Here is a 55048-nt window from a genome sequence, read left to right on the forward strand (position 1 = left end):
ATCGCAAACCCATGAATCATAACCCGCTGAAATCACTCAACTCATTTTCGGTCAGACACTGAGGCGCTTTTTATTGGGTGTCGACCCTCATTGCCTAGGCGATTTCTAGGGGATCTCTGTTGCATTAGGAACGTCGTAAATATTCTCTGAAAATGCAGATGCGAGACGATGGTCTAAAAGCGCGGTTATGATATCACGGCATGTTTCAGGTGTAGGGACGATCTGTCCAGCAGCATTAAACGTTAAAGTCAAACCATACGTCAGATGCTGCTGCTTTAATCTGCTCATAAAAGCAGGATCTTTGTAATGACCTTTTTGACGTATTGAACACATACGGCGGAGCTGAATTTTATTGTTACCTACAAAATCTGTTAACGCATCCAAGGATGAAAAGATTTGCGAGAAATCTGTTTCTGCTTGGAGCACGTTAAATTCCTCTGCATGAGCTTGCCGATAATGTAGAACAGATTCAAAATTTGCTTTGTGTGGAATAATGATTTTATCGGCAGCGATAAAAAAATCTACGTGCTTCGATAGGGAGAAGGAAGGTGATTGATCCAAAGCTAATGCATTTTCTCTGAATACTATATCAATTACCTCCTTTCGGCGTTTCGTCCGCCATGAAGAATCTGTTCTTCTTACGGCGTGAAGTACATTTTCCCCATCGGTCAGTCGTACAACAAAAAAATAAGTATTTGTAATATGAGACTCTTTTTTGACTTTCTTTTGAGGTAGTGCGTTTGCAGATTGATTGACGATCAAGCTGGCGTGGGTTTCGTCAGTGTCGATAAGAAGAGCGCTAGATTCGTTGTTCTGAGCAAGAAGGCCATAATCATGCACTTCTTTGATACTGCTTCTAGCTTCGATGATCGCTTCCTTCAAAGCGGTATTGAGATCGTCATTTGTAGCTATCCAATGCCCGTTATAAGTGGGAGCTGCTCCACCTGCGCCTCCGGACTTCTTGAAAAGCCAGACCGTTAAGCCTGCATTGCTAACGTCAAAATTACTCAAATATTCTGGAATATTCATGATAAATCCTAAGGTTTAATAATTTGGATGTCTTGGACGGGCCATTGCTTGTAGATACCAGGCTCTAGATATCCTTTCACCAATGCACGTCCTTTATGTTGGGTATGGCTTCCAGCAAATGAATACGTAACGTCGTAAAGTCTCCAGCCGAGAGCGATGAGAAGAGGGTTAAGAAAAATCTGTCCAGATTTATGTGTAAGCCAGAACATCCAACCCAAAAATACACAGAACCCTACAAATTTATTTGTTTCATTGTAATCGACTCCCATGAATGACACCACATAAGGAAGTGTGTAGTTCATGAGATCTGTCGGAACATATTCTGCTTCACAAACAGTGATGTCCTGGGTTGGCCGAATTATTAAAAGAGAAATAATGGTTATCCCAAAGCATATCATTGTAATTATAAGAAAACCAATCGAATATTTCGCGTCATTCACAGGGATTGAACAAGTTCCCGTTTTGAGGGGCCAGCAGAATCCATGAACCAACGCTTTATAGTCGATATTTTGGGAGAAAAGAATCACTGCCAACGGCAGGTAAGATCCTAGAAATACCATAATTGCCGTTAAGAGCCGGAATTGCATATCGCCCTCCCTTTATATGGAATTATCCTATAAGGACGCACCCATCGCTCCAGAATATTTATTTTCCCAAAACAAGGATACCCAAATTAACGAAATCTTCTCATTTATCGACCCGTTGTGGCAGTTCGATTTGGTAAGGTCTTCGGTTTTTCGTTTCAGCCATTGAAGCAAAAACTCCCTATGCATTGTTTACTCCGAATGGGGTTTTCATTTTCGTCATTTCCCGGCTTTTTCTCCACGAGATAAATTCAGAACCTTGGCTTGATAATCTCCGTCAGGGTTAAGCTTACGTTCTTTTGATGGAACCTTTTCTTGACGAAGTCTGGCAAGCGTAACTACTTTTTCTTTTGTTTTAAAATACCCTACGGGAAGCGCCGTAATCATTTCCAAATCATTGTCAGAAAGCCCAAAATGACGGGAAACATGCTCTAGTGGCATTACCCCTTCGCGTACCAAAAGATCGACCGTCCTGCCTAAAAGCCTCGGTCTTTCCGGAGCACGCTCTTCATCACCAGGTTCAGCTTTACTACCCCAACGAGCTGAGCGACGCTTGAAAAGATTCGTGGCCTCATCATCATCCACAAGGCCCAGTGCCTTAAGACGCATTAAAATTGCCGCAGCAGAGACCCCCCATTTCCGTTTTAATATTAGTAGATCATCAAGCGTAGGATGCAAGGGAGCGTCTTGGCCGATACCATCAGCCGGCAGAAGGAATGCACCAGCAAAAGCATGTGCTTGCTTTTCCATCATGTTATATCGATCGCGGTTAGTTGCGCGTTCAATATGTTTATGCAGGATGCAGTGTCCAAGTTCGTGTGCGAGATCGAAACGCCCTCGAAAGCCATTGTCTTTATCGGAGGAGAGGAGAATACATGGACGTCCAAGCCTAGAGCTCCATCCTGAAAGCCCCTCGATTTGAGGTATTCCTGTTTCTTCTCTAACGAGGAGAATACCGGCGCTTTCTACAGCGAGGGCCAGATCCTGTACCGGCCCACGTCCTAAGCGCCAGAGTTTACGACATTCATCTGCTGAATCCTCAATATCTTCTTGGGTAATTTCTTCTGGATTTTGAAATTCCCGTTTTGGAAGAGAAACGTCTGGGAAGTCTACGAACTCAGTGAAACCACAGGCAACTTCTTCAGCCCATTCCAGACGTCCTTCGAGCATTGTCCGAGCAGCCACGTGGGCGGCTGCGTTACTCCGAAAGAGGGGCGTCGAAAGCGATGGCCGGTAAGGCTGCATGAACCAGTCAGGTGTGACATTCACTACCGAAGCCAGTCTGTTTAGCGCCTCAAATTCTGGGGCCTGCGTTCCCGCTTTCCATTTGCTAACTGTGCCGGGTGAAACCCCAACAAGAGATGCTAATTGTGCTTGGGTAAGCCGGCGCACAGCCAGAATCTGGCTGAGACGATCTGCTTGAAACCCATGCACGCCTCCACGACTCATGTCACTTTTCGCTTTCGTTCTGCTTTCTAAGCGCAGCCTTGAGGCGAGGCTGAGCCAAATCTTCTTGGGTCATCGGTGGGTCATCGTACCTGCGCAGAAATTTTTCTACATCTTCACGGAAAAGCCATTTGGACATATCGGCGTCAGGTACCGAGATTTGAATGGAAGTTGGTAATTCTGACTGATCTTTTGAAAAAACGGCCACAAAAAACGCGGCTATGGCAGTATGAGGCGGAGGCTCACTGAAGAGATCTGCTTCAACCCAATGACCAAGGGCTTCGTTGTAAGCACAAAGTCTGCGGCGGGTGATACTCCGCCGGCAGTTTTTCCATACTGGCCCGACGTTCACACGACCCAACATGATCTCGCCTTGATGTCCGACGATTAGATCATTTCCGTGAATAGGAGTTGGCGAGGCATTGTGAACTGCCAATGCAGTATGAAACGCTTCATTCATCAGAAAATGACGCTCTTGACCGAGGCCATTGGCGCGATGACCTTTGTTGAGATCCTTCGTTTTCGCATAGGCGCGACGAGCACCAGCGAGCAAACCCTCATTGATCGCATGGGTAACGTCTCGAGGGATCTCGGCCAAAAGAAGTTCGGCTATTCCCTGCTCATACTGAACCTGCTCCATTCCGGACCCTTCAACGCCAAGATTTCGCTTATGGGGATTTTAACCCAAAAAAATTTCGTTTAAAAGTCTTTATATGGTCAGGTGCGGCGTCTTAATGGGTGAAGGGATAACATTGGTTACTGACTGTCGATCTTATGAAAGAATAAGGCTAATGGCTCCGCCCTCGCGCCGGCAAGGGTTCGCGTCAGCGCGCTGACGCCGCCCGATGGGGTGTCCCCGATCTTCCTGCGCTGCGCTCCGTGCAGACCGGGTGATACCCCTCCCCATCGGTCGCCCTTGCCGTTGCTACCCCGCTGCTCGCCGCGAGGCAGAGGAACAGCGGGGGCTGTTCCTCGCGGAACAAAGGGCAGAGACAATGACCGGCAACACCAACACGGCGACCGATTTCCGCAATACCATCCTTAACGGTGACAGTGTGCAACTGATGCGTGCACTTCCCCGCAACGCGGTGGATTTCATCCTGACAGATCCGCCTTACCTGGTGAATTATCAGGGCAGGGACGGGCGGAAGGTGCGCAACGACGACAATGCACGCTGGCTCCGCCCCGCGTTCAACCAGATGCACCGTGTTCTGAAATGGGGTGGCTTTGCCGTTTCGTTCTATGGCTGGAACCGGATTGATTTATTTACCGATGCCTGGAAGGCGGCGGGGTTCCGCATGGTCGGGCATATTGTCTTTCGCAAGTCCTATTCGTCATCTTCCCGATTTCTCCGGTATGAACACGAAAGTGCCTACCTTCTGGCCAAGGGGAATGTAACGCCCCCGGCAAAACCTATCCCGGACGTGCTCGACATGCCCTATTCGGGCAATAAATTGCACCCGACGCAAAAGCCGGTGGCGGCTCTCCTTCCCCTAGTGGAAGCCTTCTGCCCGGTGGGCGGTCTGGTGCTGGACCCGTTTGCGGGTTCGGGTTCGTCGCTGGTGGCGGCTCAGCATCTTGGGCGCGACTGGCTGGGTATGGAACTGGACCCGGAGCACGCGGCCACTGCGACCCGTCGGCTGGCCTGGCACGGGGCAGGGAGGGCGGCGGCGTAAGCCGCCCCTTTCTTTCTTCACGCTTACCGGACGACCAGAAAATCGCGCCGGTCCTTCGGGACCGGCGGTGGAAACGCGCTGCCCGCGCGTGCGGCGCTCGCCGGCACGCCGGCTCGCAAGGTTCAGTGAAACAGGGTGCTGGACCGGTGCTTTTTGATCCAATCCCAACGCTGCCAAGTCAACGCGCCGCGTTCCCGGCGCGAGCGGAAGGCACCGACAGGCGGCGCCTCGGTCAGGATTGTCTGGCGCGCTCCGCGCGCTGTCCCGATCGTGAAAACGATGTCGGGAAACAGACTTCTATTCCCTAGATATATCCGAAGCGTCCCGGCATGTGTGGGGTGTTCCACTTCATGGGAAGGATGCGCTCCATGCTGCTCGGTCTCGGAATTGTCCTTGGCGTCGCCGGTATCGGTTTCCTGTGCTGGCTGCTGTTTTTCTGTGCGGTCTATGCCGCTCCCCTGTTTGTGGCGGCAATGGTCTGCACCACATTTTATGACCACGCCATGATGTCCGGCTCTCATGCCATCCTTGCTGGTATCGCCGCCGGAATCATCGTTCTGGTGCTCGGTCAGGCGATCCTCGTCTCCTCGCACGATCTTGCAATCCGGGGTGCGGTCTCGCTTTTGCTCGCCCTGCCGGCCGCGCTAGCGGGATTTGGTATGACACTGGGGTTCAGCGGGTTGGGCGATATGGGTGTCATTCCGGCATATATCTTCGCGACATTCGAGGTGCTGTGCGTCGGCGGGGCCGCGTGGACGCGGCTATGCGCCATCCAGCCCGCCTGAAGCCTGATCTTCCGGCAGGCAAGTGTAGGGGAGCGGTCAGTCCCCGTTGCGCGAGCAAGGGCAGCTCCATGGGATGAGTGCGTGTGCCGTCTTCATCGAAAGGACATGGACGGATGGATCGGGGGCCGGACCGTCCAGCTTCACGCTGAGATACACCTGTTCATACGGTGCAACGCAGGATCGGTGCGGCCCCTTGCTGTTTTCCTGTCCGGATGTGGGGATGATCAATAGCCACAGGCCCGTTGTTCGATACGACTGGTAACGGCCACGGATTGTCCCGAGACGCAGGGAGACGTCCCCATCAGACCCACGCCCCAGTCATGAAACACGACGGACTGCCCTGTCCCCACATAAGGCTGACGGTGCCGCACACCATGGCCTCTCGATATGGCCGATCTGCCCGAAGACCGGCTTCGCCTCGCCCGGCTATGGCGCAACGGCGTCCCGCAACTTTCTTCCCCTGCCGGCTGCGCCGTCATTCCGCGCGAAGCAACAAAGTTCCGTGCCGCCGTCCTCCGCGTTGCTCCGGCTTGCACGCAGGTGCGCCGCCGGTCGTCTCCGGGCTGTCGATGGCCATCGAGGCCACGGTGGTCGCGGCCCGATACAAGCCAGGAGACAGGACAATGATCATCGGTTCATTCAAGAAGGTCGGCGAGAGTTACGAAGGCGAAATCGTCACCCTGACACAGAAAATCCGGGGTATCCGCTTCGTGCCCGAAGCCAACCGGGCCAGCGACAATGTTCCCAACTTCCGGGTCCAGATCGGCAAACTTGAAGCCGGGGCCGCCTGGATCAAGCACACCACAGACTGGCGCGAATATCTCAGTGTGAAGCTGGACGATCCGACCCTTCCCGGTCCGATCTTCGCCAGCCTCTTCGAAGACGAAGGGGGCGCCTACAACCTGGTCTGGACCCGCCAGCGCCCGCGTAATGGGGACTGACCACCCCCGGCCCCTCCGGTTCGCCGGAGGGGCTTTCTTCTTCAGGCCAGTTATGGCTTCCCGTCGGTCGGTGCCTCTTCTGTCGCGACAACGTGGCTTTCATCCAGTAACGCCGCCGGCCGCACGCCCAGCGCCTGCGACGCATGCCATAGCGAGAGCAGCGTCGCGTTCTGGCGCCCGGTCTCGATCCAGCTGATATAGGCGCGGTCCACGCCCATCCGTTCCGCCAGGGCTTCCTGGCTGAGGCCGGCGCCGCGTCGCAGGCGCCTCACGTTCGCGCCGAAAAGTCCTCGGATGTCCATCCGCAGGATAGGAACGATTTGTGTATTATCGCGCTACGTATTATAATACACGGAACGTCAAACGCCTTCTCCCGTGATGCGCTATGGGCATCACGTGATGTCGCGGAAACTGAAGTTTCCTGCCCGTCTGGCGTGAATTGCCCCTCAATATCGAAACTACCCGGTCCTTGCCGGATATGTTCGGGATCGCCTCCCTGAGTCTTCGGGACTACCCGTTTCGGTCCTGCACCGGATACTGGGTCGAATCCATGACATATCGGGGGAGGGGGACGTGCCGACAATCCGGCCGTGGGATGCCGCGCCCCTTCGTCGCGCCTTCGCCGGGCTCGACCCTGCCGGCCTCGCCCAGGAATGGCTACGACACAACCCGGCCTACCGGCGCGATCATGCAGCAACCATGACGACGGGCAAGGTTGACGCCGAGGCATGGCGCGCTTTCGCCCGTCGCTGGGGGTTGCGTTTTCCCTGTCGATCCTGACCTTCCCGCATGGCTTGCCCCCGCTTTCTGGGATCCGGACATCGCGCCGGAGGTCGCCGTGCGTGGCGACGGGGGTGACATTCTGCTTCGGCTGGCACCCTATGTCCGTGTACGACATGACGGTCCCGATGGCATCCATCTCGTGCTGGACAGCGATTCTGGCGTGCTACGCATCGTCATTGTGGTCGATCGGCAGCCCGACGCGCCAGGAACCTGGTTCGTCATCGATGACGGGCACCTCGCGACCCGTCTGACCTGCGTTGCGCGCTTCGGCCGCCTGCTTGCCGGTCAATTACCCGGCCCAATTCCACCCGTCCTGCGCCTGAGTTCTCAGCAGAAACTCCGCCAGATACGCATGCTTTGCATCGCCGAAGGTCGGCGCACGGGAGTGGCGACACGCCGGATCGCGGCGGGCATCTACGGCGAGCGCATCCTGCACCTGTCCCGCAATGAATGGCGCGCCAGTTCATGGCACCGGGCTTTCTACCGCGATCTCGACACTGCCGGGTTCTACCTGAACGGCGGCCACATCGCCCTCCTTCACGGGCTGAAGCAGGGGGGTGACAGCCTGACGGCCTGAACTTTGTCATCCCTCCCCAAGCCCCATTCTCCGGCAGCGTCCTCCCATGAGCCGCGCCATTCCGCACGCGGCCCGATCCACCGGGAGGAAGACCCCATGCGTGTCCAGCCGACATTGCCACCGCGCTATCTGCGCACCCCGGATGCGGCCAATTTCGTTGGCCTGTCCATCCGCACCCTCGAAAAGCACCGGAGTTGCGGTACCGGTCCGCTCTACCGCCAGCTTGGCGGCCGGATCGTCTATGCCGTCGAAGACCTGTGCGCCTGGGCCGATCTGAACGTCCGGCTGTCCACCGGGGATGGTGGCGGCATTCCCTTGCCATCCGACCCGCGCGCCTACATCATCCGATTGCAGGCCAGGGCTCGCAAAGCCCAGCAGCGGAGTACCGGACGATGATGCCGGCCGCCGATAGCTGGCGCCAGCCCGACCGCCGCTTTGTGATCACGGGGTCGGCACGGCCCCGCGACATTCGCGATCTGATGGGGCGTCCGTTCTTCGCGCTGGGGCACATGGCGCGCCTTGAACCCCTTCGCTACCGCTCGCGTCAAATGGAGATCGTTGTCGAAGCCTCGGCTCCTCTGGGTATGGCGACGATCCGGGACGCCGATATCCTGCTCTGGCTGACTGGTCAGATCGTCGATGCCCTCAACCACGATTTGTGGGTGTCGCGCCATGTGCGCTTCACCCCGTGGCGGCTGTTCCAGGATCTGGGATGGGCTGACGGCACCCACCAGTATCGCCGGCTTTATGGCGCCCTCGCGCGTCTGGCGGAAACGCGTGTCACCACCAGCCTGCGGCAGGGGCCGGAGTGGCGCGAGAAGCCGTTCGCCTGGATCAGTGACGTCCGGATTTCCCGTGAGGATGGGGTGGCCCTGACCCTGCCGGACTGGCTCATGGAGATGGCCTGTGATTGCTCCCATGTCCTGAGCGTCGATCCCGCCTATTTCCGGCTTTATGGCGGCCTGGAGCGGTGGCTTTACCGTCTGGCGCGTCGACATGCTGGTCGGCAGAAAGATGGGTGGAGTTTCGATCTTCGTGATCTCCATGCGCGGTCCGGCACCCTCTCTCCCTGGCGGAATTTCGTGATCGACGTCGCCGGCATTACCCGCCGCAGGGTCGTGCCAGGTTATGACTGCAAGGTCATTTCTAGCGGAAAACAGCCAGTCCTGCGTATCTCCCCAACGGTATCATCCACCGGTTCTGTGTATAACCATGTGAATCCTGCCATTGGTCAGGATGCGGAACATACCATTGGTCACGGTGCGGAAATACCGTTGCTGACGGTGCAGAAAACGTCGCAATGCGTTGTTTTCAAAAGCGGAATCAGCCCCGTAACTTATATAACTAATATAATAACTTATTATGTAGGGGATTTCGGTCTTTTCGCTCCCCTTCCGGCCGCCCGGTCGGGGCGTGGAGAAAAGGCTCGGGAAGCGGTCGCGGATCGCATGGTCGGTGTTCCATGACCGGCCGTTCTTTCCGGCCGGACGACGCTGTCCTCACCACAGTTGAATTGACGTGGATCGAGAAGCGCATCGAGCACTGGATCCGGTTCGGGCATCCCGTCGAGGATCGCATTCTCGACCGTCGGCGCCGACTGATGAGCTTCACGCCGGACAGCGTGTTCGCCTTCATCCGCTGGGCCGCGAACGATTTCGGGACCGTCGTGTCCTGCATCGACATCGTGCGCGCCGTCAGGGCGTGTGAAGCCTGCCAGACCGTGCCGTTCGTGCGCCCTGGTGGCGAGAGCCTGCTGCGCCAGAGCGGCTGGCCAAAGGTGCGGCGCGTGCTGGAAGCGATCGACGGCGTGGAGGTGCTGGGGATCGATCCCGCCGCCGCCTGTCCCGATCACTGGCGGCACCTGCATCACCGTCTCACAGCAGCGCAGGAGCCGCGTCCCTATACGCGCGAACGTCATGAAGGATGGCTGCGCAGGAGGGCCATGTCATGACCCGGCGCGCCTGGTTCTTCGCCACGTATTTCGCCGTGCTCGGCGTGGGCGCCTCGCTGGCGTTTCATCCCGCGCCGCGTTGGGTCTGGAATGAAACGGCCAGCGTTCCGGTCGGGCTGTATCGCATCCAGCGCACCGTCCCGATCCGTGTCGGTGACATCGTCGCCATCCGCCTTCCCGAGCACGAGGCGACGCTGCTGGCGACACGCGGCTACCTGCCGTTCGGCGTGCCGCTGCTCAAGCCTGTGGCAGCACTCTCCGGGCAGAGTGTGTGCCGCAACGGCGTGCATGTCACCATCGACGGGAAACCGGCCGGCGATGCGAAACCCGTCGACCATAGGGGCCGCAAGCTGCCGGTCTGGCAGGGCTGTCAACGTCTCGGGCCAGGGCAGATCTTCGTAATGAACGCCGCCGTGCCGACCAGTCTGGACGGGCGGTATTTCGGCGTCCTGCCGATGGACACCGTCATCGGTCGCGCCGTGCCGGTTCATGTTCGTACGGGCGAGGCGGAGCCACCGCCGCCGCATTTCGATCCCCTCCCGGAACCAGATGATCCCATGCGGAAGGGACTGCTCCTGGCTCCACCAATGATGCCCGCGAAAGAGAGTGAGCCGCCCATTCAATGATGATCATTCAGCCCTTGAATTCTCTGTCACTCCCACTCTGTCTGAAAGGATTTTTCTCATGAGCCAGATCGGACTTTTCACCCGCACCGCCGATGGATTTGCCGGGCGTGTGCGCACCCTGTCGCTGGACGCCGAACTGACCTTCGTACCAGCGGAAAACAATGGCGCGGAAAATGCCCCGGATTATCGCATTCATCTGGGCAACGGGGATACCGGACCAGAACTGGGCGCGGGATGGAAACGCACCGGGGAGCGCGCCGGCGAGTATGTGTCCGTCGTCCTGGACGATCCCTCGTTCACGCAACCGATCCGCGCCACGCTGTTCCAGGCTGGGCGCGGCGGGCGTGAGTGGCAACTGGTCTGGAACCGGCCCGCAAAACACCTAGGAGGCCGGGAATGAGCCGCCGGCTTTTCATGTCCGCCGGTGTGCTGTCCATGCTCGCGCTGCCGCTCTCGTCCGTTCCGGTCCACGCGCAGGATTTCGACGATCTGGTGCGTCAGGCGGCGGAACAGAACGCGATCCCGGCGACGTGGGTGCGGGCGGTCCTGCAAGCCGAAAGTGCCGGCGATCCGCATGCGATTTCCGGTGCTGGCGCGATGGGGCTGATGCAGCTTATGCCGGGCACATGGAAGGACGTCCGGCGCACGCTCAATCTGGGGGATGATCCCTTCGATCCGCATGACAATATCGCGGCCGGGGCAGCCTATCTGCGATGGCTGCATGACCGCTATGGCGATGCGGGGTTTCTTGCCGCCTACAATGCCGGACCTGGTCGCTATGACGATCATCTGGCGACTGGTCGGCCATTGCCTGCCGAGACGATTTCCTACGTGGAATTCGTCACATGGCTGATGAAAAACCGATCGTCTGCCATTCATTTGCCCGCTGCCTTTTTGTCCTTTCCGGCTCGTTCCTGGATGACGGCTGCGCTCTTCGTTTCTGGCTATCCCGATGCGTTTCGAGCACCCGAGGCACATCATGTCGCTGCTCCCGACAACCTCTTCCCAGGGCATACCGGGGAGAGGTCCGGCATGGTCCCGCTGACGGGATCGGATCAGGTCCAGTGAGGCGTGAAAACCGCGGAAAAGGGCAGAAAAAGTGAGGGCTGGATAAAAGGCCGCACATCGCGGCTCGGTCGGGGTGGCTGTTTTTCGGGGTTTTTGAGGTCTTGTTGCGAGGTGCGTGGAAATTCCACACCTCGCGTCGAGGTGTCATCTCATTGATCCGAAGTGATCTTTCGCGCGGTGCAGGACATTTTTCATGAACAGGGACGAGGAATTCCGGGTCCGGCCAGGGCGCATCCGCTCTACCCGCGCCCGGCAGGCGCGACCCTTCGTGACGCAGGTGCTGGCGTCGGTGCAGCGGGCCGGTGGCAGGGTCTCCCGCGCTGGGAAAATCAGTGCCAGGCGTTGCTCCAGTTTCGGGCGCGGCAGGGCAGCCGCCCATGCTGCCAATCGCCTGCTGACCAGCCGTTCGCGGGGCGTCGTGATTAAGGCTCGTGTGGTGCGACATGCGCCGCGTGCCACGCCACTGGCGGCACACCTCCGTTACCTGCGTCGAGAGGGCGTGACGCGGGACGGGGAGGACGCGCGCCTGTTCGGCAAGGACAGCGACGACATACGGGCGTCGGACTTCGCGGAACGATGCGATGGGGACCGCCATCATTTCCGCTTTATTGTCTCCCCGGAGGACGCACCGGAGATGTCGGACCTGCGGGCCTTCGCGCGGGATCTGATGGGGCAGATGGAGGCCGACGTCGGCACGAAACTCGACTGGGTCGCCGTCGATCACTGGAACACCGCGCATCCCCATCTACACGTCATCGTCCGGGGCGTCGCGGAGGACGGTTCCGACCTCGTGATCGCGCGCGATTATATCCGCGAGGGCATGCGTGCCCGTGCTCAGGATCTGGTGACACTGGAACTCGGACCGCGCACCGATCACGACATCCACCAGGCGGTCGAGCGGCAGGTGAATGCCGACCGCTGGACCCAGCTTGACCGCCAGCTTCAGAAGGACGCCGAAGAGGATGGTGTCATTGATCTCGGACGCGCGCCGGGCGCAACGTCGGACGCCTTCGCCACCGTGAAGCTGGGTCGCCTGCGCCGTCTGGAAACCATGGGGCTGGCGCGCCAGGTCGGACTGGATCGCTGGCGGATGGACGAGAGCGCCGAGGCAACCTTGCGGGAGATCAGCGAGCGCAACGACATCATCAAACGGATCCACCGGGGGCTGGCGGAGCAGAAGATCGATCGTGCCGCATCATCCTGGGTCATGGCCGCCGAGGACACCACCGATCCCGTCATCGGCCGGTTGGTCGATCGCCGCCTCGACGATGAGCTACGCGGCACGGCCTATGCGGTGATCGACGGAATTGATGGTCGCACGCACCATGTCCGTCTGCCGCACCTCGAAGCCGCAGGTGATGGGGCGGTCGGTTCGATTGTCGAACTGCGGCGTTTCACCGACAAACAGGGACGTGATTGTATCGCGCTGGCTGTGCGTTCGGACGTCACGCTGGAGCGGCAGGTGACGGCGGAGGGCGCGACTTGGCTTGACCGGCAGGCCATCGCTCCGGAGCCTCTTGCCCTGGCGTCTACCGGGTTCGGCGCCGAGGTCAAAGAAGCGATGGAAAAACGCACAGATCATCTGGTAGAGCAGGGTCTGGCCAGCCGCGAGGGCGGGGGCATCCGTTATGCGCGGGACCTAATCGCCACGCTGCGCCAGCGGGAGCTGGACGCGCTGGGCCGGAGCCTCGCCGGTAAGTCGGGGATACCGATCCGGCGGAGCGGCGAGGGCGATCCCGTTACCGGTACCTATCACCAGCGTTTCAACCTGGCGTCGGGCCGGTTCGCGATGATCGATGACGGGCTGGGCTTCGAGTTGGTGCCATGGTCGCCGTCGCTGGAAAAACAGCGCGGGCGGGAGGTGTCGGGCATCATGCGCGGCGATGGGGGGATCGACTGGTCGTTCGCGCGCAAACGGGGAATGGGTCTATGACCGGGGAGGGTGGATGTCGGACGGCGGCGAATGGTTCTCGGAGAAGCCCAGCGACGTCATCGAGCCTTCAATCAGGTCCGCCTCGTTGAGGCACGGCATGACGATGTAGGTTAGCATCCTTGCAGACGCAGAGCCATCCTCAGCGACGGCAAGCAGCGGGGCGAGCAGGGGACGTGCGATATTCGCGAGCCGCCCTCAGAGTAGCCGCTCGGGTCGATCGCGCGGAAGCGGCCGTGGAACCCGCGTGTCGAGAGAACCTCATGCTGACGGTCTATGCCTTCGTCGCCGACGCGGGCGGCCGCACGGCAGCAGCAGGACGGATAGCCGAGCATCAAACCGAGCGCGAGCGTGTGGCGACCAGGACGGCGGTCGAGGTTGATGACCCTGCGCGCGGTTGCAGGATTGCGGGACATCGCGGCGAAACCGTCCGTGTCGATGCTGGTGAACAGTCCGAGCCGCCTGGCCCAGCGGCGCAGTTCGCCACCGTGTAGCCCCACTCTCACGCGCGCAGCCGGCTTCTTGCAGCGCAGGACGAGCGTGATATCAATGATCGCCGAAAGGGGCAGCCAGTCCGGGATCGGGACCATTAGTCTGATCCTTTCGTCCGCTTGAGGATGAGCTGCGCGACCCCAGGGAGGGCGGCGTCTTTGAATCCTGCCGCCTCCGCCGCCAGACGCGATGCGTGGTTGGACTTGCGCATGTGCAGGTAGAGCGGGTCATTGGCGCTCGCTTCGGCCGCCTTGCGGTAGGCGGCTCTTCCGATGCCCTTGCCCTGCTCAGGAGTGTTCAGGAAGATCTGCATGGACGCATGCTGGCCGAGCGGCAGCTGGTCGATCACGTTGACGAACACTTCGCCGGCGCGCGCGCCGTCCACCATCACATCCCAGTATTCGCCGCCGGCCCCGTCGCCCTTGCCTTTCGGTCCCGGCCTCTGGACGAGCTCGACCTTCGATGGGTCGATCTTCGGGCCACCCTTTGGCGGCTTGACGACCTTCGGCTTGGGGGTTGGCCGGGTCGGCTTGTGACGCTTCGCGGTCCGGCTCTTGGCGGATGGCTTACTCATAGAGGCTCGCGAGGTTTCGGCGCAGGCGCGCCTCGGCCGCCTGCCACATTTCGGAAGGGAAGAAGCCCGGCGAGAAAGCGACCGCGGCGTCTTTGATGCGCTCAATCAGTCCCTTTTCTCGCATTGCCGCGCACACCTCGTCGATCCGCCGGAGTACCGCCTCTAGCGGCGGGTCAAGGCTGCGCGTTCGGTCTGTCCAGTCGCCATCGCCGTCATACCGGTTGTTGAAGTAGTCCATGTCGACGTGGAGCAAGATAGGATTGTTCCCGATGTCGTCGAGCCAGTCCTCCTCGTCGTTTGTCGCGCGGTATCGGCCCGGACCGGTCCCCTTTGCCTCCTCTAGCGCGACTGCCGGGCGGTCGACTCCGGGCCGGAGCAAGTCGTCTCGTTCCACCGCCGCGCGGAACCGCCAATCGTAGGTTCCGCTGATCTTCGGCGGCTGGCAGAGCTGCCGCACGTCGCAATTCGGGAATGCGAGCAGGAAGGGCGTCAGGAAGCTGCCCATGCCGACAGCTCCGCTGTCGCATGCGGAGAGGACGGACACGGAATTCATGACGTCGAATGGCTCGTCGGTGATCATGTCCACGAGTTGGTCGCCTTCGATCGCCAGTCGCGGGGACATGAGGTCGCGATGGTCGTCGAGGTGAAGGATGGTGATTTGATCTGTGGGAGCGAGCTTCACGCGAGCCGCCCACTCGCACCATGACAGGAGCGACCACGTGTCGTAGAGGGAGGTCAGAACCCGGCCGGAGCGGTGTCGTGCCGTCGCCATGCCGTCAAGTCCGATCCCGCCCCATGCAGACAGGGCGTCGCGAATTTTTATGTCGACGTGGCGCTCGTGATCGAATGGCCATGCGAGGTCGAGCCGCCATCCTCCATCGATTTTGACAGCTTCCGCGTCTATATCGCAGAAGTAGGTCCTCAGGCGGCTATGGCGCGCATGCGCGTCGTCCGGCAGGAGATCGGAGCGGACACGAAGCGTCATGCGACCAGCGGCAGGGGCTGCGCCCGGCTCTCCAGCAGATCGGCGAGTGCGCGGCCGGCCCGCGTCAGGTCGCAGCCGCGCAGCGTGGCGAACGCCTGTGTCAGGTTTCGCTCGGTGTCGTTGAGTTGCGCCATCGCGCGGTCGCGTAGGCGCGAAGGTCCGTGATCCCTTACATACTCCCAGAAGCGCCGGAGCTCGATGAACACGAATATCGCGTGGAGGAGGCCGGATGCTGGACGCAGATCCTCTCGCCACGGGGAGACCACGAGGGAACCCGGGTGGGTCGTCGGGTGGCGGCGTTCGAACAGGTAGAGCTTTTGGTGCCGATATTCGTGGATGAGGGAGTCCGCGAGGTCGTATGCGTCGATGAGGCCGCCGCTCTGGCTTATTGAGACGTAGAGCGCACCTGGCACCGAATTGTCGCTGAACGAGACGATCTTGTCCGGGTGAGCCGAGAGATCTCGGACGAACTGGACCGCCGAGCAGATTGCTCGCAGTTCGCGCGCTAGAGCCGGGCGCCAAGCTTCCACGATGTTGAGCGCCTCGTCGACGATCACGCGACCCATTGTCGCGACCGTCTCGTCCTCGAAGTCGATGGTCTCTCCGAACGGCTTCCGCAACCACTCGTCGTGCTCTCCCACCTTCAGGCCAGGATCTCCCAGCCGGTCAAGTGCGGTGCGCGCGTAGTCGGTATCGATCGGAATGGGCCGTCCGTCGACGTCGAGTACGGCGCGTCCCGCCCGAGACGCTAGCAGCGCGCGGTGCCAGGCCACTGTGCCAGCGTAGCGTACGAGCGCACGAAGGTCCGACTGTTCCAGCGGCGGCACTGTTCCAGCCTCCTGCAGTTCGAGAAATGCCTCCGCGAGCGTCGCTGCGTCCTCATCAAGAGCGTCAGCGTGCAGTTCGGCCATGATCCCGGCGCTCGCCTCGGCGAGTTCGAAGGCGCCGACGTCGAAGTCTGGTAGCTCCTCCGTAGCTGGCGCTTCGGCTACGAAGGTCTCTGCTAGTCTGCGCCGGACGTGATCGACGAGCACCTTCATCTCCCCGCAGTAGACGGTCGGGTTATCGAAGCTGCCATCGCGATATCGGTGAGGCACCGAGCCCCCGCCGCAGACGTCCACCACCTCGCATGCTCTGCACAGATCGCTGAGGCCCGACTTCGTCAACAACCGGCGGTGCGCCGTGATCGCCGTCGAGGAAGCCAGGCATTCGATCGGCGTGTTCATTACCGAACCAACTAGGCGCGTCGCGCCTTCGCCGGCCACCTTGAGCACATCGAGGTCGTGCCAAGTTCCGTCTGTCTCGACGGAGAGCAGGCTGACGTCGCCGAAGCCGAACGCATCCGTTCCAGAAGGTAGTCCGGCGTTCACGTCAAGCAGCGCCTCGAATGTGCGCACGGGCAGTTGCGGATAGCGGTCTAGCCAGATGTCGAAAGCCTCGATCAGCCAGCGCTCGTAGAGCGCTGGATCCGCCTTGCGTCCGGGAGGGGGGCGGTCATGATGCGAATCCGGCAGCAGGAAGTCGAGCTTGGGGACTTCATGCTCCGCGAAGTAGGCGAGGAGGCTCCCGGGCGACACGGAGGTGTCGATGACGGCGATCACGCCAGCGAAGACTGTGGGCCGTCCCTTCAATCGCTTGAGCGCGGCCTCAACCTTGCTGAAGCTGGACCTGCCTCTTCTCGTGGTCCGGTGAAGGTCGTGGGCCTCCCGAGGTCCGTCCATGCTCAGTGATACAGAGATGCCCTCGGCCTCGAGACGGTCGAGGACGCTATCGGTCAGCAGCAAGCCGTTAGTCTGCAGTCCGAAGTCGACGTCAACGTTCGGAACGGCCGACCTAATCCTGTGCGCGAAGGCAGCGAGTTGGTCGACGCCGGCGAGCAGAGGCTCGCCGCCGTGAAATATGACGGCAGTACGCCGCAGGCCGACCGATGCCGTGTATTCAGCCAGCCGTTCGGCGAACGCGTCCTGATTCGCTTCGCTGAGTAGCCGCGGCATGCTCCGCCAGCTCTGATCAGCATGGTGGTAGACATAGCAATAATCGCAGTCGAGGTTGCATCTCGAGGCTACCTTAACGAGGAAGGAAGTGATCCTCGCCGCAGACATTGGGGAAGCCCCTTACGAACGACTATGACGGTGGTGCATGCGGTCGTAGCTGGTAATGACCTCGCTCGCCTGCGCATCGGCAAGCACACGACGTTGCAAGCGCTGCAGTGCCGGATTCATCGTCGACGACTTGAGGACGCGTTCGCGGACGGTGGACGACGTAAGGGCACTCTCACTGATGGTATTAATATCTTCAACAGTCTGCATGAATTTTCTCCTTATAAATCAATGATAGTAGAAGGTACCTAAATGCGCAACGACAACGTTATATTGTTCGAACCATGTGGACGGCCAAGGCCAAGCCTCTTTACGACATGATCCGGATGTAATCCTAATGTCTTATCTAGCTCCATTTGCCATTAATGATTTCATGACAATTTGGAATAACTCTTGTGCATTATTTGTACACCCCTGCCCGCCGTGCTCCATGGTCTTTTTTTTGTGTTCAGGAGAGTTCGAACTCGCATAGAAGAAAAGAGGGGTCTGGTTTCCTTGTTGTCTCAATTTGTCCAACAAGACATATCCTTCCTTGGTTCCTTCTCGGCGTTCCATGTCTGAAATGACAGCAGCAAATCGTTGTTTTGATAATTCTCCAAGCGCCTCGTCAGTTGAGATCGCCAAGGTAAACCGGAGGCCGAAAGCTTCGAATGCCTGCCGCTCATGAATATTGTTATTAGGTCGGTCATCGACCCAAAGAACGTGATTTCGCCACTCATCACCTTCCGCATGTCTGGAAGATGCAACCTTTTGAACCACATCTACAATTTTCTCTACGTCGTCGTATAGACTAATTTCCTGTGTCTTTGTTGAAGCCATCGCAAGCGACGCCGCAGCCGAGAGTTGCATACGAACCATGTCAACATAATGTTGTTCGTTCTTGAAATCTGCCGGGGCAAAAAGCTTTCCTGTGTGATTGCTTACAAGCCATGCGAAGACCAGCAAAACAAGAACTGGAAATATTACTAAGAAATATACTAGAGGAATCCGTTCTTCAGAAGTAAACGAGCACGAAAATCCTGTGATGAGTGCAGCAAACCCGTACACAAGAACAATAAACAGAGCAATAATGCCAAGAGGGTTTCGGGCGAGAGTTGTTGCGGTTTGTCCGAATCCCTTAATATTCCCGTCCATCATACCTCTCTTAGCCGAATATCGCACGCCAACTTTCACTTGCTCCGCCCAACAAATCCGGTGATTGTTCGCTGATTAGCCGATTTGAGTGGGATTACGGTATTTTTTACGTTACTGATTCGAAACACGCCAGCCCTCTTTTCGAATCATCCTTCAGTGATAAGCCGAGCTGCTCATGTCCGCTATGGAAGAGACACTCGGAGATCCGTATGTCCGACTTGGGGGCGAAAAGCAGAGCGTCTGGTATCGATAATAAAATTTTTAATAATTCTTATTTATATATATTCATTTGAAAATGTTTATGTAACGAATTCAGGAAAAGACAACTTGTCCGGTATGCCATCCTATGATTAACGTTATGGATATGTTCGGCAGCACGGGCCTGTATAATGATTTACCCGTCGGTAAAAATCCTCAGCTTTGCAAATATTCTTGAAAACCCTTCATTTCCATTGGCCCTCGATACGTACCAGCGCGGTTTTGTCTGGTCCGACAAGCAGGTGTCCATCCTGCACGATGACCTGGTAGCGTACGCGCATGCTCCGACACCTGATGTCCCCTATTATATGGGCACGCTCCTGCTACATGAATGCGCGGAAAAAAGGAAACGGTTCATCATAGATGGCCAACAGCGCATGACGGCCCTGTGCCTGCTCTATCAGCAGGCTTTCGGATATTTTCCCGCAGGCCAGGACCTACGATATTCTCGCGCATCCGCAGGCGCCATTTCCGCCGCCCTTTGTCTGCTGAAAACCACACCGGGCAGTATAGAACCATCCATTTTCGGAAAAATTTATTTTACGGTCATTATTGTTGCCGACGTTGACATGGCTTTTTCGTTTTTCGACACGCAGAACAGTCGGGGCGTACGGCTTGAGACGACCGATCTTCTCAAGGCCTTCCATCTGCGCGCTATCGCACAGTGTTCGGACAGCAGACCCCAGGAAAGCCAGAAGAGTCTGATTCACGGTTTGCAGGACCATTGTGCAAAACGGTGGGAGATCATGCAGAAGGAAACGGAAAAGCGGCCGGATGGACAGAAGGATGGCGTGGATTTCGCTCCCCGCCTGTTTGAACTGTTTTTATGGCGGGCACGACGGTGGCAGGCAAACAAACGACCGCTCCCTGACCAGACCGGTCTCCTTGATGAATTCCAGAAGCAGACATGGCCCGCGGAACAGGGGCCCGATACGGTCGCGCTCTACCAGTCTCGCACAAACATCCGAGTGAGGAGCCTGGCCCTGTCCGAACAGGGAGAGATGATCCTGCACGGCAACCGGATCACGCTGGGAATGAATGTAGGGCAGCTTCCTTTTAGTCTCAGGCAACCCATCCAGCAAGGAGTCGGATTTTTTCTCTATGCTGACAAATATGCCAAATTGTACCAGAATATTTTCGTGGATCAGTCTGACAGATACACATATTTCAGGCGGGTCCTTGATGAGCTGATTCTAAAAAACCAGAAATATATTATTGAAATTTTTCATTTATCGTCCCTGACGTATGTCGACCAATTTGGCGAGGAATCCCTAGATGAATTTGCGCTGAGGCTGGAGTTTCTTTTTGGAGAAATCCGTCTTTCCCATGACAGGATTGCGAAAGAGACGGCCCAGAAATTTTTCTCGGACCTTCAGGGTGACGAACTCAATCTGCTGGATGTGATAACGCAGGCCAGCCACCCCCGCCAGGTGAACATATACCTGAAAAGCCAGGCCAAGTCCTGCCGGGAAACCTATCGTCAGGATCAGGCACCGATCGGCAGCACGGTCAAGGGACGATACAAAAAAGCGGTCCTGAAGTTCTTTGGAAAAGAGACGACCTCCCTGGCAGAAAAAGAGGCGTGGGTCGAATCTGAGATAGAGAGATTGCATGCAGAACGTTAAGTCCGAGTGGTGTACACTGAAGAGTATTGTAGATCATGACCCCACCGAGGCCTGGTTTTTTAATGTGCCGCTGTACCAGCGTCTGTATGTATGGGGTCACGAACAGATTTCGACCCTCCTGAACGATATCGCCAATGCCTGCGAACGGCAGGACACGCAGTTTTTCCTCGGAGGAATTCTAGTGGTCGAAACAACGACCGAGGAGGAACACAGGGCAAAGCGGCGTACCTTTGACCTGATTGATGGGCAGCAGCGTTTTACGACGTTGTTTCTGCTCAGCCAGTCACTGGGCTGGAGAAGGGAACTTTCCTCCTTCGGTAGGGTCGAGCGGAATGGGGGATTCACATCCCGCCTGAATTTCTCGGTGCGGCCCGATGTTAATCGCTATTTCGAGGCAATGCTTCAGGAGGCGGAGGATGCGTTGACCACTGTTCCAGACACACTGTTCATGCAGAATGCCCGGCAGGTCATGACGGCCTTCCGTGAAAAACGGGCTCTGGATGAAGCCGGAATAGGAAAAATAGCCCGTTATATTTACGAAAATGTCCGCTTTGTGCGTACGGAAGTCCCAAGGCAGATGGACCTGAACAAGCTGTTTGAAGTAATCAATGCTCGCGGCGTTCAACTTCAGCATCATGAAATCCTCAAGGCGCGGCTCCTGCATGCCATTCCCGCCGAAGAACGCCAGCGTTATGCTGCGTTATGGGATGCATGCGCTGACACGAAAGGCTTTGTGGACCAGACTTTACGTCAGGGGCGCGACAAACTCTCCGGGTCTGCCCTAGCGACGCTGTACAAGCAGCAAAAACTGGCCTGCGCCCCATGCGTGCGTGACCTTCTCGCCCGACAAGAAGCATTGCAGAAAACCGATGACTCCCTGTCGGGTTATCGCAGCCTGGCGCAGATTGCCAACGTGGATCACGAGAAGACCATGCAGAAGGAACAGGTAGAGGGTGACGATCACTGGGCAGACAGCATCATCGGTTTTCCCCTTTTCCTGCTGCATGTCCTGAGGATATGGCTTTATGAAAATAGCCGTAAGGATCTAGACAGGATACTGGATCGTGACCTAACGAAGATATTTGAAGAATTCTTTTTCTCTTCGGAAACGCCGCAGCAACAGGAACAGGATGCCAAAGGGTTTGTCGATCTTGTCTGGACGATCCGAGTGCTATGGGATGCCACAATCATAAAATGGGCCGAGGCTGAAATCAGGTCCGAGAGTAGGCCAGACCGTATTCATATGCTCTGCAAGACGTCCGTTTCCGGTGAAAAAACAACACTGAATCTGACAAGAAGCATTAATTATCAAGAAAATGCAGAGCTGTCTCTATTGCAAAGCATGTTGTATCATACACAGGAAAATACAACGCAGTATTGGATGACGCCTTATTTATATTATGTATATAAAAACCAAAACTCCTCCTCTGATTGCTACTTAAAATATCTGCGTCATCTGGATAATTATTTGCTAAGTGAGGAAACGGACGAACCGCTTGTAAAGCGCACTCGCTCCTTTATAGAGCACCCTTGGCGCACCGGACCGTTAACAGATTTCGCAGATTATCTGCGTGGCAGGCATGGGGTACATTTTCGTCATTACTGGTTTTACAAGCTGGATTTTGTATTGTGGCACAGTGCCCAACAAAGTGGCGCACAAGAAGAGTGGAAGAATTTCCGCTTCACAGCCAAAAACTCCGTAGAACATATCTCGCCGCAGCAACCCCAGCCTACAGACTATAATATTGTCAGTCCTGATAACAGGGATGATTTCGGCAACCTTGTTCTGTTGTCAGGGGGAATTAATTCGGAATATAGTAACAGACCATTCAATGAAAAGAAGATAAAATTCGAGAATATCAAAAAACATGGACGTATTGAATCTCTGAAAATGGACCTTATTTACCAAAATGTACAGTGGAATGATGAAGTGATGGAACGGCACCGAGAGAGCATGATTAAATCTCTGGAGAATTATTACCGAGAAGATATTTAACCATCTTGGAGCTCTGTCTGTTGTCTGTAAACGCGCCGCTGGGCCGCCGCTTCCTGTGCGTGTTTCATGCGCTGCGGTGCTCACTACCCATCAAGGCCGCTCTGCTCCGATGTTCAAAAACATACGATGGGCACAGCCCGTTCCGGGCCACGCTCGTTCACTACAGACAGTCCGTTTTCTGAAAGCCTGAATAACTCCTCTAATGACTGACATGAGGACGGATTCTGCCTGTCTGCTTATGCATCGAGCGGACAGGCTGTCCGGAGAAGCGAACCGTCGTTTATTGGGCAGCGAGAGAGGCAATCGGCCATCCGTAATGTCGATGTCCGTGACACAGCTACGCTGCCTAGACCTTGGTCAATTGGCAGTCGAGACGTATTGCCGAACCCCTCATTAGCCTTTAAAAATTGCCTCTCTGTGCTGAGCTAGATAGGTTGTCTGTGCATTCGTAAATGCGCCGACGTTAATAATGTTATCCAAGCCCCAAGCCGACCAAACCTCAGGCGGTAGCATGGCTGATTTCAGTAACGTTCCATCATTGGCAAAGCTAATCAGACCACGGTCAAACAATCGATCAACATGTGGCGACAACAGCAGGCCATTGCAGCCATCCAGTTTTTCCTGATCCGTGCAGTCCCGCCAGGGTTTAATATGACTGGCAATCAGAAAACGTGGATCTGATACACCAGTTATACGACACCGTCTTTCGTTCAGTCGCACATTGGCCTTAAACACGCCTTGCCCGCGGCGGGCTAGAACCAATTGCTGTTTTTGAGTCTCGCCAATATCTGTGCGTCCCATCACGGCCGTTTGTGCCTGTTCGTCTGCAACTTCACCTGCTTCGTCAACTGGTTCTGTCGCCACGATCTTCGAGACAGAAAGACCCATTTTGCCTAGCAACACTTGGGCAAATTCTTCCGAGACTTCGGTAAGGTACACGCCCTGGTTGCCATTGCCGTTAGGCTGCAGCGGCGCGTACTTAGTGGCTAAGAGAGGTGTTAACTCATCGATAAAGTCCTTGGGCCGTATGGGTCTCTCAGTGACCTCAAACTCAACTGGCACTAACCAACCCTCGTCGCTCCATTGGTCGCCTACACGACCCAACTCGGGCTTGCTCGCGGACTCAACAGGCCCCTGTGCAATGCCTACGGCTTTAATTTGTGTGTCGCAAAACGATAATACCAAGTCGCCCGGCTGCACTTCGGTCATCGTGTCATAAAAATGGTTGCGACCGCCATCTTTCCGGCGTTTGGGCGACCACAGGAACCCGCCTTCGATTTCCTGTTTGTAGGTTTGGTTTTGATTAACCCACCAATATCGCATGTTCACTTTGTACTTTCGTGTTGTGTGCCGAGTGGGCAGCGACAGTTCCAACAATCGAGTATTCGCTACCGCCCAGTTCAAGATCAGCAATTTGTCGCTGTATGTTCATTAGCTTCATCATTTACCCTTAACCGCCGAATCTTACTGATCATGTGTGCCTTGCCCACCGTAGATGGGGGCCAAGCGGAAGCCGCACCTCCATCATGCCCTGCTGACCAGTTCGTCCAGCGCTCTGATGATCGCGTCCTGATCGCGTTCGGCCAGGACGCCGACGGCGGTTCCGAGCCGCGCGGCGGGGACAGTCGCCAGGTCGAACGGGTTGGCAAAGACCTCCTCTCCCTCGACTTCGAGATACGGCGTCAGTGGATGGTCTGGCGGGGCGCTGCCGGACCGTCTGACGAGCGGCATGATGACGCGGCCCACGCTGCGCTCCAGACGGCTGCTCTGGATTTGGACGACGAACAGGATGTCCCGGTTTCGGCCGGGGTTCCGGTAGATCGCGAATTGCGGCATCTGATCAGAGCGTCGAGAATTCGTCGCTCAGGAAGCCGTGCCGCGCATGCAGATCGTTCACCGCGTCGATCACACCGTCAAGCCTACGCTGTTCGTCCTCGCGCTGTTGACGCGCGGATTGCAGGTAGTGGCCCAGCAACGTCTCGACCGTCGCCGAGAGGTTAGGCGTCACTTCCCGGACCTGCGCCAGCAGATCGGTGTTGAGCGACAGATTGACCGGGCGGCGGGGGGCGCTCCGGTCATAGGAAACGCCGAGGTTGGTACGGCTGGGCATGATCCGACTCCTTATGCGCATGTCGTGCGCATAAGATGAGGATGCCGACACCAGACCGCAACGGGCAAGTATTTTTTCGCTCCTGCCCGCTACGGTACGACGACCAACGGATCATGCTTGCGCCTTGGAAAAAGCCGGTTCTTCGCTGTCTCCCATAACGAGGGGAGGGATCGATGGACCAGCCGGGAACACGTATCCAGTGGGGGCAGGCGCTCGTGGCCCTGTCCATGATCGTGCTGTCCTGGTGGACGGCGACACAATGGACGGCCTGGGAACTGGCGTTCCAGCCAGAACTCGGCCGACCGTGGTTTACGGTACTGCACCGATGGCCGGTCTACGCCCCGCCGCTGTTCTTCTGGTGGTGGTACAAGTTCGACGCCTACGCCCCGGCGGTTTTCGCGCGCGGCGCCTGGATCGCGGGTTCCGGCGGGGTGCTGGCCTTCGCGGCGGCAGTAGCACTCTCCGTCCACCGTGCCCGCGAGGCGAAGCGCGCGGCGACCTATGGCTCCGCCCGCTGGGCTGAGGACGCGGAAATCTGTGCGGCGGGGCTGCTGGGCGAGGATGGCGTGGTGCTGGGCAAATACCGCCGGGCCTATCTTCGGCATGATGGCCCCGAGCACGTCCTGACCTTCGCGCCCACCCGCACCGGCAAGGGCGTGGGCATGGTGATCCCCACACTCCTGACCTGGCCGGGGTCGGCCATCGTCCATGATATCAAGGGCGAGAACTGGCAGATCACCGCCGGTTTCCGCAATCGCTTCGGGCGGGTGCTGCTGTTCGACCCCACCAATCCGGCGTCCTCGGCTTACAACCCGCTGCTGGAGGTGCGGCGCGGGGCGTCGGAAGTTCGTGACGTACAGAATATCGCCGACATCCTGGTCGATCCCGAGGGTTCGCTGGAACGGCGCAATCATTGGGAGAAGACCTCCCATGCCCTGCTGGTCGGCGCGATCCTGCATGTGCTCTACGCCGAGGACGACAAGACGCTCGCCGGTGTAGCGAAACTCCTCTCCGATCCGAAGCGGTCGATCGAGGTGACCCTGTCGGCCATGATGCGGACATCGCATCTCGGGAAGGCCGGGCCGCATCCCGTCGTGGCGTCCGCTGCGCGGGAACTGCTGAACAAGTCGGATAACGAGCGCTCCGGCGTGCTGTCCACCGCCATGTCGTTTCTCGGCCTCTACCGCGATCCGGTGGTGGCCACCGTCACCAGTCGCTGTGAATGGCGGATCGGCGACCTGCTGGAGGGCGAGCAGCCCGTTTCCCTGTATTTCGTCATCCCGCCCTCGGATATCAGCCGCACCAAGCCGCTGATTCGCCTGATCCTCAACCAGATCGGGCGGCGGCTGACGGAGGATCTGTCAGGCCGGGAGGGGCGGCGTCGCCTGCTGCTGATGCTCGATGAGTTTCCCGCTCTTGGCCGTCTGGATTTCTTCGAGAGCGCGCTCGCCTTCATGGCGGGCTATGGGATCAAGGCGTTCCTGATCGCCCAGAGCCTGAACCAGATCGATAAAGCCTACGGCCAGAACAACAGTATTCTCGATAATTGCCATGTCCGGGTCAGTTTCGCCACGAACGACGAACGTACAGCAAAGCGCGTATCTGACGGTCTGGGTGTGGCCACCGAGATCCGGTCGCAGAAGAACTATGCCGGGCACCGGCTGTCGCCCTGGCTCGGGCATCTCATGGTTTCGCGTCAGGAGAGTGCGCGGCCCCTGATGACGGTGGGCGAGGTCCAGCAACTCCCGGCACGGGAGGAAGTGGTCATGGTGGCGGGGTGTCCGCCCATCCGGGCGCGCAAGGCGCGGTATTTCCAGGACCGCCGTTTTGTCGAACGTGTCCTGCCGCCGCCCGATCCGGCGCAGCTGCCACGGCCTGTCCGGCCTGATGACTGGAGTGGCCGTCCATCTCATGCCACTCCTTCACCAGAGGAGACAGCACCGTCAGCAGCGCCCGACAAGCCCGACGATGCGGACAGTGATGAATCCCTCGGCACAGGGCGGAAGTGGTCACGCGAGCATGATCCGGCAGAAACCGGCAAACGCAAGCCGCGTGCGGCACCGGACCTTTTTGGTGAGGAACCACCACCGAATCCGGAAGCGCGGGACCGTGCCGATCTGACGCGGATTGCCCGTCAGGCCGGGCTCGACCGTGGCAACGATCTCGGGTTGTGAGAGCGTGATGAGAACATCCCCGAAGAAGGCGCGGCTGTCGGTCTATCTGGAACCAAAGCTGCTGGATGCCCTGACCGCCCATACGGCGCGGCGCGATCTGTCCCTTTCCCTCGTGGCGGAAGCCGCCATCGCATCCTTCCTGTCGCCCGATGCCGATGAGCGGCGGGAAGCGGCAATGAGCCGCAGGCTGGACCGTCTCGACCGGCAGGTCGCCCGCATGGAGCGCGATCTCGGGATCAGCCTTGAGACGCTGGCGCTGTTCATCCGCTACTGGATGACGGTCAGTCCGCCCTTGCCGGAACCGGCCGCAGCGGCGGCGCGGGCGCAGGGGGCGGAACGCTACGAGGCGTTCGTGGCTGCCCTTGGCCGACGACTCAGTCGGGGGCCATTTTTCCGGCATGAGATCCCGGAGGATGTGCCTCCCACATCGGAATCCTGATCCCGCGATCCGCAAGTAAAAACCGCATCCGTTACGATCCTGTACGATCGCAGGAAAATGCTGTTGAAAACGGCAGAAAACAGCACTCTCTAATGATCCCCGTCGTCATCCGGAGAGGCCGGATGACCCAAACGGACGGGGATTCCCATGGCGGTTACACCGATTGAAAGTGGTGCCCGACAGCGTGGGATTTCCATGCTGCGCACGGCGATGGGATCGGCGATCGCGGGGCATCTTGCCGATCCTTCCGTGGTCGAGGTGATGCTCAATCCCGACGGGCGGCTGTGGATTGACCGTCTGTCGGAGGGCCTGTCCGACACGGGCGACAGGATTACGCCCGCCGATGCCGAGCGCATCGTGCGCCTGGTCGCGCACCATGTCGGGGCGGAGGTGCATGAGGGTGCGCCGCGCGTATCGGCGGAACTGCCAACCGGCGAACGGTTTGAGGGATTGCTGCCGCCCGTTGTGACTGCCCCGAGCTTCGCCATCCGCAAGCCCGCCGTGGCCGTGTTCACTCTCGATGACTATGTCGCTGCCGGAATCATGACGGAGGGGCAGGCGGTGTTTCTGCGCCGCGCTGTTGCGGAGCGGAAAAACATCCTGGTTGCCGGCGGGACATCCACGGGCAAGACCACGCTGGTCAATGCCCTGCTGGCCGAGGTGGCCAAAACCGGTGATCGCATCGTGCTGATTGAGGACACGCGCGAACTGCAATGCGCGGCACCCAACCTCGTGTCCCTGCGCACAAGGGACGGCATCGTCATCCTGTCCGAACTGGTCCGTTCGGCCCTGCGCCTGCGGCCCGACCGTATCCCGATCGGCGAGGTGCGCGGTCCCGAGGCACTGGATCTGCTCAAGGCGTGGGGCACGGGTCACCCCGGCGGCATCGGCACGCTTCATGCCGGCACCGCCATCGGCGCCCTGCACCGCATGGAGCAACTGATTCAGGAGATCGTGGTCACGGTGCCGTGCGCGCTGATCGCCGAGACCATCGACGTGATCGCCGTCTTGTCCGGGCGCGGCACGCAGCGCCAGTTGTCCGAACTTGCCACCGTGGACGGGCTCGACCCCGCCACAGGCGCCTATCGCATTCATTCAATTGAGACCGATGGAGATTCCTAATGAACCTCATGCTGTTCCGCGTGCGTCGGCACGCGCCTGCCATTTCCATCATGCTGCTTTCGGTCGCATGGTGCTCCTCGGCCCTGGCCTCGGGCTCCGACATGCCATGGGAAGAACCGCTCAACCAGATCCTGGAATCCGTGCAGGGACCGGTGGCGCGTATCGTGTCGGTGATCATCATCACCGTGACCGGCCTGACCCTGGCCTTCGGGGAAACCTCGGGCGGTTTCCGTCGCCTGATTCAGATCGTCTTCGGACTAAGCATCGCTTTTGCGGCGTCCAGCTTCTTTCTGTCCTTCTTCTCCTTCTCGGGTGGGGCACTAATCTGATGGCCGCCGGATATGACGATGATGCGGTGCCGGGCTTCCATGTCCCGGTGCATCGGTCCCTGACTGACCCGATCCTGCTGGGTGGGGCACCCCGGACGCTGGCGATTGCCAACGGCACGCTCGGGGCGGCGATTTCGCTGGGCCTGCGGCTGTGGCTGGTCGGCGCGTTGTTCTGGATCGTGGGGCACAGCCTTGCGGTCTGGGGGGCGAAGCGCGATCCGCTGTTCGTGGAAGTCGGGCGGCGGCATCTCCGCTACCCCGCCTGGCTGCGGGCATAGGGAGATCGGCCATGATGTTTCTCAGTGAGTATCGCAACCGGAATTCCCTCCTGTCCGACTTCCTGCCTTGGGCGGCGCTGGTCGAAAAAGGTGTTGTCCTGAACAAGGACGGTTCTTTTCAGCGTACTGCCAAAATACGCGGTCCCGATCTCGATAGCGCAACGCCCGCCGAACTGGTCGGCGTGACGGGACGGCTGAACAATGCCCTGCGTAGACTGGGTTCCGGCTGGGCCGTGTTCGTCGAGGCGCAGCGCGTCCCGGCAACAGTGTATCCCGAGAGCGATTTCCCCGATGCCGCCTCGCACATGGTCGATCTCGAACGGCGCGAACAGTTCGAGGATGAGGGGGTACATTTCGAGAGCCGCTATTTCCTGACCCTGGTCTGGCTGCCGCCGGCGGAATCGTCCGACCGGGCAGCCCGGCTCATGTTTGAGGGCCGGGAGCGCGAGGGGCCGGACCCGCATGGCGTTCTGAATGCCTTCATGGATCGCAGTGACCGGCTTCTGGCGTTGCTGGACGGTTTCATGCCCGAGGCGGTCTGGCTGAATGACGGCGAAACCCTGACCTACCTGCACAGCACCATTTCGACGCGGAACCAGCGTGTTCGGGTGCCAGAAATTCCGGTGCATCTGGACGCCCTGCTGGTGGACCAGCCCCTCTCGGGTGGTCTGGAGCCAAAACTCGGTGACGCCTTTATCAAAACCCTGACGATTACGGGCTTCCCAAGCAGCACCTTCCCCGGAATTCTGGACGATTTGAACCGGCTGGCCATGCCCTATCGCTGGTCCACCCGTGCGATCCTGCTCGACAAGAACGACGCCACCAAGGTTCTGACGAAGATCCGGCGTCAATGGTTTGCAAAGCGCAAGAGTATTGCGGCCATTGTCCGGGAAGTGATGACCAACGAGGCGTCGGTCCTCGTGGACAACGATGCCGCCAACAAGGCGACCGACGCCGATCTGGCTTTGCAGTCCCTTGGTGCTGACGATGTCGGACAGGCGTATCTTACCGCGACCATCACGGTCTGGGACGGTTCCGCCTCCATCGCGGCCGAAAAGCTTCGTCTTGTCGAAAAGATCATTCAGGGTCGGGACTTCACCTGCATGGTGGAAAGCCTTAACGCCGTGGAAGCGTGGCTGGGGTCGTTGCCCGGCCATTTCTACGCCAATGTGCGCCAGCCGCCGGTTTCGACGCTGAATCTCGCGCATATGATTCCCCTTTCCGCCGTGTGGGCGGGATCGGAGCAGGACGGGCCTTTCAGGGCTTCGCCGCTGTTCTACGGCAAGACCGCCGGGGCCACGCCGTTCCGGTTTTCCCTGCATGTCGGGGATGTCGGTCACACGCTGATCGCCGGACCTACGGGGGCGGGCAAATCCGTGTTGCTGGCGCTGATGGCGCTCCAGTTTCGCCGCTACGTGGGATCGCAGATTTTTGCCTTTGATTTTGGTGGTTCCATGCGGGCGGCGACGCTGGCGATGGGTGGGGACTGGCACGATCTCGGCGGCGGGCTGACGGATGACAATTCCGAATTCCCTGCCGTCTCACTTCAGCCGCTGGCGTGGATGGATGATCCGGATGAACGGAAATGGGCCGGTGAATGGCTGGGGCAGATCCTTGTCGGTGAAGGGGTCACGCTGACCCCGGAGGTGAAGTCTCATATCTGGTCGGCCCTGAATTCCCTGGCGTCATCGCCCAGCCATGAACGCACGATCTCAGGTCTGGTCGCACTCCTCCAGTCCAATGCCCTGAAGCAGGCGCTGGCCCCATACTGCCTCGGTGGTCCTTATGGCCGGTTGCTGGATGCGGATGCCGAACGGCTGGGTGACGCCGATGTCGTGGTGTTTGAAACCGAGGGGCTGATCGGGTCCGGCGCGGCATCCTCGGTTCTCTCGTATCTGTTCCATCGGATTGAGGGCCGTCTGGACGGTCGCCCGACGCTGCTGGTCATCGACGAGGGCTGGCTGGTGCTGGATGACGGCGATTTTGCCGGCCAGCTCCGGGAATGGCTGAAAACGCTGCGCAAGAAGAACGCCAGCGTTATTTTCGCCACACAGTCCCTGTCCGACATTGCCAATTCGCCAATCGCCCCGGCGGTAGTGGAAAGCTGTCCCACGCGCATCTTCCTGCCCAATGAGCGGGCGATCGAGCCGCAGATCATGGCGCTCTATCGGGACTTCGGCCTCAACGACCGGCAGATCGCCATCATCGCCCATGCCGCGTCGAAGCGGGAATATTACTGCCAGACCCAGCGCGGCAACCGGCTGTTCGAACTGGGGCTCGGGCCGGTCGCACTCGCCCTCTGCGCCGCCTCCGGGAAGGGCGATCACAAGCTGATCGACCAGGTGCTGGCGGAACATGGGCGGGACGGCTTTCTCCCGGCCTGGTTCGAGGCGCGGGGTGTCACGTGGGCGGCCGACCTTCTGCGGAAAGGGGGTGTGTCATGACGGAAAAACTTTTCCACATCCGTGCAAGATTTTTCCGCCGAGCAAGCCTGTTGGCGTCCGTCATGGCCCTGACCGTTGGTGCCGGCGTCAGCTCGGTGCAACCCGCCCACGCGCAATGGGCAGTCTATGATGGGGCCGCGCATGTCCAGACCGTGCTGATCGCGGCGCGGGAGTTGCAGCAGATCGACAACCAGATCACCTCTCTGGCCAATCAGGCGCAGATGCTGGTCAACCAGGCGAAGAATCTCGCTACCCTGCCGCTGTCGACATTGTCGACGCTGCAATCGACGATTTCCCAGACCACCACGCTGGTCGGGCAGGCGCAGAACATCGCCTATTCGGTGACGTCGGTCGAACAGCAGTACCAGAAGGCATACAGATCGATTTCCTCGGGCATGTCCGACAGCGCGCTGTTCAGCCAGGCGCAGACCCGCTGGCGAAATTCCGTCGGCGGCTTCGAGGACGCGCTCAGAATGCAGGCTCGCGCAGTCGGCAATATCCCGTCTGACAACAGCGCCATGACTCAACTCGTTTCCGCCAGCCAGAGTTCGAGCGGCGCACTCCAGGCCGCCCAGGCCGGGAACCAGCTTCTGGCCCTGCAATCCCGCCAGCTTTCGGACGTGGTCGCCGTCCTGTCCGCCAATGGTCGGGCCGCCGATCTGGAACGGGCGCGGCAGGCGGTAGCCGAGGCGGAAGGCCAGGCGCAATACGAGCATTTCGCGCAGCACGACGCCTACGTGCCGAGCGCCGTCTCCATCTTCAATGACGGGAACTGACGGTCATGGCAGGCACGGGCATGACGAACGCAGGCGTCATCGACAATTTCCTGAACACCTTTACCACGACGATCGATACCGGATTCGGTCTGGTGAAAAGCGATGTCGTATCCCTGGCCGGCAGGCTGTCCGTGCTGGACATCGCCCTGGCCGGCCTGTTCTGGGCCTGGGCGGCGGACGAGGACATCATTCAGCGTCTGGTGAAGAAGACGCTCTATATCGGCTTCTTCGCGTTTGTCATCGACAATTTCGACGCACTCTCGAAGAAGATCTTCGACAGCTTCGCAGCCCTCGGCCTGAAGGTCGGTGGCGGCACGCTGGCGCTGGGTGATTTCGTGCATCCCGGCAGGCTGGCGGCGACCGGGTTTGATGCGGCCCAGCCGCTGCTGGATGCGATGCACCAGTTCCTCGATCCGATCCATTTCTTTACCGGCTTCGCCCAGATCGCGGTGTTCCTGATCTCCTGGTTCATCGTCATGGCAGCGTTCTTCGTGCTCGCCGTCCAGCTTTTCGTGGCGATCGTCGAGTTCAAGCTGACCACGCTGGCGGGATTCATCCTGATCCCCTTCGCGCTGTTCAACCGCACGGCCTTCCTCGCCGAGAAGGTGCTGGGCAACGTGGTGTCCTCCGGCGTGAAGATCATGGTCTTCGCCGTAATCAGTGCCATCGCCTCCTCGCTGTTTTCCCGGTTCACCACCTCCTACGGCGATAGCCTGCCCACCATCGGCCAGGCGCTCTCGGTGGTGCTCGCTGCCTTCGCGATGATCGGGCTTGCCATCTATGGCGGCAGCGTCGCCAACGGGCTGATTTCCGGCGCGCCACAGCTTGGCGCGGGCGCCGCTGTCGGCACCGGCATGGCGGTTGGCGCGATGGGCGCCGCTGCCGTGGCGGGCGTTGGAGCGGTTGCCTCTGGTGGGGCTGCGGCCGTGGGTGCCACCGCTGCCGCCGCGCGTGGCGGAGCTGCGATCGCGGGTGCGGCCAATACGGCTTATTCCATGGGTGCCATGAGTGCTGCTGGCGAAAGTGCCGGTGCCCGCATGGCAGCCGGGCTGGACGGTGTCGCCCGGGCGCCGGGTAGCGCTGCCGCGAATGCCGTGAAGAGTAAAATGTCCTCTGCGGCCACCGCCATGCAGCAGAGTTACGGCGAGGGTGCGCGAGGGGCTTCCACCGCGACAGGCGGACGCTTCACGGGAGGGTCCGATGCGGGTGCCGGGTCGTCCTGCGGCCCGTCAGGTAATGGCGGAGGGGGTGTTGCCGGTGGCGGTTCTGGCCCCGAGGGCACGCCACCCCGCTGGGCGCGGAGCATGAAGCGCCGCAACGCAGCCACCCATGCCGCCGAGGCTGCCCATATCATCCGCTCGGCCGATGGCGGCGGCGGAGCGGCGTCCATCGATCTGTCGGAAAAGGAATAAGAACAATGTTCCGTCGCTCCACCTCACGCTACGGGATCACGCCCGAGCCTGTAACCCCATACCAGAAAGCAGCGCAGATCTGGGACGAGCGCATCGGCTCCGCCCGTGTGCAGGCCCGCAACTGGCGTCTGATGGCGTTCGGGTCATTGTTTCTGTCCGCCGGCCTTGGTGCCGGGCTGGTCTGGCAGTCGGTGCGCGGCACAGTTGTGCCCTGGGTGGTGCAGGTGGAGCGGCTGGGGCAGGCGCAGGTCGTGATGCCCGCAACGGCGGGCTACACACCGACCGATCCGCAGATCGCCTGGTATCTGGCGCAGTTCATGCAGGATGTACGCTCGCTGTCGTCGGACGCCGTGGTGGTCCGGCATAACTGGCTTCGTGCCTATGATTTCACCAGCGTTTCCGGTGCCGTGGCGCTGAACGATTATGCCCGTCTGAACGACCCGTTTTCGCGCATCGGGCGTGAGCAGGTCGAGGTCGATGTGTCGTCGGTCATCCGGTCTTCTCCCGGAAGTTTCCGTGTTGCCTGGACCGAGCGCCATTACCGCGACGGCGCCTTTACCGGCACTGAACGCTGGACTGCCATCGTGTCCATCGTGCTGCGCACGCCCCGCGATGCTGACCATCTGCGGAAAAACCCGCTCGGAATCTACGTCTCCGCCATCAACTGGTCGAAGGAACTCGGACAATGATCCGCATGGTCATGCGCGCCGTTCCACTGGCGCTGCTCACCCTGGCCGCCTGCGCGGGGCAGTATCATCCGCCCGTCATCCGTTACGATGACGCTGTTCAGGCCGTGCGCCTGCCGGACCCGCCGAAGCCCGTCCAGGTGGTCGAAGTCCCGAAGCCACTTCCCCTGCCGGGCCAGCTCAAGCCGCTGCCCTCACGACGCGCGGTCCATCCGGCATCCGAAGTCGCCGACCCCACAACGCGTGTGACGCAGGCCAATCTGGCGGCCCGCATCCAGCCCACGCGGGCCGGGTTCATCAATGCCGTGCAGGTCTATCCCTATTCTCCGGGTGCCCTCTATCAGGTTTACACCTCGCCGGGCGAGATCACCGACATCATGCTCCAGAAGGGTGAAAAGCTGGTCGGCACCGGGCCAGTTGCCGCTGGCGATACCGTGCGCTGGATCATCGGCGATACCGAAAGCGGGACGGGAACAACGAAGCGGATTCATATTCTGGTCAAGCCGACACGTCCCGATCTCACCACCAATCTGATCGTCAATACCGATCGCCGGACCTATCTGGCCGAACTGCGCTCCACCCCAGCCACCTACATGGCGTCGGTGTCCTGGGACTATCCCGAGGATGACCTTATTGCGTTGCATCATCAGGACGATGCAGCGGAGAATGAGGCGCCGGTGGACGCGGGGCTGAATCTCGACGCCCTGAATTTCCGCTACGCCATCCAGCCGGTGAAAGGCGGGACACCGCCCTGGCTGCCCGGCCGGGCGTTCGATGATGGCCATAAGGTCTATATCGCCTTTCCATCCGGGATCGGGCAGGGCGAACTGCCGCCGCTCTTCGTACTCGGGGCCGATGGGGGACGGGAACTGGTCAATTACAGGGTGCGACAGAACTGGATGATCGTCGACCGCCTGTTTGCCGCCGCTGAATTGCGCCTGGGTGACAAACATTCCGAGCAGCGCGTGCGCATCGTGCGCACGGACGGACGGCGGACATGAGCGGGCAGGCCCCGACAGCGGGAAGCCCCGCAGGTGCTGCGCCAGCGTCACCGCCACTCGACCTGCGTCTGAGGGCCGACCGGCCGCGCGTGGTCCGTCTGTCGCGCACCGTGGTCTGGTCGCTGGGTGGGGTCGGCATGATCGCGGTGGCCTTCGCGCTGGGCTATGCCCTTCAGGCCAGCCATCGTCCGCCATTCCCGCCCGCTACGCAGGACACCGATGTCCGTCCTTCGGCCGACGGGCTGGTGGGACTGCCGTCCGACTATGTCGGCAATGGCGTGCCGAAGCTCGGTCCCGCGCTGCCCGGTGATCTCGGACGCGCCATCCTGCATGCGCAGGGGAGGGCGGTGTCCGGCACCGAAGACCATCGTGCCACACAGGAGGTCGAGGCCGCGATCGCCAGCCGACTGTTCGTGCAGACCGGCACGGGCACACGGGATCAGCCCGGCGAGATGTCCAATCCCGCCATGGGGACCGCTCCTGCCTCTCAGGGGCCAGCAGCCCCTTCGGAGGACGAACAGGCCGGCAATCGCGCCTTTCTGGAGGGGCAGCCGGATCGCGCGCCAACCAGCCCCGACCGCATCCTGCCGCTGGTCTCGCCCTACGTCCTCCAGGCGGGCACGGTGATCGCTGGCGCGCTGAACACGAAGATCAGCTCAGACCTGCCGGGCCAGATCGTCGGGCATGTGACCCAGAACGTCTATGACAGCCCGACCGGGCGCTATCTGCTGATCCCGCAGGGCAGCACCCTGTTCGGAGCCTATAATAGCAGCGTCTCCTTCGGGCAGCAGCGCACCCAGATCATCTGGACCCGGCTGATCTACCCAAACGGCGAAAGCCTCGTGCTGGAAAAGCTGCCCGGTGGCGACGCCATCGGCCAGTCCGGCCTGTCCGACGAGGTGGACAATCACTGGGGCCAGCTTTTCAGGGCAGCCCTCGTCACCACCATGCTCAGCGTCGGATCGGAAGCCGGGACGTCATGGAACGAGAACAATCTGATGCAGGCCATCCGCTCCGGTGCCAGCAACGGCTTCTCCATGGTCGGCAACCGGCTGATCGATCGGAGGCTCAACGTCCCGCCAACCCTGACTGACCGGCCGGGACTGCCGTTCACCGTCCTTGTCGGGCACGATCTGCTGCTCAAGCCCTATCGGGATTAGGGAGATATACGATACGATGACGGACCTGAAAATCAGGGAACTGCCTGATGAGAAACCGGTCAGAATGACCGTGGCGCTACCCGTCGATATTCATCGTGACCTGCTTGCCTATGCAGCACTTCTTTCCGGTAGCGGCGAGGCAATGGATCCAGCCCGGCTGGTCGCACCCATGCTCCGGCAGTTCATGATGTCGGACAAAGGATTTGCCAGGGCACGACGGCAGGCAAAAACAGCATCATCGGAAAAATAGGCTCACTGTCGATGAGATTCGAGATGCCGCGCAAAGGTTTGGGCACAGGGATTTTCGTTGTCCGCTCGCCAGACGATCCCGAATTCCAGATGGGAGGAACCGTCGACGTCCCGGATTTCCATGGTCGCGACACCATGCCCATGCTGATCGCGGATCAGTGGCAGCCACGAAGCGGGCAGCAGGGCGATGCCTTCGTTGTTCTGGACGAGTGCGACAACCCGATTGCTGCCGATATCATGACGCCGGATCTTCGGGCCGATATCTGTCTCTCCTAGCTTGCGCTGGATGAGCGTCTCGAAGTCCTGACCAGCGTTGTTTCGTCCGATCAGGAATATTTCATGACGCAGGTCCGCCCAGGACACTTCCGGTTGTGTCGCGAGAGGATGACCGGTGGGGAGTGCGGCTACGATGCGGTCGCTCCACAGAGGCGTAACCCGTAACGCAGGGACCAGATCGCGGCGGGTGACGACCGCGAAATCGATCTGCCCGTGCTGGAGGCGACGCAAAAGCCTTTTGCCTGTGCCCTCAGAATAACGAAAGACGATATCGGGATATGTGGTGCGGAACTCCGCTGTGAAGGCGGAAAGTCTTCCAGGCAGGACGCAGGTCTGGATGCCGACGGAGATCTGGCCGTTCTCGCCCTTGCCCGTTCGCCGTGCGCGGGCGTTCATGCCGGCCACATTGTCCAGGATCGTCTGGCTCCAGCGGATGAATTCCTGGCCGAACGCAGTTGGTGCGGCACCGACCGGGGAGCGGGTGAACAGCCTGACCTCAAGCCGTTCCTCCAGGTTGTGCAGGGATCGGCTTACAGCCGACTGCCGGGTGTTCAGGAAACGCGCCGCCCCGTGGATACTGCCGTGCTGGGCGATTGCCCGCACGCACAGCAATTGCCACAGATCGAACGGCGGGCGACGCATTATTGCGGTCGCTGTCTTGTCAGACTTGGGTCCGAAAAGAGAAGCTTTAGTTGTATAGAATACATTCGGAAACTCATAGTATATTTATTCACTTATTTAACCTTGTGTTGGAAATTTTTTATATCTCGTCAAAGAGAACTTTATGCCTGAGGATTCATTCGGGAACTGCGCATGACAAGTTTCCTGGTTGTTAGGAGTTAAATCCGCCATCGACATCGATGATCGATCCGGTGATAAAACCGGCATCAGGGCCAGCGAGAAAAACGATCGCTGCGGCAACTTCGCCGACTTTGGCAAACCTCTGGATCGCGTGAGATTCCATGATGATTGGTGGCAGATGGCCCTTTGAGCCGGCGGCCATATCGGTATCCATTATTCCGGCCTGAACGACGTTGACCGTGATGTTACGCTTACCGAGATCGCGCGCGGCACCGCGGCTGTATCCAATAACGGCCGCCTTGGTTGCCGCATAATTGGTCGTGCCTGGGAAGGCGACGCGCGTGCGCAATCCGGAGCCGACCGAGACGATGCGGCCTCCGTCTGGGAGTACCTTTGCCGCGGCGCGGATGTTCGAAATAACGCCCATGGTGTTGATCATCCACTGCCGGTCCATCGCCGCATTATCGATCGTCGGATCATCGAGCGTCTTGCCCTGCCAAGCGACCGCAGCATTGTTAACCAGAATGTCGAGCTTGCCGAATGTCTCGATCACCCTGTCGATGAGCGGTGCCGAGGTGGCCGGATCACCCTGATCCGCCTGGATCGCAACCGCGCGTATGCCTTTGTCTTTCAGACTTTCGACGACAGCTGAAGCTTTCTCGGCCGATGCTACATAACTGATCGCGACATCGGCACCCTGGTCCGCGAGGGCCCCAGCCGTTGCGGCCCCTAAACCGGCTCGCTACACTGTTGGAATAGTGCCGCCATCAAGAAGGTAATCCACTCCGACGATATAGCCGCTGCGGTCAGAAGCCAGAAACGCAACAAGTTCTGCCACCTCTTCAGGACGGCCCGGGCGACCAACAGGGATACCGCCAATCATATTCATGACGTACTGACGTGCAGCATCCTCGGATATGTGCCTATTTTGCTGGATTTCCGTGATCATCCCATGCGCACCAGACGTCTCGATAAAACCTGGTGACACCATATTTACCCTTACGCCGCCTGCTGCAACCGCCCTCGAAAGGCCCTTACTGTAAGTTCGTAGTGCGCCTTTTGCAGAAGCATAGGCCAGTGTCGACTGTGATGGCGGCATGATATGGGCGATTGAGCCTATGTGAATGACCACGCCGTGCTTTCTTTCGAGCATCCCCGGAATGAAGGCACGGTCAAGACGGACTGGCGCCATCAGATTGATATCAAGTACCTGCTGCCAGAACGCATCTGTCAGTGTCTCGAAGCCGCCGGGAGGCGTAGCCGTGGCTCCAAGATTATTGATGAGAATATCAAGTCCGCCCCATTTGTTCTCAATTTCCTTCACAACCGCATCAACGCCCGCGGTTGTCCCGAGATCAGCCGCGACAAACATGAGATCGGCATCCCGGGAGGCCGAGGGCGCGCGCGCCGTTGTTGCAACCTGTGCACCTGATGCGGCAAATCGATGGGCAATCGCCGCGCCAATTCCCTTCGTGCCGCCTGTGACCAGCACTCTCTTCTTATCGAACTCGTTTTTCATCTTGCGTGATAACTCCAGATTACGTCTGAGAAAGAAGAATGACGATGCGACGTCGTCCTGGTGGCTGCGCTTACTGTCTGCAGTGCTCAGATCCTGCAGACATTTTCTCAACCGCGTCTCTGCGGAAGCAGGATGGGGAATGATCGTTGATGATGCCAATCGCCTGCATCCAGGCATAGACGATGGTCGGGCCGACGAACTTGAATCCCCGCTTTTTCAGTGTTTTCGAGATAGTCCGGGATAACTCAGTTTCCGTGTCGGACCCTGTCCCGTCCAATGGTCTGCCGTCTGTGAACGACCAGCAGAAGGCGGCGAAATCGTCCCCGGCCTCCTGCATCGCATTGAAAATCTGTGCGCCCCGAATGGTCGCCTCGATTTTGGCACGTGCACGGATAATACCAGCATTCCCCATCAGTCGCCCGACATCTTCTGTGGTGAAGGCAGCGACTTTCCTAGGATCGAAGCCCACAAAGGCCTCCCGGAACGCCGCACGTTTTCGCAGCACGATTTCCCAGGAGAGTCCTGCCTGAAAGCCTTCGAGCATCAGCATTTCCCAGAGCTTGCGCGGATCACGCTCTGGCACGCCCCATTCGGTATCATGGTAATCCTGCATCAGGGGGCTCGAACTGGCCCAGGCACAACGACATTTATGATCCATGAAGCGCCTCTTGTATGGCATTACAGGTCAACGATACGGGTATCGGCTATGGTCTCGGCAAAACCGTTCCCGAACAGGCCGGCAGGCGTCTGGAAGCCGGGGTGGACTTCGCCCCCAAGCACGCGGCGCGCGGCTTCGACTGCGGCCAGAGGCGTGAAGGTGTAGCCGTTCACCGTATCAAGAACCGAACGGACTGTGATGCCATTCGCTCCCGTTACCTCGGCCGCTGCCTGATAGCGGTGTGCTGCCCGTTCCTGCACGCCGGGGCCATCAGGAAGAAGTGCGAGATCGCCACCCGGAAAAGCATCGCCCGAGATATGCACGAATGTCTCGATATCCGGAATATGGGTTGCCCGTCCAATCGTGATGAGATCTGGAAGTGTCACCGAAAAACATGACACCGCACCATGGCCGAAATCAAAAGGCCTCTGGTCGGGTGCCGGACATGCGACAAGATGGCCGTCTTTGCAGATCAGCGTCTCCGGCGTTACATTTTCCGCAGCACTGATTGCCGAGCCACGTGACATGGTGCCGGAGACATTCAGCGCAATGGCGATTTTTTGGGGGGCCTGCACGCGTTCCGCCATATGCCCGGCGAGGCATCCCAGCATGGCAACACTGCCGCCGCTGCCCGGAAGCAGCATGACGCCTGCGGCACCGGCAATCGTATCCAGTTGCGCGGCAAGGCGGTAGCTGTCCAGTTCCGCCGCGATATCAAGGTAATGAACCCCACAGCGAATGGCACTCCGCATCAGTGGCTCAGCCGTGCGTCGATAAGGGCCTGCACAGTTCAGCAGCACCGTCACATCTGACAGGGCCAGATCGATGGCGGTGTTCTGTTCGAGGCTGAACACACGATAATCCGCCTCAAGCCGGGTCGCGAGTTCCTCAAGCCCGTCTGCCCTGCGACCGGCGAGAATGATGGAAAGATTGACTGCTTTCGCATGCTCGGCAACCATGCGGCCGGTATAACCATAAGCCCCATAGATCATCAGTATCCGCGGGGGATTTTCAGTAGGAATCATACACAGAACCTCAGCGGCCATGCTGCCAGCTCTTGTAGACGAATTCGAGGCTGTAGCCGTCCGGATCGCGGACCTGGGCAGCATAGTATCGTGGGTCATAATGAAGCTGCGGCCCCGGGGAGTGGATGCCGGTTGCACCAGCTGCCAGAGCAGCCTCAAAGGCCGCTTCCACCATGGCGGCAGACTCCGCGACAAAACCGACATGGACCGCCCCGGCTGCTGCCACTCCCTGTTGCAGCCAGAAGAACATGCGGCCCCCGGCACCGAAACCCTTGAGATCCGGATAGTCAACTGGCGCATTCTTTCCGTCATAATCGAGGCGGTTTGTGATTCCGAGGTGTGGAAGCACGGCTTGGTAAAAGGCGATCGATCGGTTGATATCGCTCACTGTCAGAAAGATATGATCGAGCATGGGAAATCCTCAAAGATTATAACAGCCAGACACTTCGATGGCCTGGCATTTCGGTTGCCGCCGAAACCCATGCCAATACTCGTCGGAGCTTATCGCCCGACCTGGAGGAACAAGAGATAATGTCGGCAGCAGATGATTGCTCTCACGTTTCTATCTGAAACCTGCCTGTTTCTGCTTTTTCGTTGATCGGGGGAAAGGGCTGTGAAACAACGCCGGGTATGGAAACGCAGCTTCAGGAACTCAGGCGACTGGCCGCATGGGCAGAAAACCGTCGGACAGAGACAGGCATTCCGCGGGTTGCCATGGTGCAGGGTGAAATCCCGGAGCATCAACTCGCTGCCGTCTATGATCCCATGATCAACCTGATCCTGACAGGGTCAAAAACCATGACAGTGGGCAGCCGGACCCTTCGCTATGATCCAGCGACCTATTTTGTGATGTCGGTCGATCTGCCCGCCGTCGGCGCCTTGCATCCGTCGGAAAAGGGCCAGCCCTACCTGGCGGTGAGCCTGACGCTGACGCCCGCCATTATCGCCAGTCTGCTGGCAGATCTGCCTGAACCTGCTGGGAGCGATCCCTCCAGTCCCGGCTTTTCGGTCGCACCTGTTACCCCGGAGCTACTGGATGCATGGGTTCGTCTGCTACGGCTGATGGAACACCCGGATGAAATTGCCGCCCTTGCGCCAGCCTACGAACGCGAGATCCTGTTTCGTGTCCTGCAGGGACCGCTCGGCTGGATGCTGCGTGACATCGCCACACCTGACACCGCCCTTTCGCGGGTTGCCAATACAGTCCACTGGATCCGGGAAAATTTCGCCAGACCGCTACGTGTCAGCGACCTGGCAGAGATGGCAGCACTCAGCATCTCCACCTTTCATCGCCACTTCAAGGCTGTGACCGCACTGAGCCCGCTTCAGTATCAGAAGCGTGTAAGGCTGCTCCATGCCCGATCGCTCCTGATCGCGGGCGAAGGCAATATAACGTTCGTTGCCTTCCATGTTGGATATGAAAGTCCCAATCAGTTCAGCCGAGACTATGCACGACAGTTTGGCCTTCCTCCCTCCAGAGACGTTGTGCGACTACGGCGGATGACTTCTGGCAGGGATTAATTGCTGTTCACTATGATTATGGAACGGCATGCAGGCCAAGTCCGCTTTTGGAAAAGCCGTAGTCCTTCCTGAGGGCATAAATGAGGCGGAAGCTGACGTGGCTTTGGATGCATAAATTCTACGTTTTATGAGGGCAGGGGCGATTTATTTTCAGTAATCGTTCATGCATAGGCAGAAAAAAGTTCATTAAAACAACCCATTAATCCTGCTTTGCTCTCAACTTGCGATTGCTGCAAGCTGAGAAGCAATCCTGCCCCCGCAACCATATCTTATACAATACCATCAATATACTAAGCCGTCCGGAAGGGCGGCTTTCTGCGTTCCGAATATACGCGCAGGATGCATATAAAATTCTTCGGAAATACCGGATCATCTCATGAGTTGGCAGTTTGACTGGCGATCCGGTGCAGGTCCGCATTGTCATATGTCTGGCATCCATCTGGCACCTGTCCCACAAGCCCGGCAATCGCCTTCGTGACAGTTTTCGCGTCAATCGCGCCATATCCAGCAAGCCTGCCGATTATGAACGGTGCCAGCGCCGCCGCCAGCCGCTGACCGATCGCCTCCATCGGTCGTGCCTCTGCACGGTGACCCAGCAGCATGCCGGGGCGCAGGATGTCCACGCGGCTGAAACCGAGCGCCCTGATGTCGCGCTCGATCGCGCCTTTGGTCCTGAGGTAAAAACCGGGACCGCCCGCCCCCACGGAAGAAACGAGAATGAATTGGCGTGCGCCAAGCGCATGTGCCGCTGTGGCAAAAGCGAGGACATAGTCATGATCCACGCGGAACATGGCCGCCTGCGATCCAGCGGCACGAATTGTGGTGCCCAGACAGGAAATCGCCACGTCAGCGCCAGTTGGGGCGACGGTCCGTAACGTCACCTCGGGTGCCGCGCACAGGCGTTCGAAATCAATGACATGATCGGAGCCAGATGATTTACGGCGCGTCAGGCTGGTGACGATGGTATCAGACCGCGTGGCAAGGTCCGCATCGACAGAACGCCCGATGAGACCAGTGCCCCCGATGAGCAGAACGCGCGTTGTCATCGCAGGATCAGGTTTGTGATGGTGTCGGCAAGCCTGCCGAAGGGTGGCTGAAGCAGTGTTGCCGCATTGAAACGCCCCTGTCGGTACACCCCACGGGCATGAGTAAGCGCGATGAAGCCTTCCTTTCCATGGTACGCCCCAATGCCACTGTCCCCCACACCGCCAAACGGCAGATCGTCCTGCACATAATGCATCAATGTGCCATTGATCGTCACGTTTCCTGAAATCGTGTTCTTCAACACCCTGTCGCGTTCAACGCGGCTGTCGCCAAAATAATACAGGGCCAGAGGCCGGGGACGGGCGTTGATGAAAGCAATCGCTTCATCAAGGTTCCTGTAGGTCAACACAGGCAGGATGGGTCCGAAAATCTCCTCCTGCATGACCGCCAGTTCAGGTCTGACGTCCAGTATGAGAACCGGCGCAAGGACATGGCTGGCGGCTGAATCGCTCCCCATCCGGATGACCTGCGCACCATGCTCCTCGGCATCACGGACCAGACCGCTCAGGCGCTCGTAATGATGCGTGTTGAGAATGGCCGTATAATCAGGCGACCCGGCGTAACCGCCCGGATGCAGCTTTTTCACCGCGTCCTGATAGGCTGCGGCAAAAGCGTCCCTGTCGCCTTCATGAACCAACACATAATCCGGCGCGACGCAGGTCTGCCCGGCATTGGTCAGCTTGCCGAACGCCACGCGGTCCGCCACCCGCTGCATGGAAAAGCCGGGTTCGATCACCACGGGCGACTTGCCGCCCAGTTCCAGCGTGACCGGGGTCAGATTGCGTGCTGCTGCCTCGGCGACCTTCTTTCCAACCGCCGTGCTGCCCGTGAACAGGATATGATCGAAAGGCAGGGCCGAGAATGCGGCGCCCACGTCGCCACCGCCGGTCACGACAGAAATCTGCTCTGCGGGAAAGGCAGCCTGAACGATCTCGCCAATCACTGCCGATGTGGCCGGTGTAAATTCCGACGGTTTGAGCATGGCCCGGTTGCCGGCGGCAATCGCTGTCGCCAGCGGCACGAGGGCAAGCGAGACCGGATAGTTCCACGGCGCGATAATCCCCACGACACCCACCGGTTGCCGCACCACCCAGGCACGACCGTACTGGAAATAGGCCGAGACGTGGCGGCGCTGCGGTTTCATCCAGCACCCCAGATGCGCGATCATGTAATTGATCGACTGCACCAGCGGGATCAGTTCCACGATGGCACTTTCGCGTTCCGAGCGCTGGCCAAAATCCGTTTTCAGGGCGCGCACGATCTCGGTGCGCCGCTTCAGGATTTCGGCTTTCAGGCGCCGCAGATCGGCCCGGCGCTGTTTCAGGTCGGGTGGCCCGGCATTCAGGAACGCGGCGCGCTGGCGGTCGAGAATATGGTTCAGGTCAGCGGGCGTAACATCGGACATCGCATCCTCCATGTTTACAGGAGAAACTTATGCAGGCAGAATATGGAGCATGACGATCTGGTGTCAATAAAAGTTTCTTGTGTAAACATGGACCTCACGAATGAGTGAAACCAGGGACCGCCCCTACCATCACGGTGACCTGCGCCGCGCCCTGATCGATACCGCTCTGGACATGCTGGCCACAGACCAGAACTGGGCGTTCACCCTGCGGGAAGTGGCGCGGCGCACGGGTGTCAGTCACGCAGCGCCCTACAAGCATTTCCGGGATCGCGAGATGCTGTTGCGGGAACTGGCCCGGATCGGCTTCGTCAGGCTTGGGGAAAGCCTGACGGAGGCCATGTCCCCCGATCTGCCGTCCACGCGTGCGCAATTCGTGGCGGCGGCACAGGCCTGTATCGGGTTTGCGTGTCAAAATCCCGGTCTTTATCGGCTGATGTTCAGTTCCGATGCCGATAAGACGATAGACCCACCACTGCATGACGCGGCCATGAAGACCTTCGGGATTCTTCTGGATCTTCTGGAAAGGGGGCAACGTAACGGAAGCTTCCGGCCGGTTGCCGTCAGCGCTTTGGCTGCGGCAAGCTGGGCGCAGGTGCACGGCCTGGCCATGCTGGCGATCAGTCATCAGTTGCTTGAAGAGAAGGTCGGGTCAGCCCCGGTTCCGGCCGCGCTGGACGTGTTGCTGGATGGCATGTGCTGCACCAATTGATTGGGCTACGACGTGTTGCCGTTTTGGAATGAGTGGTAATTTCCCTGATAACCAAAATGAGGCGTAAGCCGCCGATCCGCTATTTTTCAGATGCTGTTTTGCTGTCAACAGTTACCAGCCTGAACGAAGCCCGCCCTGCCGAGACCGCAGGGATGGACGCGAGATTGTAGCGCATGGGATCGAGGCGGGCGGCCATCGTGGCATTCTTCGAAGCCTTCTGAAACCTTTCTTATGATTGCATGATGTTTTCTGATCTGACGATTTCAAGAATATCCAGAATACAGATTTCTATCTGGAACCGGGCAATCCATTTCCGGGTTTGTCCTTGTCAAGGATGTCCATAAGTTCAAATACATTCTGTGTGGCTGCGCCATAGGTAGTGTTGTCATAGATCGTCCAGACATCAATGCCGCGCATGGCAAGGGACGTGACGATTTTTGCATGGGCTTCAATAGCTTCTTTTGTATACATTGATTCATAGATGCGCGGCGAGCCATGCAGCCGAAAATAGGCCAGGTTACGCCAGCCCCCGGGCTGCGCCGCAGGGGATGGTCTGGCCGGATCGGCCGCAACCCGCGTTATCTGCAGTCTTTCCAGCATATGGCTGACTTCGGGTGTGAACCAGCTGGCATGTCTTGGTTCCACAACAACCGGTCCGGCGATCGCGGCTTTCAGGTCATGGAAAAACTGTTCGGCAATAGCCCCGGGATAGGCAAAACTGGGGGGAAGCTGGACCAGGATGGGACCACGTTTGTCACCCAGGCCGCCGGTTTCCTCGGCAAAGCGTTCGATCAACGCCTGACAGTCGGAAAAACGGCGTTCATGTGTGATCGTTTTGGGCAGCTTGACAGAAAAGCGGAACGCAGCCGGCACGCTTGCCGCCCAACGCGCATAGGTCGTGCGTCGGTGCGGTCGATAGAAACTGCTGTTGATCTCGACGGCCGCGATGCGCGCGCCATAGCGTTCCAGATGTGTGCCGACCGTGGGAAACCGGCTGGCCAGTGCGGGGGGGATCGACCAGCCGGCGACGCCGACGCGAATGGACATGAGGGGTTCCTTGCAAACATATTTTCAGTCAGGGAGCATTTTTTATACAGATGCCAGTTACACAATGGCCCTGCTTTCCGGTTTTTCCTGGGCGGGATGCAGGTTGTGTGATTTCGTCCGGTGCGTGGCTGCTTGATCAGGCTGCTGTCAATTCCGTCCGGAAGATCGCTCCAGAAAAATCCTGCAATAATAACAAATATTCAGGAAACACTATTTTCTTGAAAACCGGATAAAAGGACTGTTCCCAAACAATCCATCGGAATGATGTTCCGCCTTTTTTACGGCGCCACCGTAAAATCCAGTTCGTAAGTGGACTGATTGACTGAACGTTGCTGTCGTTCGATATGAATGGCCGGATCATGGGGTAGCAATCCGTTGACCAGATACACCGTATCCGGTCCCACACCATGATTGGTATAGGCCAGTTGATATGCACCCGGTGTCAGTCTGGTCGCTATATGAAAGCGCAGGCTGATCACACCGCTTCCCGTCCGTAGTGTCATGACCGATGGAAAAGCAGCATCGGCAACAGTAAGGGAGGCCGGGTTACCATTGATGGAAAACGACAGTCCCTGCCTGACCCGTGCAACATAAGCCTGCTGTTCCTGTGGTGACAGGATGCCGTCTGCGTTGCTGTCAATCTGGTTAATGACACCGGATGCCACATCCACACCGGGCGTCAGCCGCAGGGTCATGGCAATATGCTGTCGTGTGACATCAATGACCGTGGCCTGCAGGTATTCATCCAGCCGGTGTGCATACGCAGGGCTACGGGCTGCCGACAGTCCGATCATCGCCAGCCATACGAACCGGGCCCAGTTCATGGCATGGTATACCCGGTGCCATAGTCGTTGGTAGGATCACGATAGACGGTATGCACATGCATGGTCGGATCATCACCCACGCCCTGTGGTGAAAATTCGATCAGCAGTCGTGGCCCCTGAATACGGTAATAGGATGATCCATTACGATCCGGCGCATGGGTTGTCGGGCCGCTCCATGCAAACCATGTATTGTCCAGATCATCCCGTATTTCCTTCAGGCGCGGGGTGGCATAGGCGTCGTTTATGATCCCTGCCCATTCCCCGATCACGCCTGTCAGCAAATCCTTTTGTGTCGTAGTCAGTGCAGACCCCTTTATTCCTTCGGGAATGAGGGTTTCCCCATCATGGCCCGGTCCCTGCACCAGATCCTCTACCCTGTACGAAAGGATGGCCTGCTGGCGCTGTTTTGTATCCAGGGCATCCAGCAGGGCAAAGGCACTGTCATTTTCACCTGCCAGAACACGCACTGTCCTGCCGTCCGCCTGATAGATCGCAGGCTGTGCGCCCGTCAGGGTCGGGGTCATGACACCATGCTGTCCGTCAATGACAATGTTAAGCCCCAGATGATGGCCACCAAACTGCACCATCCATGGGCTGGTCGTACCCGGTTTGCCAAAAATCGCAATGGTATAGACGGCTTTGCCCGACGCGAACGGCGTGCCGGCATCCGCCAGCGCCTGATCGCCCCCCATTATGTCCATGACCTTCTGATAGCCTTTCGGGCTTAAAACGGTCTGCAGCAGATGGAATGCCGCAGTGCGCTGGGCAGGTGTCAACCGGCCCATCTGCAATCCCGGCCGCGGCACGTCACTGACCGGGAAGTTGGACCACACCGACGTGCCATAGCGTTCGCCAATAAAACCACCGGGCGGTCCCATGCCCGGTCCACGGGCCATGGGGGCAACTGCCTGCGCGTCGGTTACCGGCTGGACAGGCTGGTCAGGGGCGCTGCGCCGGAAGCGGGCCAGCATGCCGGATTTTTGTGTAACAAATGGAAACTGCACTTTCGCACGGCTGGTGGCGTCAAATGTTGCAAGAAAGGACAGTGCGGCGCTGGCGACGGCCTGTGTCTGGCTGGTGGCCGGATCTGTCCCCGTGCCGGGCGAAGCCATGGCTGCCATGGCCGGGACCGTTCGGGCCATGATGGGGAGTGTGGCCAGAAACAGTCCACCAGCCATCAGGGAAATCTTTCGCATCAGTCCTCTGCTTTTCGCCATTGCATGGGATCGTTCCCGTGTGACCGAACACTGCCCGCCGGGCGTCACGGGATCAAGGGCTTTCCCTTTTGTGGTTTTCCTGTCCAGAATATGGCCTGTTGTCATGGGGGTATCCGTTTTACCGGACTGTCCGGCATGGCCGCCGCTCTGTTGCAATGATCCGTCAGGAAACCGTCATGTCCCATCCTGTATCCCGTCCGAAACCTTCATGCGGACTGTCCCGCCTGTTGTCCCTGCTGGTCGCGGGGACCGGACTTGTGGTGCTGGGTATGGCGGATGCCCACGCCACGGACTGCGCCGATCTTGCCCACCGTGCCCTGCCGGATGCGACCTTCACCATGGTGGAGACCGTAGCTGCCGGAAGCTGGCAGCCGCCACAGGACCAGTTGACCCGCATCATGTCAGCACCGGGCATGAATGTGGCGGGCCGCCCGACACAGGCCCCCAATCCCGCGTTCTGCCGTGTGGCGATTACGCTGCATCCATCATCTGATTCCCGTATCCGCACGGAAGTCTGGCTGCCGCTCAAGGGATGGAATGGCAAGCTGCTGGGGGTTGGCAATTTTGGCTGGGCCGGTTCGCTCATGTATTACGGCATGGCGACGGGTGTAGCCGAAGGCTATGCCGTGGCCAGCACTGACACCGGGCATGACAGTTCCACCCCCGAAGGGCAGGGGGGACGTTTTACGCTGGGGCACCCGGAAAAGATGATCGACTACGCCTACCGTGCCGATCACCTGATGACGGTGGCGGCAAAGGCGCTGATCCGGAATTTCTATGGACGGAAGGCGGCGCATGCCTACTGGATCGGCTGTTCTTTGGGTGGACTTGAAGGGCTGATCGAGGCCAGGCGCTATCCCGAGGACTATGACGGGATCGTGGCTGGCGCGCCGCCCAATCCGATCGTGAACTTCAATGCCGAACAGTTATGGGCAGGGTGGATGAGCTACCATAACCCGGCCCTGCGTGTATCGCGGGACAAATTCCACCTGCTGAACACGGCGGTCATGAATGCCTGTGCGTCACCGGTTGGCAGGAAACAGGGTTTTCTGGATGAACCGGACAAATGCACCTTCACTCCCGAACAGTTGCAGTGCAAGGGCAAGAACACGGCAAAATGCCTGACTGCGAACGAGGTGCAGGCCGCCAATAATATCTATCAGGGGCCACTTGACCCGCAAACGCACCAGGTCATTTTCCCCGGCCCGGCAAAGGGAAGCGAGGACGGGTTCTCGGCTGATGGCAAGCCGTTCCCTGTTGCCCTTGATTTGTTCAGATACGCAGCGTTCCAGAACCCGGACTGGAACTGGACAACGCTGAAATGGGACACGGACATTCAGGAAGCCACGCGCAAGGTCGGGCCATTACTGCATGTGGATGACAACCTGACGCCTTTCTTCCGTCATGGTGGCAGGCTGCTCATGTATATCGGCTGGAACGATGGGCATAACCCTGAACAGCTGGCGGGATATTATCAGGCGGTGCAGCGCAATGCCGGGCCTGCGGGTGCGGATGCGGTGCGGCTGATAACCATTCCGGGCATGGGACACTGCTATGGCGGTGCGGCGTGTGACACGTTCAGCAAGCTGGGTGCGATTGATAACTGGGTCAGCCACAAACAGGCGCCGGAGCAGATCATTGCGGCCCGCGTGGACAATGGGCAGGTCGTGCGTACGCGGCCACTCTGCGCATGGCCGAAAGTCGCGCGTTATGATGGCCATGGCAACATGGATGATGCCGCCAGCTTTGCCTGCGTATCGCCCGACGCCCATTAAGGGTTTGCCCAGCGGACCATAAGAAAGTTTTTTCTGAAGATTTTTCAAAAAGTTTTAAAAAATACTTCCCATGATACTTTTGTTATTAAAGAAAAATACAATGTCTCTCAGTAACGGATGTGACTGAGGGGACTTTATTATTGCGGATAATGACAGGAAGCCATCCCGTCATTATCCGCAATGGTCTGGTTCAGAACGCCGCGTCGATATCGACCACGTTAATCAGCTTGTGGTTGATGAACTCCTTGATGCCAAGGCCGATCAGTTCACGGCCATAGCCGGAGTTCTTGATGCCACCAAACGGCAGGTCCGCCTTGGGCGACAGGGGATGGTTGATGAACACCATGCCGGTGCGGATGGCGCGGGCCACACGTGCACCACGTGCCTCGTCGCGGGTGAAAACCGAGCCACCCAGCCCATAAGGGGAGTCATTGGCGATGCGGATGGCGTCCGCCTCGTCCTTCGCACGGTAGATCTGGGTTACAGGGCCAAAGAATTCCCAGTGGCGGGCCGCATTCTTCCCATCAAGGTTGGACATCAGCAGCGGCTGGAAAAACGCGCCCTGTTCAGGCACTGGTGCTCCGATGATCTCGACCTTCGCACCCAGATCCATCGCCCGCGTAACCTGATCGCGCAGGTCGTCTGCCGCGGCCTGTGACGACAGGGGGGCAAGCGTTGTGGCCGGGTCCATCGGGTCGCCAGCCTTCAGGGCGGCGACACCTTCCTTGTACAGGGCAAGGAACTGGTCATAAACCGCATCCGCCACGATCAGGCGCTTGGCCGAGACACAGACCTGACCAGCATTCCAGTGCCGGCCGATCACTGCCCAGCGGGCTGCTTTTTCCACATCGGCGTCATCCAGAACGATGAAGGCATCCGCACCGCCCAGTTCCATGGTCGCCTTTTTCAGCGCCTTGCCTGCAATGCCGGCAATCACGGTGCCAGCACCTTCCGAACCCGTCAGGGCGACACCACACACGCGCGGGTCGTTCAGGATCATGGCGGTGTGGGGACGTGCCGCATACAGGTTGCGGAACAGACCCTTGGGCAGACCCGCTTCGGCCATCAGCGTATCAAAGGCGGCAGCGCACTGCGGCAGGTTGGATGCGTGCTTGAGCAGCACGGCATTACCGGCCGAAAGCTGCGGTGCGATAATGCGCACGACCTGATAGAAGGGGAAGTTCCACGGTTCGATCGCCAGCACGATGCCCAGCGGTTCGTGAACCAGAACGGGTTTGCCTTCCGCGGGGTTGGCGACGGGCAGGATTTCCGGCTTCAGCAGCTCTTCGGCATGGCTGGCATAGTATTCGAAGATCTCGGCGGAAAGAATGACTTCTTTCTTTGATTCCTCGAACAGCTTGCCCATTTCCAGCGTGCCAAGGCGGGCATATTTATCAATATCACGACGCAGGATGGCGGCCGCCGCGTTCATGACCTTTGCCCGGTCGGTAAAGGACGTGTCGCGCCAGCTTTCAAAAGCGGCATGTGCTTCGCTCAGTGCCGCCTGCACTTCGGCATCCGTGGCATCGGGGAAGGTGGCAACAACTTCGTTGGTATAGGGATTGGTTGATGCGTAAGCCATTTTGGATATCTGTCCCTTAATATAGCCAGTTATGTCCGGGATACGGCGTGTGGCCATATCCCGGTGGTCGTTCAGTGGAAATCAGGCAGCCGCTTCAAGTATCTGGCGGCTGACATCCAGCGTGACATCACCGTTTTCACCCAGGTGGGTCATGCCGTGATCTTCAAGCTGCTTCACCAGATCATTGATGCCTTCCGCCCCGATGTCGTAGGCAGACAGGCGGGTCGGCACGCCAAGGTTTTCAAAGAATTCCTCGGTCTTGCGAATGACGGCATCGATCCGCTGGTCTTCCGTGCCATCGGTCAGGTTCCACACCCGTGCGGCATACTGCAGCAGCTTGGCGCGCTTTTCGGTGCGGCGTACCTTCAGCAGGGCAGGGAACACCATGGCCAGCGTGCGGGCATGGTCGATGTGGTATTTCGCCGTGATTTCATGACCGATCATGTGCGTGGTCCAGTCATGCGGCACGCCCGCGCCGATCAGGCCATTCAGCGCCAGGGTCGCAACCCACATGAGGTTGGAGCGCAGGTCATAATCATCTGGCGTGGCAATGATACGCGGCCCGATTTCCACCAGGCTGGACAGCAGCCCTTCGGAAAAGCGATCCTGCGCCATGCCATCGACCGGATAGGTCATGTACTGCTCCATCACATGCACGAAGGAGTCCACGACACCATTGATGACCTGCTTCATGGGCAGGCTCATGGTGCGCATGGGGTCCAGAACGGAAAAGCGCGGATAGACCAGCGGGTTGGAAAACAGCAGCTTGTCGCCCGTGGACTGGCGCGAAATCACGCTCAGGCAGTTCATTTCAGACCCGGTGGCGGGCAGGGTGACAACGGTGCCCAGCGGCAGCGCCTTCTTCGCCGCGTCGCCCTTGCTGACCAGGATATCCCACGGCTCGCCCTCATACGGCACGGCGGCGGCAACGAATTTGGTGCCGTCCATGACCGACCCACCGCCCACGGCCAGCAGGAAATCGAGCTTTTCCGCCCGCACCATGGCCACGGCCTTCATCAGGGTTTCGTAAGTGGGGTTGGCTTCAATGCCACCAAACTCACGGAAGGTCCGGTTGCCCAGGGCCGCACGGACTTCGTTCAACGTGCCGCTGCGTTCGGCGCTGGAGCCACCATACAGCACGAGCACGCGGGCTTCGGGCGACAGTTGGTCATCAAGGCGCGCAATCATGCCTTTGCCAAACAGGACCCGTGTGGGGTTGTAAAATTCGAAATTCTGCATCTTTGCACCTATTGGACCGGTCGTATCTATTAGACCGGTCATCTATTAAAATCGCAGGACAGACCGTTGGGGCATGTCCGGCACGCTAGATTTCCAGAAGCTGCCTGCTTGCTTCCCACGCATGATCAAACGGTGGAGAACTGTGGGTGATCTTCACCATGAGCGTCGACCCCAGCCAGAGCTGGTAAAGGGATGCCGCCAACATCAGCGCGGGCTGTGTGCTGCCAATCGATCCCTCTTCCTGTCCTTTGGCAATGACAGCACTGATCCGGTCAATGACCGTGCGGGTGCCGACATCGAGAATGGCGCGCATCCGTTCGGACAGGTCCGAGACTTCCGCCGCCAGCTTTACGATCAGGCATTTGTTGCCGATCTGCCCTTCGATATGGGTGTCGCGCCAGAACTGGCAGTAGCGGGTGATCCGCTGTGCGGCGTTCTCATCGTCGTTTCCCAGGATGTCATCCATCTTGATCAGGTAATCGTCGATATAGGTCTGGAGCAGGGCCTCGCCAAAGGCTTCCTTTGATTCGAAGTAATGGTAGAACGACCCCTTGGGAATGCCCGCGACATCGAGTATCTGCGCCAGACCGACGGCCGAGAAACCACGCTGGCCGATAAGCGGCCGGGCCGCTTCCAGAATGTGCTGCCGGGCAGCGCGATGTTTCTCTGCGATCTTCATGGAAGTCTATATATGGGTGACCAGTCGGCATGTCCAGACAAAAATTAGACCGGTCGTCTTTTCTTTCGAAAGAGTCCATTCAGGTCACATGCCGGGACATGATGTCCTCGATCATGTTTTCGACCAGATGCGTGGTGCGCGAAAGCTGGCGCGTGCGGTCATGCACCAGCGCCAGCGTAAGGTGCGGCACGTTTGTGCCCACAAGTGGCACAAAGACCAGATCCCCCCGCATCACTTCGGCCATCACGTCCAGAGAACTCAGGAAACCGATCCCGATCCCGCCCGTGACAAGGGAAATGATCATCTGGACATTATTGGCCCGTGCCGCAACGTGGGGAATGATGCGCCGGGTATCCATAAGCCGTGCAAAGACGGATGAAAGTGCAAGCGGCTGTTCCGGTATCACCATGGGGTAATCCGCGCATTGCGTCAGCCTGACAGCGCCATGTTGCGCCAGCGGGTGGTCGGGACGGCAGATGAAGCCAAGCGGAAAGGACATGCGGCGCAGGATTGTAAGGTCGCGCATCTCTTCAGGGTCCAGCACAAGGGCAAGGTCGCCTTCGCCAGACAGCAGGGCATGATGGATCCGCCGGTTATCGCGAATGTTCAGGTTCAGCACCACGCCGGGATGGCTGTGCTTCATGCGCGTGACCAGTTCGGGCAGGAAGGCGCGTGACAGGGCCTCGGGCGCCAGCAGGTCAACCTGGCCACGACGTATGCCCTTCAGGTCATCAATCTGGCGGTTCAGGTCATCAAGTTCCCTGACCCAGCGCCGCGCACAGCCATACAGCAGTTCACCTGCCGTCGTCAGGCGCATGCCCGTGGGCAGGCGTTCGAACAGCGGGGTCTGCAGCTGTTTTTCACCCAGCAGGATGTGCCGGTTGATGGCGGACCCCGCAATATGCAGCTCCTCCGCCGCCCTGCGGATGGAGCGATGGCGGGCAACAGCCAGGAAATAGACCAGAAAGCGGGAAAAGGGCTGCATGCG

The 55048-nt window shown here is 59.0% G+C and carries 57 protein-coding genes and 2 pseudogenes; 29 read left to right on the forward strand and 30 right to left on the reverse strand.

Annotation, left to right across the window (positions count from 1 at the left end; all coding sequences use genetic code 11):
* Positions 1–105: 105 nt before the first annotated feature.
* The 5 genes and pseudogenes from AC1RQ9_RS10685 to AC1RQ9_RS10705 form a co-directional block, all read right to left on the reverse strand.
* Positions 106–1029, reverse strand: coding sequence for a Kiwa anti-phage protein KwaB-like domain-containing protein (locus AC1RQ9_RS10685; RefSeq protein ID WP_485986858.1), 924 nt, complete (start codon positions 1027–1029; stop codon positions 106–108).
* Between the two features lie 8 nt (positions 1030–1037).
* Positions 1038–1616, reverse strand: a complete 579-nt coding sequence (locus tag AC1RQ9_RS10690) for a hypothetical protein (protein WP_025861816.1) — start codon at positions 1614–1616, stop codon at positions 1038–1040.
* A gap of 216 nt (positions 1617–1832) precedes the next feature.
* Complete coding sequence (locus tag AC1RQ9_RS10695; protein ID WP_485986930.1) at positions 1833–2783, reverse strand: ImmA/IrrE family metallo-endopeptidase; 951 nt, start codon at positions 2781–2783, stop codon at positions 1833–1835.
* Positions 2784–2870: 87 nt separating this feature from the next.
* Positions 2871–3062: pseudogene (locus tag AC1RQ9_RS10700) on the reverse strand (helix-turn-helix transcriptional regulator); the annotation flags it as partial.
* Between the two features lies 1 nt (position 3063).
* A complete protein-coding gene (locus AC1RQ9_RS10705; protein WP_485986860.1) occupies positions 3064–3699 on the reverse strand; it encodes a hypothetical protein in 636 nt (211 codons plus the stop codon).
* Between the two features lie 355 nt (positions 3700–4054).
* Here AC1RQ9_RS10705 and AC1RQ9_RS10710 point away from each other — a divergent pair, with 355 nt between their 5' ends.
* The 3 genes from AC1RQ9_RS10710 to AC1RQ9_RS10720 all read left to right on the forward strand — a co-directional run bounded on the left by AC1RQ9_RS10710 (position 4055) and on the right by AC1RQ9_RS10720 (position 6461).
* Entirely contained in the window at positions 4055–4735 is a 681-nt protein-coding gene (locus AC1RQ9_RS10710) for a DNA methyltransferase (RefSeq protein WP_485986861.1), read from the forward strand.
* A gap of 368 nt (positions 4736–5103) precedes the next feature.
* Positions 5104–5520, forward strand: coding sequence for a hypothetical protein (locus AC1RQ9_RS10715; RefSeq protein ID WP_485986863.1), 417 nt, complete (start codon positions 5104–5106; stop codon positions 5518–5520).
* Positions 5521–6143: 623 nt separating this feature from the next.
* Positions 6144–6461 carry a DUF736 domain-containing protein gene (locus tag AC1RQ9_RS10720; RefSeq protein ID WP_025439266.1) on the forward strand — a complete coding sequence of 106 codons (318 nt, stop codon included), beginning with the start codon at positions 6144–6146 and terminating at the stop codon, positions 6459–6461.
* Between the two features lie 50 nt (positions 6462–6511).
* Here AC1RQ9_RS10720 and AC1RQ9_RS10725 read toward each other — a convergent pair whose 3' ends face one another.
* The gene (locus AC1RQ9_RS10725) at positions 6512–6763 is read right to left on the reverse strand and encodes a helix-turn-helix domain-containing protein (RefSeq protein WP_025439265.1); all 252 of its coding nucleotides are present in this window, start codon (positions 6761–6763) and stop codon (positions 6512–6514) included.
* A gap of 271 nt (positions 6764–7034) precedes the next feature.
* On the opposite strand from AC1RQ9_RS10725, the gene AC1RQ9_RS10730 reads away from it, so the two are divergent.
* From AC1RQ9_RS10730 to AC1RQ9_RS10770, 9 genes are all read left to right on the forward strand, one after another.
* Entirely contained in the window at positions 7035–7241 is a 207-nt protein-coding gene (locus AC1RQ9_RS10730; RefSeq protein ID WP_081749441.1) for a transcriptional regulator domain-containing protein, read from the forward strand.
* 58 nt (positions 7242–7299) lie between these two features.
* The gene (locus AC1RQ9_RS10735) at positions 7300–7821 is read left to right on the forward strand and encodes a DNA -binding domain-containing protein (RefSeq protein WP_485986865.1); all 522 of its coding nucleotides are present in this window, start codon (positions 7300–7302) and stop codon (positions 7819–7821) included.
* A 96-nt stretch (positions 7822–7917) separates the two neighbouring features.
* Positions 7918–8217, forward strand: a complete 300-nt coding sequence (locus AC1RQ9_RS10740) for a helix-turn-helix transcriptional regulator (protein WP_485986866.1) — start codon at positions 7918–7920, stop codon at positions 8215–8217.
* The gene (locus AC1RQ9_RS10745) at positions 8214–9287 is read left to right on the forward strand and encodes a replication initiator protein A (protein ID WP_485986867.1); all 1074 of its coding nucleotides are present in this window, start codon (positions 8214–8216) and stop codon (positions 9285–9287) included. Before AC1RQ9_RS10740 ends, AC1RQ9_RS10745 begins: the two co-directional genes overlap by 4 nt.
* Positions 9284–9772: a DUF2840 domain-containing protein gene (locus AC1RQ9_RS10750; protein WP_485986868.1), complete on the forward strand. Its 489-nt coding sequence runs from the start codon at positions 9284–9286 to the stop codon at positions 9770–9772. The genes AC1RQ9_RS10745 and AC1RQ9_RS10750 overlap by 4 nt, the downstream gene beginning before the upstream one ends.
* The gene (locus tag AC1RQ9_RS10755) at positions 9769–10398 is read left to right on the forward strand and encodes a S26 family signal peptidase (protein WP_485986869.1); all 630 of its coding nucleotides are present in this window, start codon (positions 9769–9771) and stop codon (positions 10396–10398) included. The genes AC1RQ9_RS10750 and AC1RQ9_RS10755 overlap by 4 nt, the downstream gene beginning before the upstream one ends.
* Positions 10399–10456: 58 nt before the next feature.
* On the forward strand, positions 10457–10798 hold the full coding sequence (locus AC1RQ9_RS10760) for a DUF736 domain-containing protein (protein WP_485986871.1): 342 nt from the start codon (positions 10457–10459) through the stop codon (positions 10796–10798).
* Positions 10795–11466 (forward strand): lytic transglycosylase domain-containing protein, encoded by a 672-nt coding sequence (locus AC1RQ9_RS10765; protein WP_485986872.1) that lies wholly within the window; start codon positions 10795–10797, stop codon positions 11464–11466. Before AC1RQ9_RS10760 ends, AC1RQ9_RS10765 begins: the two co-directional genes overlap by 4 nt.
* A 193-nt stretch (positions 11467–11659) precedes the next feature.
* Positions 11660–13399, forward strand: a complete 1740-nt coding sequence (locus AC1RQ9_RS10770) for a relaxase/mobilization nuclease domain-containing protein (RefSeq protein ID WP_485986873.1) — start codon at positions 11660–11662, stop codon at positions 13397–13399.
* Between the two features lie 110 nt (positions 13400–13509).
* Here the strand turns inward: AC1RQ9_RS10770 and AC1RQ9_RS10775 are convergent, their stop codons facing one another.
* The 6 genes from AC1RQ9_RS10775 to AC1RQ9_RS10800 all read right to left on the reverse strand — a co-directional run bounded on the left by AC1RQ9_RS10775 (position 13510) and on the right by AC1RQ9_RS10800 (position 18683).
* Positions 13510–13986, reverse strand: coding sequence for a hypothetical protein (locus AC1RQ9_RS10775; protein WP_485986874.1), 477 nt, complete (start codon positions 13984–13986; stop codon positions 13510–13512).
* Positions 13986–14462, reverse strand: coding sequence for a GNAT family N-acetyltransferase (locus AC1RQ9_RS10780; protein ID WP_485986875.1), 477 nt, complete (start codon positions 14460–14462; stop codon positions 13986–13988). The genes AC1RQ9_RS10775 and AC1RQ9_RS10780 overlap by 1 nt, the downstream gene beginning before the upstream one ends.
* Positions 14455–15447, reverse strand: a complete 993-nt coding sequence (locus AC1RQ9_RS10785) for a hypothetical protein (protein WP_485986876.1) — start codon at positions 15445–15447, stop codon at positions 14455–14457. The genes AC1RQ9_RS10780 and AC1RQ9_RS10785 overlap by 8 nt, the downstream gene beginning before the upstream one ends.
* On the reverse strand, positions 15444–17549 hold the full coding sequence (gene yhhB, locus AC1RQ9_RS10790) for a cyclophane-forming radical SAM/SPASM peptide maturase YhhB (protein WP_485986877.1): 2106 nt from the start codon (positions 17547–17549) through the stop codon (positions 15444–15446). The genes AC1RQ9_RS10785 and yhhB overlap by 4 nt, the downstream gene beginning before the upstream one ends.
* A 12-nt stretch (positions 17550–17561) precedes the next feature.
* Positions 17562–17756 (reverse strand): YhhA family cyclophane-containing RiPP, encoded by a 195-nt coding sequence (yhhA, locus tag AC1RQ9_RS10795; protein ID WP_485986878.1) that lies wholly within the window; start codon positions 17754–17756, stop codon positions 17562–17564.
* 132 nt (positions 17757–17888) lie between these two features.
* Complete coding sequence (locus tag AC1RQ9_RS10800) at positions 17889–18683, reverse strand: response regulator (protein ID WP_485986879.1); 795 nt, start codon at positions 18681–18683, stop codon at positions 17889–17891.
* A 386-nt stretch (positions 18684–19069) separates the two neighbouring features.
* On the opposite strand from AC1RQ9_RS10800, the gene AC1RQ9_RS10805 reads away from it, so the two are divergent.
* Both AC1RQ9_RS10805 and AC1RQ9_RS10810 read left to right on the forward strand, forming a co-directional pair.
* Positions 19070–20563 carry a DUF262 domain-containing protein gene (locus AC1RQ9_RS10805; protein ID WP_485986880.1) on the forward strand — a complete coding sequence of 498 codons (1494 nt, stop codon included), beginning with the start codon at positions 19070–19072 and terminating at the stop codon, positions 20561–20563.
* Positions 20550–22559, forward strand: coding sequence for a DUF262 domain-containing protein (locus AC1RQ9_RS10810; RefSeq protein WP_485986881.1), 2010 nt, complete (start codon positions 20550–20552; stop codon positions 22557–22559). The genes AC1RQ9_RS10805 and AC1RQ9_RS10810 overlap by 14 nt, the downstream gene beginning before the upstream one ends.
* A 393-nt stretch (positions 22560–22952) precedes the next feature.
* On the opposite strand, the gene AC1RQ9_RS10815 is transcribed toward AC1RQ9_RS10810, so the two are convergent.
* The 3 genes from AC1RQ9_RS10815 to AC1RQ9_RS10825 all read right to left on the reverse strand — a co-directional run bounded on the left by AC1RQ9_RS10815 (position 22953) and on the right by AC1RQ9_RS10825 (position 24669).
* Positions 22953–23972, reverse strand: coding sequence for an HNH endonuclease (locus AC1RQ9_RS10815; RefSeq protein WP_485986882.1), 1020 nt, complete (start codon positions 23970–23972; stop codon positions 22953–22955).
* 111 nt (positions 23973–24083) lie between these two features.
* On the reverse strand, positions 24084–24395 hold the full coding sequence (locus AC1RQ9_RS10820) for a CcdB family protein (RefSeq protein WP_485986883.1): 312 nt from the start codon (positions 24393–24395) through the stop codon (positions 24084–24086).
* A gap of 4 nt (positions 24396–24399) precedes the next feature.
* On the reverse strand, positions 24400–24669 hold the full coding sequence (locus AC1RQ9_RS10825) for a type II toxin-antitoxin system CcdA family antitoxin (RefSeq protein WP_485986884.1): 270 nt from the start codon (positions 24667–24669) through the stop codon (positions 24400–24402).
* 173 nt (positions 24670–24842) lie between these two features.
* Here AC1RQ9_RS10825 and AC1RQ9_RS10830 point away from each other — a divergent pair, with 173 nt between their 5' ends.
* The 12 genes from AC1RQ9_RS10830 (at position 24843) to AC1RQ9_RS10885 (ending at position 36740) form a co-directional block, all read left to right on the forward strand.
* Entirely contained in the window at positions 24843–26843 is a 2001-nt protein-coding gene (locus AC1RQ9_RS10830) for a conjugal transfer protein TraG (RefSeq protein ID WP_485986885.1), read from the forward strand.
* Positions 26844–26850: 7 nt separating this feature from the next.
* Positions 26851–27282: a CopG family transcriptional regulator gene (locus AC1RQ9_RS10835; protein ID WP_485986886.1), complete on the forward strand. Its 432-nt coding sequence runs from the start codon at positions 26851–26853 to the stop codon at positions 27280–27282.
* A gap of 147 nt (positions 27283–27429) precedes the next feature.
* Positions 27430–28404 (forward strand): P-type conjugative transfer ATPase TrbB, encoded by a 975-nt coding sequence (gene trbB / locus AC1RQ9_RS10840; RefSeq protein ID WP_485986887.1) that lies wholly within the window; start codon positions 27430–27432, stop codon positions 28402–28404.
* Positions 28404–28733 (forward strand): TrbC/VirB2 family type IV secretion system protein, encoded by a 330-nt coding sequence (locus AC1RQ9_RS10845; RefSeq protein WP_485986889.1) that lies wholly within the window; start codon positions 28404–28406, stop codon positions 28731–28733. The genes trbB and AC1RQ9_RS10845 overlap by 1 nt, the downstream gene beginning before the upstream one ends.
* On the forward strand, positions 28733–29011 hold the full coding sequence (locus AC1RQ9_RS10850; protein ID WP_485986890.1) for a VirB3 family type IV secretion system protein: 279 nt from the start codon (positions 28733–28735) through the stop codon (positions 29009–29011). The genes AC1RQ9_RS10845 and AC1RQ9_RS10850 overlap by 1 nt, the downstream gene beginning before the upstream one ends.
* Positions 29012–29022: 11 nt before the next feature.
* Positions 29023–31455 carry a conjugal transfer protein TrbE gene (gene trbE, locus AC1RQ9_RS10855; protein ID WP_485986891.1) on the forward strand — a complete coding sequence of 811 codons (2433 nt, stop codon included), beginning with the start codon at positions 29023–29025 and terminating at the stop codon, positions 31453–31455.
* Entirely contained in the window at positions 31452–32231 is a 780-nt protein-coding gene (gene trbJ / locus AC1RQ9_RS10860; protein WP_485986893.1) for a P-type conjugative transfer protein TrbJ, read from the forward strand. The genes trbE and trbJ overlap by 4 nt, the downstream gene beginning before the upstream one ends.
* A gap of 5 nt (positions 32232–32236) precedes the next feature.
* Positions 32237–33643, forward strand: a complete 1407-nt coding sequence (gene trbL, locus AC1RQ9_RS10865; RefSeq protein ID WP_485986895.1) for a P-type conjugative transfer protein TrbL — start codon at positions 32237–32239, stop codon at positions 33641–33643.
* Positions 33644–33648: 5 nt separating this feature from the next.
* The gene (gene trbF / locus AC1RQ9_RS10870) at positions 33649–34332 is read left to right on the forward strand and encodes a conjugal transfer protein TrbF (protein WP_485986896.1); all 684 of its coding nucleotides are present in this window, start codon (positions 33649–33651) and stop codon (positions 34330–34332) included.
* Positions 34329–35330 (forward strand): P-type conjugative transfer protein TrbG, encoded by a 1002-nt coding sequence (trbG, locus tag AC1RQ9_RS10875; RefSeq protein WP_485986897.1) that lies wholly within the window; start codon positions 34329–34331, stop codon positions 35328–35330. Before trbF ends, trbG begins: the two co-directional genes overlap by 4 nt.
* Positions 35327–36490 carry a TraB/TrbI/VirB10 family type IV secretion system protein gene (locus AC1RQ9_RS10880; protein WP_485986898.1) on the forward strand — a complete coding sequence of 388 codons (1164 nt, stop codon included), beginning with the start codon at positions 35327–35329 and terminating at the stop codon, positions 36488–36490. The genes trbG and AC1RQ9_RS10880 overlap by 4 nt, the downstream gene beginning before the upstream one ends.
* Positions 36491–36506: 16 nt before the next feature.
* Positions 36507–36740 (forward strand): DUF2274 domain-containing protein, encoded by a 234-nt coding sequence (locus tag AC1RQ9_RS10885; RefSeq protein ID WP_485986899.1) that lies wholly within the window; start codon positions 36507–36509, stop codon positions 36738–36740.
* Positions 36741–36742: 2 nt separating this feature from the next.
* Here the strand turns inward: AC1RQ9_RS10885 and AC1RQ9_RS10890 are convergent, their stop codons facing one another.
* From AC1RQ9_RS10890 to AC1RQ9_RS10915, 6 genes and pseudogenes are all read right to left on the reverse strand, one after another.
* Positions 36743–37657 (reverse strand): LysR family transcriptional regulator, encoded by a 915-nt coding sequence (locus AC1RQ9_RS10890; protein WP_485986900.1) that lies wholly within the window; start codon positions 37655–37657, stop codon positions 36743–36745.
* A 190-nt stretch (positions 37658–37847) separates the two neighbouring features.
* A pseudogene (locus AC1RQ9_RS10895) lies at positions 37848–38543 on the reverse strand (SDR family NAD(P)-dependent oxidoreductase); the annotation flags it as partial.
* A gap of 15 nt (positions 38544–38558) precedes the next feature.
* The gene (locus tag AC1RQ9_RS10900; RefSeq protein ID WP_172158682.1) at positions 38559–39335 is read right to left on the reverse strand and encodes an SDR family oxidoreductase; all 777 of its coding nucleotides are present in this window, start codon (positions 39333–39335) and stop codon (positions 38559–38561) included.
* A 70-nt stretch (positions 39336–39405) separates the two neighbouring features.
* Complete coding sequence (locus tag AC1RQ9_RS10905; protein WP_485986901.1) at positions 39406–39993, reverse strand: DNA-3-methyladenine glycosylase I; 588 nt, start codon at positions 39991–39993, stop codon at positions 39406–39408.
* A 20-nt stretch (positions 39994–40013) separates the two neighbouring features.
* A complete protein-coding gene (locus AC1RQ9_RS10910) occupies positions 40014–40985 on the reverse strand; it encodes a saccharopine dehydrogenase family protein (protein ID WP_485986902.1) in 972 nt (323 codons plus the stop codon).
* 43 nt (positions 40986–41028) lie between these two features.
* Positions 41029–41430 carry a VOC family protein gene (locus AC1RQ9_RS10915; RefSeq protein ID WP_485986904.1) on the reverse strand — a complete coding sequence of 134 codons (402 nt, stop codon included), beginning with the start codon at positions 41428–41430 and terminating at the stop codon, positions 41029–41031.
* A 218-nt stretch (positions 41431–41648) separates the two neighbouring features.
* Here AC1RQ9_RS10915 and AC1RQ9_RS10920 point away from each other — a divergent pair, with 218 nt between their 5' ends.
* Positions 41649–42539, forward strand: coding sequence for an AraC family transcriptional regulator (locus AC1RQ9_RS10920; RefSeq protein WP_485986906.1), 891 nt, complete (start codon positions 41649–41651; stop codon positions 42537–42539).
* Positions 42540–42913: 374 nt separating this feature from the next.
* Here the strand turns inward: AC1RQ9_RS10920 and AC1RQ9_RS10925 are convergent, their stop codons facing one another.
* Both AC1RQ9_RS10925 and AC1RQ9_RS10930 read right to left on the reverse strand, forming a co-directional pair.
* Entirely contained in the window at positions 42914–43585 is a 672-nt protein-coding gene (locus AC1RQ9_RS10925; protein WP_485986907.1) for an NAD(P)H-binding protein, read from the reverse strand.
* Positions 43582–44988 carry a coniferyl aldehyde dehydrogenase gene (locus AC1RQ9_RS10930; protein ID WP_485986908.1) on the reverse strand — a complete coding sequence of 469 codons (1407 nt, stop codon included), beginning with the start codon at positions 44986–44988 and terminating at the stop codon, positions 43582–43584. Before AC1RQ9_RS10930 ends, AC1RQ9_RS10925 begins: the two co-directional genes overlap by 4 nt.
* Before the next feature lie 100 nt (positions 44989–45088).
* Between AC1RQ9_RS10930 and AC1RQ9_RS10935 the strand changes: the two genes are divergently transcribed.
* Positions 45089–45697, forward strand: a complete 609-nt coding sequence (locus tag AC1RQ9_RS10935) for a TetR/AcrR family transcriptional regulator (RefSeq protein WP_485986909.1) — start codon at positions 45089–45091, stop codon at positions 45695–45697.
* 288 nt (positions 45698–45985) lie between these two features.
* On the opposite strand, the gene AC1RQ9_RS10940 is transcribed toward AC1RQ9_RS10935, so the two are convergent.
* The 3 genes from AC1RQ9_RS10940 to AC1RQ9_RS10950 form a co-directional block, all read right to left on the reverse strand.
* The gene (locus AC1RQ9_RS10940) at positions 45986–46744 is read right to left on the reverse strand and encodes a DUF72 domain-containing protein (protein ID WP_485986910.1); all 759 of its coding nucleotides are present in this window, start codon (positions 46742–46744) and stop codon (positions 45986–45988) included.
* Positions 46745–47022: 278 nt separating this feature from the next.
* Positions 47023–47568 (reverse strand): hypothetical protein, encoded by a 546-nt coding sequence (locus tag AC1RQ9_RS10945; protein ID WP_485986911.1) that lies wholly within the window; start codon positions 47566–47568, stop codon positions 47023–47025.
* A complete protein-coding gene (locus AC1RQ9_RS10950; RefSeq protein ID WP_485986912.1) occupies positions 47565–48764 on the reverse strand; it encodes a DUF3500 domain-containing protein in 1200 nt (399 codons plus the stop codon). Before AC1RQ9_RS10950 ends, AC1RQ9_RS10945 begins: the two co-directional genes overlap by 4 nt.
* A gap of 197 nt (positions 48765–48961) precedes the next feature.
* On the opposite strand from AC1RQ9_RS10950, the gene AC1RQ9_RS10955 reads away from it, so the two are divergent.
* A complete protein-coding gene (locus AC1RQ9_RS10955) occupies positions 48962–50560 on the forward strand; it encodes a tannase/feruloyl esterase family alpha/beta hydrolase (RefSeq protein WP_485986913.1) in 1599 nt (532 codons plus the stop codon).
* A 190-nt stretch (positions 50561–50750) separates the two neighbouring features.
* Here AC1RQ9_RS10955 and AC1RQ9_RS10960 read toward each other — a convergent pair whose 3' ends face one another.
* The 4 genes from AC1RQ9_RS10960 to AC1RQ9_RS10975 all read right to left on the reverse strand — a co-directional run bounded on the left by AC1RQ9_RS10960 (position 50751) and on the right by AC1RQ9_RS10975 (position 55045).
* On the reverse strand, positions 50751–52142 hold the full coding sequence (locus AC1RQ9_RS10960; protein WP_485986915.1) for an NAD-dependent succinate-semialdehyde dehydrogenase: 1392 nt from the start codon (positions 52140–52142) through the stop codon (positions 50751–50753).
* Positions 52143–52223: 81 nt separating this feature from the next.
* Complete coding sequence (locus AC1RQ9_RS10965; protein WP_485986916.1) at positions 52224–53381, reverse strand: iron-containing alcohol dehydrogenase; 1158 nt, start codon at positions 53379–53381, stop codon at positions 52224–52226.
* Positions 53382–53466: 85 nt separating this feature from the next.
* A complete protein-coding gene (locus tag AC1RQ9_RS10970; protein ID WP_010516898.1) occupies positions 53467–54060 on the reverse strand; it encodes a TetR/AcrR family transcriptional regulator in 594 nt (197 codons plus the stop codon).
* A gap of 79 nt (positions 54061–54139) precedes the next feature.
* A complete protein-coding gene (locus AC1RQ9_RS10975) occupies positions 54140–55045 on the reverse strand; it encodes a LysR family transcriptional regulator (protein WP_485986917.1) in 906 nt (301 codons plus the stop codon).
* Positions 55046–55048 lie beyond the last annotated feature (3 nt).

The sequence above is a fragment of the Komagataeibacter ossonobensis genome, from assembly GCF_057359305.1.

What these genes read in the sequence shown, in the direction of transcription:
- AC1RQ9_RS10685 (WP_485986858.1), bottom strand. Translation starts at nt 1,029, where the DNA reads ATGAATATTCCAGAATATTTGAGTAATTTTGACGTTAGCAATGCAGGC.
- AC1RQ9_RS10690 (WP_025861816.1), bottom strand. Translation starts at nt 1,616, where the DNA reads ATGCAATTCCGGCTCTTAACGGCAATTATGGTATTTCTAGGATCTTAC.
- AC1RQ9_RS10695 (WP_485986930.1), bottom strand. Translation starts at nt 2,783, where the DNA reads ATGCTCGAAGGACGTCTGGAATGGGCTGAAGAAGTTGCCTGTGGTTTC.
- AC1RQ9_RS10705 (WP_485986860.1), bottom strand. Translation starts at nt 3,699, where the DNA reads ATGGAGCAGGTTCAGTATGAGCAGGGAATAGCCGAACTTCTTTTGGCC.
- AC1RQ9_RS10710 (WP_485986861.1), top strand. Translation starts at nt 4,055, where the DNA reads ATGACCGGCAACACCAACACGGCGACCGATTTCCGCAATACCATCCTT.
- AC1RQ9_RS10715 (WP_485986863.1), top strand. Translation starts at nt 5,104, where the DNA reads ATGCTGCTCGGTCTCGGAATTGTCCTTGGCGTCGCCGGTATCGGTTTC.
- AC1RQ9_RS10720 (WP_025439266.1), top strand. Translation starts at nt 6,144, where the DNA reads ATGATCATCGGTTCATTCAAGAAGGTCGGCGAGAGTTACGAAGGCGAA.
- AC1RQ9_RS10725 (WP_025439265.1), bottom strand. Translation starts at nt 6,763, where the DNA reads ATGGACATCCGAGGACTTTTCGGCGCGAACGTGAGGCGCCTGCGACGC.
- AC1RQ9_RS10740 (WP_485986866.1), top strand. Translation starts at nt 7,918, where the DNA reads ATGCGTGTCCAGCCGACATTGCCACCGCGCTATCTGCGCACCCCGGAT.
- AC1RQ9_RS10745 (WP_485986867.1), top strand. Translation starts at nt 8,214, where the DNA reads ATGATGCCGGCCGCCGATAGCTGGCGCCAGCCCGACCGCCGCTTTGTG.
- AC1RQ9_RS10750 (WP_485986868.1), top strand. Translation starts at nt 9,284, where the DNA reads ATGACCGGCCGTTCTTTCCGGCCGGACGACGCTGTCCTCACCACAGTT.
- AC1RQ9_RS10755 (WP_485986869.1), top strand. Translation starts at nt 9,769, where the DNA reads ATGACCCGGCGCGCCTGGTTCTTCGCCACGTATTTCGCCGTGCTCGGC.
- AC1RQ9_RS10760 (WP_485986871.1), top strand. Translation starts at nt 10,457, where the DNA reads ATGAGCCAGATCGGACTTTTCACCCGCACCGCCGATGGATTTGCCGGG.
- AC1RQ9_RS10765 (WP_485986872.1), top strand. Translation starts at nt 10,795, where the DNA reads ATGAGCCGCCGGCTTTTCATGTCCGCCGGTGTGCTGTCCATGCTCGCG.
- AC1RQ9_RS10770 (WP_485986873.1), top strand. Translation starts at nt 11,660, where the DNA reads ATGAACAGGGACGAGGAATTCCGGGTCCGGCCAGGGCGCATCCGCTCT.
- AC1RQ9_RS10775 (WP_485986874.1), bottom strand. Translation starts at nt 13,986, where the DNA reads ATGGTCCCGATCCCGGACTGGCTGCCCCTTTCGGCGATCATTGATATC.
- AC1RQ9_RS10780 (WP_485986875.1), bottom strand. Translation starts at nt 14,462, where the DNA reads ATGAGTAAGCCATCCGCCAAGAGCCGGACCGCGAAGCGTCACAAGCCG.
- AC1RQ9_RS10785 (WP_485986876.1), bottom strand. Translation starts at nt 15,447, where the DNA reads ATGACGCTTCGTGTCCGCTCCGATCTCCTGCCGGACGACGCGCATGCG.
- yhhB (WP_485986877.1), bottom strand. Translation starts at nt 17,549, where the DNA reads ATGTCTGCGGCGAGGATCACTTCCTTCCTCGTTAAGGTAGCCTCGAGA.
- yhhA (WP_485986878.1), bottom strand. Translation starts at nt 17,756, where the DNA reads ATGCAGACTGTTGAAGATATTAATACCATCAGTGAGAGTGCCCTTACG.
- AC1RQ9_RS10800 (WP_485986879.1), bottom strand. Translation starts at nt 18,683, where the DNA reads ATGATGGACGGGAATATTAAGGGATTCGGACAAACCGCAACAACTCTC.
- AC1RQ9_RS10805 (WP_485986880.1), top strand. Translation starts at nt 19,070, where the DNA reads ATGATTTACCCGTCGGTAAAAATCCTCAGCTTTGCAAATATTCTTGAA.
- AC1RQ9_RS10810 (WP_485986881.1), top strand. Translation starts at nt 20,550, where the DNA reads ATGCAGAACGTTAAGTCCGAGTGGTGTACACTGAAGAGTATTGTAGAT.
- AC1RQ9_RS10820 (WP_485986883.1), bottom strand. Translation starts at nt 24,395, where the DNA reads ATGCCGCAATTCGCGATCTACCGGAACCCCGGCCGAAACCGGGACATC.
- AC1RQ9_RS10825 (WP_485986884.1), bottom strand. Translation starts at nt 24,669, where the DNA reads ATGCCCAGCCGTACCAACCTCGGCGTTTCCTATGACCGGAGCGCCCCC.
- AC1RQ9_RS10830 (WP_485986885.1), top strand. Translation starts at nt 24,843, where the DNA reads ATGGACCAGCCGGGAACACGTATCCAGTGGGGGCAGGCGCTCGTGGCC.
- AC1RQ9_RS10835 (WP_485986886.1), top strand. Translation starts at nt 26,851, where the DNA reads ATGAGAACATCCCCGAAGAAGGCGCGGCTGTCGGTCTATCTGGAACCA.
- trbB (WP_485986887.1), top strand. Translation starts at nt 27,430, where the DNA reads ATGGCGGTTACACCGATTGAAAGTGGTGCCCGACAGCGTGGGATTTCC.
- AC1RQ9_RS10845 (WP_485986889.1), top strand. Translation starts at nt 28,404, where the DNA reads ATGAACCTCATGCTGTTCCGCGTGCGTCGGCACGCGCCTGCCATTTCC.
- AC1RQ9_RS10850 (WP_485986890.1), top strand. Translation starts at nt 28,733, where the DNA reads ATGGCCGCCGGATATGACGATGATGCGGTGCCGGGCTTCCATGTCCCG.
- trbE (WP_485986891.1), top strand. Translation starts at nt 29,023, where the DNA reads ATGATGTTTCTCAGTGAGTATCGCAACCGGAATTCCCTCCTGTCCGAC.
- trbJ (WP_485986893.1), top strand. Translation starts at nt 31,452, where the DNA reads ATGACGGAAAAACTTTTCCACATCCGTGCAAGATTTTTCCGCCGAGCA.
- trbL (WP_485986895.1), top strand. Translation starts at nt 32,237, where the DNA reads ATGGCAGGCACGGGCATGACGAACGCAGGCGTCATCGACAATTTCCTG.
- trbF (WP_485986896.1), top strand. Translation starts at nt 33,649, where the DNA reads ATGTTCCGTCGCTCCACCTCACGCTACGGGATCACGCCCGAGCCTGTA.
- trbG (WP_485986897.1), top strand. Translation starts at nt 34,329, where the DNA reads ATGATCCGCATGGTCATGCGCGCCGTTCCACTGGCGCTGCTCACCCTG.
- AC1RQ9_RS10880 (WP_485986898.1), top strand. Translation starts at nt 35,327, where the DNA reads ATGAGCGGGCAGGCCCCGACAGCGGGAAGCCCCGCAGGTGCTGCGCCA.
- AC1RQ9_RS10885 (WP_485986899.1), top strand. Translation starts at nt 36,507, where the DNA reads ATGACGGACCTGAAAATCAGGGAACTGCCTGATGAGAAACCGGTCAGA.
- AC1RQ9_RS10890 (WP_485986900.1), bottom strand. Translation starts at nt 37,657, where the DNA reads ATGCGTCGCCCGCCGTTCGATCTGTGGCAATTGCTGTGCGTGCGGGCA.
- AC1RQ9_RS10900 (WP_172158682.1), bottom strand. Translation starts at nt 39,335, where the DNA reads ATGAAAAACGAGTTCGATAAGAAGAGAGTGCTGGTCACAGGCGGCACG.
- AC1RQ9_RS10905 (WP_485986901.1), bottom strand. Translation starts at nt 39,993, where the DNA reads ATGGATCATAAATGTCGTTGTGCCTGGGCCAGTTCGAGCCCCCTGATG.
- AC1RQ9_RS10910 (WP_485986902.1), bottom strand. Translation starts at nt 40,985, where the DNA reads ATGATCTATGGGGCTTATGGTTATACCGGCCGCATGGTTGCCGAGCAT.
- AC1RQ9_RS10915 (WP_485986904.1), bottom strand. Translation starts at nt 41,430, where the DNA reads ATGCTCGATCATATCTTTCTGACAGTGAGCGATATCAACCGATCGATC.
- AC1RQ9_RS10920 (WP_485986906.1), top strand. Translation starts at nt 41,649, where the DNA reads ATGGAAACGCAGCTTCAGGAACTCAGGCGACTGGCCGCATGGGCAGAA.
- AC1RQ9_RS10925 (WP_485986907.1), bottom strand. Translation starts at nt 43,585, where the DNA reads ATGACAACGCGCGTTCTGCTCATCGGGGGCACTGGTCTCATCGGGCGT.
- AC1RQ9_RS10930 (WP_485986908.1), bottom strand. Translation starts at nt 44,988, where the DNA reads ATGTCCGATGTTACGCCCGCTGACCTGAACCATATTCTCGACCGCCAG.
- AC1RQ9_RS10935 (WP_485986909.1), top strand. Translation starts at nt 45,089, where the DNA reads ATGAGTGAAACCAGGGACCGCCCCTACCATCACGGTGACCTGCGCCGC.
- AC1RQ9_RS10940 (WP_485986910.1), bottom strand. Translation starts at nt 46,744, where the DNA reads ATGTCCATTCGCGTCGGCGTCGCCGGCTGGTCGATCCCCCCCGCACTG.
- AC1RQ9_RS10945 (WP_485986911.1), bottom strand. Translation starts at nt 47,568, where the DNA reads ATGAACTGGGCCCGGTTCGTATGGCTGGCGATGATCGGACTGTCGGCA.
- AC1RQ9_RS10950 (WP_485986912.1), bottom strand. Translation starts at nt 48,764, where the DNA reads ATGCGAAAGATTTCCCTGATGGCTGGTGGACTGTTTCTGGCCACACTC.
- AC1RQ9_RS10955 (WP_485986913.1), top strand. Translation starts at nt 48,962, where the DNA reads ATGTCCCATCCTGTATCCCGTCCGAAACCTTCATGCGGACTGTCCCGC.
- AC1RQ9_RS10960 (WP_485986915.1), bottom strand. Translation starts at nt 52,142, where the DNA reads ATGGCTTACGCATCAACCAATCCCTATACCAACGAAGTTGTTGCCACC.
- AC1RQ9_RS10965 (WP_485986916.1), bottom strand. Translation starts at nt 53,381, where the DNA reads ATGCAGAATTTCGAATTTTACAACCCCACACGGGTCCTGTTTGGCAAA.
- AC1RQ9_RS10970 (WP_010516898.1), bottom strand. Translation starts at nt 54,060, where the DNA reads ATGAAGATCGCAGAGAAACATCGCGCTGCCCGGCAGCACATTCTGGAA.
- AC1RQ9_RS10975 (WP_485986917.1), bottom strand. Translation starts at nt 55,045, where the DNA reads ATGCAGCCCTTTTCCCGCTTTCTGGTCTATTTCCTGGCTGTTGCCCGC.